The sequence below is a fragment of the Desulfotomaculum copahuensis genome (genome assembly GCF_001655685.1).
In the GTDB taxonomy this organism is placed as follows: Bacteria; Bacillota; Desulfotomaculia; order Desulfotomaculales; family Desulfovirgulaceae; genus Desulfotomaculum_G; species Desulfotomaculum_G copahuensis.
The window spans coordinates 115,343-173,013 of sequence record NZ_LYVF01000013.1; the positions used below are offsets into that span (position 1 = coordinate 115,343).

Consider the following 57,671-nt stretch of genomic DNA (forward strand, 5'->3'; position numbering starts at 1 on the left):
TTCCGAGGCCAGTTTATAGGCCAGATTGATCGTCAGCGGATAGAGAGAACGACCGGACATATACATTTCTTCCCCCGGCAGTTCCCCGCGCGTGATCTGCACGGGCAGCGTATTGGAGAGCTTGACGCCGAATTCCCGGCCGCAGTCGGCGGCAAAGACTTTCAGCTCCCTGAGCATGGCCACCCCGGCGTCATACTGCAGGTCGTGGCTGAACGATTCTTCTTTGAGCTGCACATAACGATAACCCATTTGATCAAATACTGCACGCACATAAGCATAACCCAGCAGGGTCGGGTTCATTTTGACGAAAGTGTTCAGCTTTTTCTCCTTGAGCAGATAGCGGCAGATGGCATCAATTTCAGCCGGCGGGCAGCCGTGCATGGTGGAAAGCGTAACCGAACTGCAGATGCGGGAAGGAATGGCCTCGATATAACCCCGGTCCACCCGTTTGAATTGACCGGCCATCTCCAGCAAAACCTTACGGCATTCCTGGAACACGTCGGAACCGGCGGCTTCTTTCATGCCTTCGATAAAGGCATCCACTTTCGGTGATTTGATGCCCTCCAGGTTGTAGCCGACGCTCATATTGAAAATGAAATCGCGCTCATCCAGGCCGAAAATTTCTTTCTGGATAATGTGCAGGGCAAACCAGGCCTTGACATACTCGGCGAAGGCATCCCCGATGGCCAGTTCGGTCGACCATTCCGTGTTGTATCCTTCATCCTGCGCCGCGATGCACGGCTTGGGAAACTCGAGTCGATCGAGTATCTGTACGGTTTTCAGCTCGAAAAAGCGTCCGCCGGTCAGGTAGGAGGCCACGATATTCTGGGCCAGCTGGGTATGCGGGCCGGCGGCCGGTCCAACCGGCGTGCCCAGCTTCTCCCCGAAGATCTCAATCCACCCGTCGCCTTGCTTGCGGTAAAATTTGGCGGCCGGAATGCCGAAAATGGTCTGGAAACGCTCGTATTCCGTAAAAATCCAGTTGAGCAGTTGCTTGAATGGAATCGGTTGCATTCTGTCGCTCATTACTTCATCCCTCGTCAAATTTATTTTATCTTGAGCAAACTACCCTATATTAAATACCGTAGTTTCCGCCAGCTGTTCTTTATTCTCATGACTGGAACCACCACCGTTAAAGAACAGGTTGAGCACAACCGCAGTCAACGAACCCAGCGTGATGCCGCTGTGCAGAATGATCTGCAGCCAGGAAGGGAACAAATTGAAGAAATTCGCGTCAACCAGAGGAATCAAACCGATACCGATGCTGATGGCCACAATGAAGATGTTATGACCGTGGTCAAAATCCACCCGGGAAAGAGTTTTAATCCCATTGGCGGCCACAATGCTGAACATGGCGATCCCGGCCCCGCCCAAAACCGCGGGCGGCAGCGAAGCGATCACGGTGGCCAGTTTGGGGAACAACCCCAGCACCACCAGAATGCCTCCGGAAGTGGCCACCACCCAGCGGCTCCTCACTCCGGTCAGGCCGACCAGACCGACATTCTGGGCGAAAGCCGTATACGGGAAGGCGTTCAACATGCCGCCCAGGAAAGTGGCCAGCCCGTCCGCGCGCAGCCCGCGGGCGAGATCCTCCTCGCCGATCGGTTTCTCCACAATCTCGCCGATGGCCAGAAAATCACCCGTCGATTCCACCATGGTCACCAGCATGACAAAAACAAAAGCGATGATTGAACCGAGTTCAAATTTGGGCATACCGAAGTGGAAGGGCGTATCGATACCCAGCCAGGAGGCCGTGGCCACACCGGAAAAACTGACCATGCCCAGCGGGATGGCGACAATCAGTCCGATGATCAGCCCCAGCAACACCGCGATATTGGCTATGAATCCTTTCGTGTATTTTGTGAGCAACAGGATGGAAACCAGCACTATACCGGCCACGGCCAGGTAGGGCAGGGCCCCGTAATGCGGGTTGCCGGTTCCGCCCGCCGCCCAGGCCACTCCGACCGGCAGAAGCGAAATACCGATGATGGTGATCACGCTGCCGGTGACCACCGGCGGGAAAAAACGCAGCAGTTTACTGAAAAACGGAGCGATGAGAAAGGCCAGCAGGCCGCCCACCATAACGGCGCCGTAAATTGATGTCAACCCGCCGGCTTTGGCGATCATGATCATCGGTGAAACAGCGGCGAACGTCACTCCTTGAATGACCGGTATTCTGATCCCCAGCTTCCAGAAGCCGATGGTCTGGATAAGGGTGGCGATACCGCAGGTAAACAAATCGGCGTTGATCAGAAAAGCGGTTTGGGCTTTGCTCAGCCCGGCCACGCCGGCAATGATCAGCGGTACGGCTACGGCACCGGAATACATGGCCAGCACATGCTGCAGACCGTAAATTAAAAGTTGGCTCAAAGGCAGTACTTCGTCTACCGGATGCCTGTTCTGCATGTGGTTTGCCTCCTTAGTTGTCTTCCCGATTTACCTGTTGCCCCTCATTTGATTTACAGATGTTGTTCAGGCATTTTTCCGCGGCGTGGAGGATCTGCTTGTACCCCGTGCAGCGGCAGAAATGTCCGGAGAGCTCCCGTTTGATCTCTTCCCGCGAAAGTTTTTCCCCCCTTTCCACCAGCGCCGTGGTGGTCATGATCAGGCCCGGAGTACAAAAGCCGCACTGCACCGCACCTTCATCAACAAAGGCCTTCTGCACTTCGGTCAGCTCACCGTTTTTGGCCAGACCTTCGACTGTTCTGATCTTTTTCCCGTCCGCCCACACGGCCAGATAAATGCAGGAATCAATGGGCGTATCGTCGACCAGGACGGTGCAGGCTCCGCACTCCCCCACGCCGCAGCCTTTTTTGGCCCCGGTATACCCCAGACGGTTTCTCAGCACTTCCAGAAGCGACTCGCGCACATCCACTTCCATACTGACTTCCTGTTCATTCACCGTAAAGGAAATCCGTTTAAGCAATTTCAACCCCCCCCGCTCTCACCACGGCAGTTTTCAAAGCCCGCTGGACCAGTTCCACAACCAGATGTTCCCGGTATTCACGCGATGCCCGCCAGGAAGTGCGCGCCCGGGTCGATTTGACGGCCAGGCGGCCGATTTCGGCGATGGTTTCCGCGGATACAACTTTCCCCCGGGCGAACTCCTCCGCTTCCCGACAGCGCAGAGGTGTCGGTCCGGCCACACCCAGTCCGATGCGCACATCGGCAAAGGCATCCCCCCCGGCCAGCCGGCAGGTGACCGCCACGCCGAGGGTGGCGATATCCATGGCCTTGCGCATGGAAAACTTAATGTAATGTCCGCCGAAACCGCGGTAATCGGCGGGATCAATCCGGATTTCGGTCAGTATTTCCCCGGGAAGCAAATCCACTTTTCCCGGTCCCAGATAAAATTCATTGATCGGGACAATTCTTTCGTCTTTTTTACTCTTCAGGACAAGCCGCGCGTTCAGGGCGAACAGGGTCGGCGCACTGTCCGCCGAAGTGGCCCCGTTGCAGATATTCCCCCCGATGGTGGCCACATTGCGGATCTGGGGCCCGCCCATGGAGAGGGCCGCTTCGACCAGAATGGGAAGGTTTTCCTTGATCTGCTCGTCCCGCGATAGGCGGGTGAAGGTGGCCAGCGGTCCGATGCCGATGGTGACGTCGGCACCCACGGTGATGCCGGCCAGTGATGCAATCCGGCGGATGCTCAACAGGCGGGCTTTTTCTATCCGCCCGTGGTGCATTTTGATTAAAACGTCTGTACCGCCCGCCACAACAGTCAGCCCCGGGTCGGCGGCCAGAGTTTCCAGGGCCTGCTCGAGATTTTTCGCTTCGTAATATTCTTTAATGTCGTACATTTCACTCACCATCCCGGTCCAGTAATCCGGCTTCTTTCAACTTCTCGAACACATGCTGCGGGTTCAACGGCAACCGCCGGAAAGCCACACCGGTGGCGTCCAGCACGGCATTCCTGATCGCGGGGGCCGGCGTGATGGCCGGAGGTTCTCCCAGCGCCTTGGCGCCGAAGGGGCCGGTCGGCTCATTTGTTTCCACGAAAACCGCTTTGATATCCGGTATATCCATAATCGTGGGCAGTTTGTAATCCAGCAGGTTGTTGTTCAGGGGGCGGCCGGTTTTCTCATCAAACAATAATTGTTCATAAAGCGCATACCCCACGCCCATAGCGGCGCCGCCGTAAACCTGGCCTTCGGCCAGCTGGTGGTTGATGATTTTTCCCGAGTCGTGAATATTGAAGAGTTCCAGAACTTCGATTTTTCCGGTTTTAATGTCCACTTCCACTTCGGCGAATGTGGCCCCGTAAGGCATGGCGTTGATGCGGGCGTTGTTGGAAACGTCACTGGTGATCGGGCTGGAGAAAACCGGGTCGTAGTAGGACTGCATGGCCACTTCCGCCAGCGGCATGACCACTTCGCCCGAATGCGCATAAACAACATTTCCTTCTCTCAAGTCCAGCGCTCCGGCCGGAATATCCGTCATGCCCCGGACAAAGTCCAGTATTTTTTCTTTCACTTCGAGCGCCGCCTTGCGCACGGCCATTCCGGTCACATACGTCTGCCGGGAGGCATAGGCGCCGGGGTCGAAGGGGGTCACATCGGTATCCTGGGTGGAAATCACATGCACCATATCCACCGTAATCCCCAGCACTTCGGCCACCATCTGGGCGAAAACCGTATCGCTGCCCTGGCCGATCTCAGTCGCTCCGATCTGCAGTTGCACCGAGCCGTCCTGATTCAAAACAATGCGCGCTCCGGCCACTTCCAGGTTGTGCGGGAAAGTCCCGGATTGATAGCTGAAACAGGCCATGCCCAGTCCGCGCCGGCGGTCGCCGGTTTGATTTTTATACAGGGCTTTTTTCCTGTCCCACTGAATCAATTCTCTGCCGCGGGCAATGCACTCGCGAATTCCACAGCTCAAGACCCGGGTGTCGCTCAAAGGATCTTTGTGGCCCACCTGCACCAGGTTTTTCTCGCGCAGGGCGATCGGGTCCATATTCAGCGCCCGGGCGATCTCATCCAGATGGCTTTCAAAGGCAAAGAAGATCTGCGGACAACCGTACGCGCGCATGGCCCCGGCCACGGGCAGATTGGTATAAACCGTGCGCGGCTCGTATTTCATCGCCTGCGGAGTGTAAAGATAGCGGAACTTCGCTCCCCCCGATGAAGCGATGGCGTGACCGTGCGAGGCATAGGCTCCGTTATTGGAGATGGCGGTGATATGCACGGCGTTTATTTTCCCGTCACGGGATACCCCGGTCTTGATTTTGTATTTGATGGCGTGCCGGGTGCGCGTATCGATCATGCATTCCTCCCGGGTGAGCTCGAGTCTTACCGGACGCCCCCCGACCGCCAGGGTCATCACCGCGTTCAGCGGTTCCAGACAGACATCCTGCTTGCTGCCGAATCCGCCGCCCACATAGGGCTTGATCACCCGGATCCGTCCCCAGGGTATCCCCAGGGCCTGCCCCACCACCCGGCGCACAATATGGGGGATCTGGGTCGAGGAAACGATGACAATCCTGTTTTCACCATCTACATAGGCATAGGAATTATGATTTTCCAGCTGGCAGTGCTGCACTATGCCTGTTTCGTATTCACCCTCGAAGATGAGATCGGACTCCTGCATGCTCTTTTCCAGATCGCCGTATGCGTACCCGCCGCTGGCGATCACATTGTCCGGCCGGTCCTCGTGAATGGCCGGCGCATCTTCGGCCAGGGCCGCCTCCACGGATAAAAGGGACGGTAATTCTTCGTATTCCACTTCAATCAGCTTCAAGGCCTCGGCCGCTGTCAGCTCGTCCCTGGCCACGACGGCGGCCACGGCGTCACCGACAAAGCGGGCCTTATCCGTTAAAATCAAACGGTCTTCAATATCCCGGTGTTCCGGGTCCAGCGCGTACGGGTGCCCGGCGGTGGCGAATTTTATATGCGGTACGTCCGCACAGGTGAGCACGGCCTCCACCCCGGGCAGTGCTCTGGCCTTTTCAGTGTTGATGCGCTTAACGCGGGCGTGGGCATAGGGGCTTCTCAATATTTTGCCCACCAGCATGTCCTTTTCCACAAAATCGCCGGTATATTTGGCCTTACCCGTGACTTTGGCCACCGCATCGACTCTTTTTACGCTTTTACCAATCACCTGGTAACTCATCTGCTCACCCCTTTTAATCCTGCTCCGAAGCAGTCTTTTTCTTCCGGTAGGCTGTATCCGCCAGGGGCAGCCGGTACCTTACCTTCCCGTCATAGCGGTAATAGGCCGCCGCCACCGCCGGGGCGACGGGAATGCCGGCGATTTCCCCCACGCCTTTGGCGCCGTAGGCCAGCGGGGACGGATTTTTCTCGATCAGCATGATTTCAATTTCCGGCATATCGGTGGCGCGAAACAGGCCCAGCGTACCGAATTTCACCCGGGGTACGCCGTTCTGCAGCGGGAAATCTTCTCTTAAAGCATAACCCAGGCCCATGGCGATGCCGCCTTCAATCTGGCCCTCCACGGCCTTCGGATTGATCGCCCGCCCGACGTCGTGCGCCGCCACCACTTTCTTCACCCGGCCCTGTTCGTCCAGGATCACCACATGCGTCGCGTAACCGTAAGCCACGTGGTTGACCGGATTTTCCTTGTCCGAATTGAGCGGGTCGGTCACCCCGGCATATTCGCCGTAAAACTCACTGCCATGCAATTGCGATAATGTTGACTGTTGCAAAGCTTGTTTCAATTTGAGCGCCGCCTGGCGGGTGGCCTCGCCGGTGAACAGTGTCTGCCTGGAGGCGGTGGTGGTTCCCGCATCGGGAGTCAGGGATGTATCCGGTGTGGCCACTTCGATCAACTCCAGCGGCAGGCCGGTTGTCTCCACCACAATCTGCGACATGGCCGTGGCCAGCCCCTGACCGAGGCAGGCGGCACTGGTCAGGACACGCACCCGTCCGTCTTCAACCCGGATTTTGACTCTCGATATATCGGGCAGACCCACGCCGATACCGGTATTTTTCAGGGCACAGGCTATGCCGGCGTACCGGTGGGATTCGTAAACTTCTTTCACCGCCAGCAGGGTTTCTTTGATCGCCGTACCGGCGTCGGCAATCTGTCCGGTCGCATTGGTCAGACCCGGTTCCAGCGCGTTGCGGTAACGGATTTCCCACGGGGAAATGCCGGCTTTGCGTGCCAGCAGATCCAGGTTGGTTTCACAGGCAAAAGCGGCCTGCGGCACACCGAAGCCGCGGAACGCCCCGGCCGGCGGATTGTTGGTATAAACGCAGAGACCGGTTATATCGGCATTGGGCACATGATACGGCCCGCCGATATGCGTGCAGCACCTTTCCAGCACGGGCGGCCCCAGGGAGGCATAGGCTCCCGTATCGGCGACCACCCGGGCCACGATGGCCGTGATTTTCCCCCCGGCGTCACAGCCGGTGGTCAGTTCAATCTCCATGGCGTGGCGTTTGGGATGCACGAGAATACTTTCCTGCCTGCTCAGGGTGAGCTTGACCGGCCGGCCGGTCTTCATGGCCAGCAGTGCGGCGTGATGCTGTACGCTCAGGTCTTCTTTGCCGCCGAAAGCCCCTCCGACCAGCCCGGCAATCACGCGCACTTTTTCCAGGGGCAGGCCGAGAATGGCGGCGATACCGTGCTGATCTTCATATATGCTCTGACTGCTTGAATAAACCGTGATTTCTCCGTTCTCCCCCGGCACCGCCAGCGCGCTCTCCGGCTCCATATAGGCATGCTCGGTGGGCGGAGTGTAATAGCGGCTGGTCACCACATGGGCCGAACGGGCCAGCGCTTCCTCCGGATTGCCCCGGCGCACACGGGTGGTGGAGAGTAAATTCCCCTGCGGATGAATTTTCGGCGCATCCGCGGCCAGCGCTTCAGCGGTGGTGGTAACCGGCGGCAGTTCTTCGTATTCCACTTTGATCAGGTCCAGCGCTTCCCGGGCGGTTTTTTTGGAAGTCGCCGCCACCAGGGCGAGGGCATCACCGATATACCGGGTTTCCTCCCCGACATCGACCAGAGCCGGCCAGTCTTTGAAAATAAAGCCCCAGTAACGCACGCCGGGAACGTCTTTGGCCGTCAGCACCGCTTCCACCCCGGGCAGCGCGCGGGCCGCCGAAACGTCTATGTTTTTAATCAAAGCGCGGGGATATTTCGTCCGCAGCACGGCGCCGTAGAGCATACCCGGCAGATACATGTCGTCCACATACCGCCCCGTGCCCAAAACTTTTTCCCGCGCATCCACCCGGTTCAGGCTGGCGCCCACCCCGCTTCCGGCTGGCGCGGCGGGTATTGTTTTTTCGCGCAGCATCTGCGCCGCCATTTCGATCGCCCGTTCGATTTTTACGTATCCAGTGCACCGACAGATATTGCCGCGGATGGCTTCTTTAATTTCCCTTTTCGAGGGGTTGGGGTTTTTATCCAGCAGGGCCCTGGCGCTGATCACCATCCCGGGCGTACAGAAACCGCACTGCACCGCCCCGGCGTCGGCAAAAGCACGGGCGTAAACTTCCTTTTCAAAGTCGGAAAGACCCTCCACGGTGAGCAGCTGTTTCCCGCTCACTCTGGCCGTGGTCAGGCGGCAGGAGCGCATGGCCCGGCCGTCCACCAGAATCATGCAGGCGCCGCAAACGCCTTCGCTGCAACCGTTTTTTAAAGAAGTCACATGCAGTTCTTCCCGCAAATATTCAAGTAAATTGATATCTTCCTGCGTCGTATAAACCTTTCCGTTGAGGTTTATGGTATACATACTGCACCACCTTTCGCAGCAAACGGCTTGCGAGGCAGGTATTCCCCGCGGGGCCGCCCGTCACACAGACGGCCGTCTTTCACCACCTGCCGCCCGCGCAAAAACACATGCACCGGCCGGCCTTTTTGTTCAAAACCTTCGTAGGGCGTGTAATCAACCCGCTGCTGTTGCGTGCCGGCGGTAATCGTCGCACCGCCCCGCGGGTCCCAGACCACGATATCGGCATCGCTGCCCACGGCAATTGTTCCTTTACGGGGATACAAACCAAACAGCCTGGCCGCCCGGGTGGAGGTCAGGTCGACAAACCTGTGCAGACTGATCCGGCCGGTCGCCACGCCGTACGTATACAACAATCCCATGCGGTTCTCCACTCCGGGAATACCGCCGGGTATCCGGCTGAAATCGGTAAGACCAAGTTCCTTTTGCCCTTTAAAATTAAATGAGCAGTGATCCGTGGCCACGGTATCCACCAGGCCGCTTTCCAGGCCCGACCACAATACCTGTTGCTCTTCCCGGAAACGCAGAGGAGGCGACATGACATATTTGGCCCCCTCGAACCCTTCTTTTTGATAACAGTTTTCGTCCAGGAGCAGGTATTGCGGACAAGTTTCCGCGTAAACCTCCACCCCCCGCAGTCTGGCCTCGACCACCGCCCGTAACGCCCCGCCGCAGGTGAGATGCACAATATATACGGGCGCACCCGCCAGGCCGGCCAGGACGAGCGCCCTCTCCGTGGCCTCCTGTTCCACCACGGGCGGTCTGGTCAGGGCATGATAGCGGGGCGATACGTGCCCCGCAGCAAGGGCCCGGTCGACCAGCGCCTGAATCATGTCACCGTTTTCACAATGCAGGCAAATCAGCGCTCCCGCGCTTTTAGCCGCCGTCAAAGCCTGCAGCAGGACGCCGTCATCCACCTGCAGTGTTCCTTTGTAGGCCATATAAAACTTGAAAGAAGACACCCCGGCTTCCGCGACCAGCCGGCTCATTTCCCCCGCCGTGCGGTCGGTCCAGTCGGTTATGGCCATATGGAAGGCGTAGTCGGTGTAACATTTGCCCGCAGCTCTGGCATGCCAGTTGTCCAGCGCCTGCTGGAGGGATTCACCGGCAAACTGGGTGGCGAAATCGATGATCGTGGTGGTGCCGCCCAGAAGCGCCGCCCGGGTGCCGCTGGCGAAATCGTCGGCGGTGACGGTGCCGCTCACCGGCAGATCAAAGTGCGTATGCGGATCAATGCCCCCGGGGAAGAGAAAGCAGCCGTCCACCGACAGAACCTCATCTTCAGGGCGGCCGATCCGCTCGCCGACGGCGACAATCCGCCCGTCTTCCATGAGCACATCAGCCCGGTAACAATCAGCGGCGGTGACCACCGTTCCCCCGCTCAATAGAATTCCCATGCTCCGTCGTCTCCTTTTCGAGCAGCAGTCCGGCGGGATAAGGCCGGGGAGGGGCGGAGCGTCTTATACGCCCCTCCCTCCATGATAGTCCGAACGCGGAACTTCTTAATTTTATGGATAAATATGCGTCCCCGTCTTTCCGGCCACGGCTTCCTCCAGAGATTCGGGATTGGTGATGATGGCTTTTTTCCCGCCTTTTTCCAGGAAGCTGATCACGGCCTGAATTTTGGGCAGCATGCTCCCCGGAGCAAAATGGCCTTCGGCCACATATTTCTTCAAATCCGGCAGATGTACTTCATCCAGCGCTTTTTCCTCCGGCCGGCCGTAATTCAAATACACTTTGGGCACGCCGGTGGAAATGACCAGCATATCGGCATGCACCTCGGAAGCGAGCAGGCTGGTGGCCAGATCTTTGTCCAGCACTGCATCGATGCCCAGCAGGGTTCCGTCGGGCTGTCTGATCACCGGAATGCCGCCGCCGCCCACACCGATTACGCAGTAACCGTCATGCGCCAGTCTTTTGATGATATCCTTTTCAATGATTTCCTGCGGAACGGGGGAGGGCACCACGCGCCGGTAACCCCGACCGGCATCGTTGACCAGCACCCAGCCGGGATTTTCCTTTTTAATTGCTTCGGCCTGCTCCGCGGAATAGAAGGAGCCAATCGGTTTGGTCGGATTTTGAAAGGCCGGGTCGTCAACGGCCACGACCGTCTGAGTGATAATCGTCACCGCCTGCCTGTTCAAACCGCGTTTCTTGAACTCATTACCCATGGCCTGCTGAATCTGATAGCCGATGGAACCCTGCGTATCGGCGCCGCACATATACAACGGCACGCGGTGGATACCCGCCACCGCGGTGGCAATCTCCGCCCTTCTTAATATAAACCCGACCTGCGGTCCGTTGCCATGGGTAATGATTACCTTGTAACCCCGCTCAATCAGACCGGCGATATGTCCGGCCGTTTCGCAAACGGCGTCGTTTTGATCTTCAACGGTTTGATGCGCCTCATCGCGGATCAGGGAATTGCCGCCGATGGCTACGACAAGCAGTTCGCTCATTTTACCGGCCACCCATCAAAAGAGTCATTACCGCTTTGGCGGTATGCAGACGGTTTTCCGCCTCGTCGTACACGATGGAGTGCGGTCCGTCGATGACCGAGTCTTCAACTTCGTTATTGCGGTCAGCCGGCAGGGCGTGCATATACATGACATCTTTATCCGCCAGAGCCATCTTGGCTTCCGTGCACTTCCAGGACCTGTGGGCCATGAGCTTTTCGTCGACCACTTTGGCCGCTCCAACCGTCGTCGCTCCGGTTTGATCGTTTACCCAGCTCCCCCAGTTTTTGGGAATCACAACATGTGCGCCTTCGTATGCCTCTTCTTCATTATTGGTTACGGTGACAGTACCACCGTATCTGGCGGCATTGGCTCTGGCCTGTTCGATAACCCAGTCCGGAAGCTCCCAGCCTTTCGGATGCGCGAGCACTACATCCATGCCGTAGCGTGGGAAGAGCAGCACCTGGGACACGGGGACTGAAATCGGTTTCTTGTGGCTTTCCGCATAGGCCCAGATGATCGAGACCTTGACGCGCTTCAAGTCGCCGATTTTTTCCTTCATGGTCATCAGGTCGGCCAGTGCCTGGAACGGGTGGTAAAGATCGCACTGCAGGTTCATCACCGGAACGGTCGACCATTTGGCCATTTCATTCAGATATTTGTTGCCGAGGCCCCAGTTGCAGTACCGGCAGGCGATGGCGTGACCGAACCGGGACAGGATGATGGCGGTGTCCTTGGCGCTTTCACCGTGGGCGATCTGCATATTGCTCGAATCCAGATAGTTGGCGTGGCCGCCCAGTTGCGCGATGCCCGCCTCCATGGAATTCCTGGTTCTGGTGGATTGTTCGAAAAAGATGAGGAACATGGTCTGGTATTTGAGGTACGGGGTGGGCACCCCCATGGCGAACTTTTTCTTCAAGTCAAAAGAAACTTCCAGCATGGTGTCGACTTCTTCTTTGGAGAAATCCTCCAGGTTGATAAAATGCCTGCCGCGAAAAATGGACTGCATAACCTTAATTCCTCCTTGGTAGAGTGTGGTTTTTGGCTTTACTTGATCGGGTTTTCCGTGCGGGCCGGCATTTCTCCGGCGTATTTGCGCACGTAAATCCCGGGAATGGCTGCATACATGGCCGCCGCGTCGACCAGTTCCTTCTTCCAGGTTCTTTCATTGGGCGCGTGCGCCTGATCCTCGTGTCCGGGGCCGAAACCTATGCAGGGAATGCCGAAACGCCCCATGATGGAAACACCGTTGGTGGAAAAGGTCCATTTGTCGACCACCGGTTCCCGTTTGAACAGATTCTGATAAGCCTCCACCAGCGTCTTGCAAACCGGATGATCCTCCTCAATCAGCCAGGTGGGGAAATAGGCTTCCGTGGGATAAACCAGATTCGTATACGACGGCCTGGCATATTCGTACATGGACACTTCGGCACCCGCCGCCTTTACAGAGGGCAGATTTCTGATCTGCTGGAGGGCATATTCCGCATCCTCACCGGCGGTGAGCCGTCTGTCGATGGAAATCCAGCAACTGTCCGCCACCGCGCAGCGGGAGGGCGAAGTGTGAAAGATCTCCGATACGGCCAGCGTGCCCTTGCCCAGAAAGTCATGGTCTTTGAGGTTTTCATTCAGCGCACGCAGTTCAAGTAAAATGGGGGCCATTTTATATATGGCGTTGTCCCCGCGTTCGGGAGCGGAACCGTGACAGCTGATCCCTTTGGTGGTCACCTTTATTTCCATCCGGCCGCGCTGCCCGCGGTAGATCCGGCCGTCCGTCGGTTCGGTGAGCACCACGAACTCCGGCCGGAGCTTATCCTCGTTAATAATGTACTGCCAGCACAAACCGTCGCAATCTTCTTCCTGTACCGAACCGACCACCACCAGGGTATAGTCGTCCAAAAGGTTCAGCTCTTTGATTATTTTTCCGGCGTAAACCATGGCGGCCATACCGCCTTCCTGGTCGCTGGCCCCGCGGCCGATGATAATTTCATCGTCCTCATAGCCCTGATAGGGATCGTACTGCCAGTTTTCCGGGTTGCCGACACCCACGGTATCGATATGTGCATCCATGGCAATCAGATGCCTGCCATTACCGATATACCCCAGGATGTTCCCCATCGGATCGATAACCACCCGGTCAAAACCGACCTTTTCCATTTCTTCCTTGATTCTGTTGATTACTTTTTCTTCCTGGCAGCTTTCACTGGGGATAGCGATCATATCCCGCAAAAATCTGCTCATTTCCGGCTGATATTTCTGTGCCAGCTCCACAATCCGGGAAAAATCAGTACCCATAAATATCCCCTCTCCTTGCTCTTGCCCCGGCCATTATTCACTCTTCGGGAAGTTCACTCTCACAATCAAAGCTGGGATACTTTCCATCCCATACGACATCTCTATAATTAACCGGATCTGTGTCGCCTTCCGTGCTGAAAATGAGGATTTTTGAATTTCTGTCCAGTTTGAGCAAATCTCTCACCGGTTTCAAGTTTTCGTTCTTCATGATCTCAATCAGCACACCGATGGTCACCGCTCCCGATTCGCCCGACACCACCCGCGGATCTCCGCCCAACGGATTGCCCAGAATGCGCATTCCTTTGGCGGCCAGGCAATCCGAACAGGAAATAAACGCATCGCTGTAATCCCATAGAATCCGCCAGCCGATCGGGTTGGGCTCGCCGCAGGCCAGCCCGGCCATAATGGTATTCATATTGCCGCCCACTTTCCGCGGTTTCCCGTCGCCGGCCAGGGCGGAACGGTAAATACAATCGGCCTTTTCCGGCTCCACAACGGCGGTGATCGGTCGGGAAGCGCCGAAAATAGAGGCAAAATAACCCTGTACGGAACCGGCCAGCGACCCCACTCCGGCCTGGATGAAGATATGGGTCGGCCTGTCCACGCCGCACTGCTTCAACTGTTCCAGGGCTTCCGCGGCCATAGTGGCGTAACCCTGCATAATCCAGGTGGGAATGTCTTCATAACCTTCCCAGACGGTGTCCTGAACAACCACCCAGCCACTTTTGCGCGCGTTCTCGGCCGCCAGTCGGACCGCATCATCGTAATTGAGGTCGGTAATATAGGCCTCGGCCCCGGTGGCCAGTATGTTTTTCATGCGGATCAGCGAAGAACCGACGGGCATGTAAACAACCGCCTTTTGTCCGAGCTGCTGGGCGGCCCAGGCCACCCCCCGGCCGTGGTTTCCGTCCGTGGCGGTGGTAAAAGTGATATTCCCCAGCTTTTCTCTGACCTCTCCGGTCTTCAAGCTGTCAAAACTGATTTCGCTGATATCCAGCCCGAGACGCCCGGCCAGATATTTGCCGATGGCATAAGTACCGCCCAGCACTTTGAATGCGTTTAAACCAAAACGATAGGACTCATCCTTGACATAAATCCCCGCTACACCGGCGTAGGCGGCCAGTTCGGACATGCTCCGCAGAGGAGTCGGATCGTACTGCGGAAAGGTGCGGTGAAAATCCCTCACCTTTTTAATTTCCTCCCGGCCTAAAAAGTGCAGGGGAAATTTGTCCCTGTCCTGACGCGCATGCGGGTTAGCCACCCATTTAAGCCTCTTGTTCACCTTAATCCCCCTTGATGATGCAGCAATGTCGCGACCACTGCAGATTCGCTGTTTCCCGTCGGCGGCTCTTCCCATTGCATCTCTTTCCACCCGGGCCACGCATCAAAAGACTAGCAAATTAAGTGCCAGCCGGCAGGCGGCGCAAATACCGGCGCCTGCGGACTCCTTCCCGGCAACGGGAATCCTCCGGGTTATCAGTTTGATAAAAAAAGAGGGCGGCACGGGAAAAATGCCTTATCATGATGATAATCAATTATCAATGTGATAAGCACGCCCGGCCGCCCCGCCCGGAGCAAACCCCTGCCGCCGCCGGAAGCGCCGGCGGTGCCAAAAAGCGCCCCCGCCCCGGCCAGAGCAGACATCCCCCCGGGCCAGGGAAGAAACCCATCCCCGCCGCCCAGCCGGGATGATTGACCACCGCAAAACCGTATCCCTTCGCCGCGTCCACCACCCAGGCTTCCGCTCCGGCCACCGCCAGCCGCGGGTAAAGGGGTTTTGAGGGGCAATCCCCGGCTGCCGTCGGCCTCCACCAGCAGATAATCGCAGGCAGCCGCCGCGGAGCGGAAAAGGGACGGATCGACGCCCACCACCTTGCCGGCCGCATCGGTGCCCGCCCCCCACAGACGGGGCACGCCGCCCCGGTACTGCGGGTGCGGCGGTTCCCGGCCGGTCCAGAGCACGGCCTCATCCGGTTCCGGCGGATAAACCCGGGTGGTGGTGCTCAGAAGCACCAGCCGCCCCTGCCGGTGCAGATACCCCCCCAGGGTGTAAAGCAGGGTGGTTTTGCCGCCGCCACCGGTCAGGGCCACCACCGCCGGGGGCGGCGGCAGCAGACGGGCCGTGCGGGGAACCGGACCATCACCGCTCATCATCGGCCCCCCTCCCGGAGCTTGCACGTCTTTCATAACAGCAGGGGTACCGGTTGAAAGCTGTGCACATCCACCAGCCCCCGGTCGGTCAATTTCAGCTCGGGAATCACCGGCAGGGACAGAAAAGCCAGCGTCATCAGGGGATCCGTCCCGGCAAAGGCCCCCAGGCCGCGGGCAAGGCGGTGCAGTTCGTCCAGCGCGTCCGCCGTTTCTTCCGCCGGGCGCTCCGTGATCAGGCCGGCCACCGGCAGGGGCAGACGGCCCAGCACCCGATCCCCCGCGACCAGGCAGAAACCGCCACCCATTTCCACGCAGGTGCGCACGGCCAGATCCATCTCGGCGTCGCTCATCCCGGCCACCACCAGATTGTGTGAATCATGGGCCACTGTGGAGGCAACCGCCCCCCTTTGCAAACCGAGGCCTTCCACAAAACCGACGCCGACCCGTCCCGAAGCGTGATGACGCTCGATCACGGCTATTTTGGCTATCCCGCGCGCCGGATCGGACTGCACCAGGCCGTCTTGCACGGGCAGTTCGCGTTCCAGGGCATCGGTGAGCAGGGAGAATTCACGCACCCCGATCACCCTTGCGCGGACGGTTCCGCCCGGCGCGGGGCCGTCCGGCCGCACGGCCAGCCTGTCCGCGGACCAGTTCCCGATGCGCACACTGTTCTTCAGGTGCGGCGCGGGCAGGTGTGAAAAACGCGGCCGCGACCCCCGGCTGCTCTGCCGCTCTCCCCCCCAGTACACCGCTTCTATTTCAAAGCGCTCCAGGTCGTTTAAAACAACAAAGTCGGCCTGATAACCCGGCGCCACCGCCCCCAGGCCGGCCAGGCCAAAGGCGCGCGCGGCGTTGATGGTGGCCATCTGCACGGCGCGCACGGGCGGGCAGCCGGCCCGGATGGCCAGGCGGATTAAATGATCAATACTCCCCTCCCGGAGCAGGTCGGTCACATGACGATCGTCGGTGACGAAAAGAAAACGGGAGGCGTTTTCCCCGGTCACCGCCGGCAGCAGGGCGAGCAGATTTCTGGCTGCGCTGCCCTCCCGCAGCATGATATAAAATCCCCGCCGCAGGCGCTCCAGCACCTCTTCCGGTGTGGTACACTCATGATCGGTGGTCATGCCGGCCAGATAGTAGGCATTCAGATCCTGCGGGGCGATTCCGGGGGCGTGACCGTCCCGGTGCCGCACGGGCAGTTCCAGTTTGGCCGTCATATCCGGCCTGGCTTCCAGCACCGCCGGGTAATCCATCACTTCCCCCAGGCCGATCACCCGCGGGTGATCCACGAACGGGCGCAGATCCTCCGCCGCAAGGCGCGCTCCGGACGTTTCCAGATCAGTGGCCGGAACACAGGAAGGCAGAGCGACAAAACCGTTGAAAGGCAGGGGGGAAAGCGCGTCCAGGATGTAACGTATACCGGCCGGGCCGGCCACATTGGCGATTTCATGCGGGTCGACCACCGCTGCGGTCACCCCGTGGGACAGCAGCAGCGCACAAAACTCTTCCGGACAAAGAGACGAACTCTCAATATGGACATGCCCGTCAATCAGCCCGGGAACCACGTATTTCCCGTCGAGATCGATTTCCCGACGCGCTTTTTCGAAGGCGCCGATGCCGACGAACTTTCCCCGATCAATCCCGATTTCAGTCAAATGAATTTCCCCGGAAAAAACGTTGACCAGCCGGGCACGGCGCAGAACCAGATCTATCTCCGCGCGGCCGCGGGCCGCATCCATTTTTTCCTTCCATCCGGACACGGCATTTGCCTCCTTCGGCTTCAATTCAGGCCCACCCTGCGCCTGACGCGCTCCAGGCTGCGCCTGGCACTTTCTTTCAGACGGGGCACATCGATGGTGAGCAGACGCCGCTCCTCCATCACAATACGCCCGTCCACCATGGTCAGGCGCACATCGGAAGAACGGGCCTGGTAGACTAGCTGTGAATACACGTCCACCCCTTCATTGGGCCAGTTATGCAACCCCTGGCGGCTGACCACGGCCAGATCCGCCTTTTTCCCCACTTCCAGACTGCCCAGATCGTGTTCATGACCGATTGCTCTGGCGCCGGCAATCGTGGCCAGGGCAAAGACCTCCCGGGCGGGCATGGCGGTAGGCCCGCAGAAAGGCTTTTGAATCAGGGCGGCGTGGCGCATCTCGACAAAAGCATCCAGGTTGTTGTTGCACGGGGCGCCATCCGCCCCCAGAGAGATCTCCGCACCGCGTTTGAGCAATTCGGGAATGGCGGCCACACCCGAAGCCAGTTTCAGATTGGAGGAAGGACAGTGGGCGATGCGCGTCCGGCTGCGCACCAGAATCTCTTTTTCTTCATCATCCAGCCAGATGCAGTGGGCCAGAATGAGCCGGGGACCGGTCAGCCCAACCCTGTCCAGATAGACCACGTTGTGCATGCCCCGGGTTTCTTCCACCACCCGCACTTCCGACCGGTTTTCCGAAGCGTGGGTGTGTACAAAGGCATTTTTCTCGCGGGCCAGGCGGGAAACCTCCTTGAGCAGAGCGTCCGTGCAGGAAATAACAAAACGCGGCGTAAAGGCCACTTCCAGCCGTCCATTTCCCTGTCCATGGTATTTCTCGAACAGATCCACACTTTCCTGCAGGGAGTCTTCCGTCGACTCCTGTAAAGAAGGCAGCACCCCACCGCCCGGCTCGTCCATCATTACCTTGCCCGATAGAGCTCTGATCCCGCTGTCCAGAATGGCCTGAAAGGCGTGCTCGGTGTGGTGGACGGTTTCCATATCCACGATGGTCGTCGTCCCGCCCAGAAAAAGCTCCCCGATGCCGAGCAGCGCCGAATCATAAATGGACTCCGGATCATGTCCCCCTTCCAGCGGCCAGATTTTCCATCTGAGCCAGTCGAGGAGCTCCAGATCGTCGGCCTGGCCGCGGAACAGGGTCTGACATAAATGGACGTGAGTCTGGATCAGACCGGGGATGAGAAAATCCCCCTGCAGATCATAAACCTTATCGGCACTGGCTGTGATGTTGCTTCCCAGGGCGGTGATCCGGGAATCTTCCACCAGCAGATCTCCGTTAATCACGTCCTGTCGGGCGTTCATTGTCACGATGGTTGCATTTTTAAATAGCACAGACACGGCTTTGAAACCTCCCGATTCCCACCTTTTCCCGGCCGCGGGCGCCGAAACGCCGCACAAAACCGGAAACGGGTGCCTTTTTGGTAACCCGGGGAATGTAATATTTATTATGTCAGGTTAAGACCTCAACCGATGATAAAATGCAAAATAAACAGGATGGTCAAAGTATAGGTAACCGCATTGTTCTCCTTATAACGTCCGGTAATCAACTTGATGATCGTATAGGACATAAAACCAAAGGCCAGGCCCTGCGCGATGGAATAAGTCAGCGGCATCATCACGATGGTCATGAAAGCAGGAAAGGCCTCGGTAAAATCATCGAATTTTATGTGCACGACCTCGCCCATCATCAGGGTGCCCACGAGAATGAGCACCGGCGCCGTAGCCTGGGCCGGAATAAGCCCGACCAGAGGGGCGAAAATAATGGACACGGCAAAGAGTACGGCCACTGTGACCGCCGTCAAACCGGACTTGCCGCCTTCGGCCACCCCGGCCGTGCTCTCGATATAAGAGGTCACCGTCGGAGTACCCATGATGGAACCGAACATCGTGCCGATGGAATCCGCCATCAGGGCCCTGCCCACGCGGGGCAGATTGCCGTTTTCATCCAGCAGGCCGGCCTTGCGTCCGACGCCCAGCAGAGTACCGATATTATCAAACATATCGACAAAGGTAAAGGCGAATAAAATGGAAATAAGTCCGTAGCTCAGCACGCCCATGATGTCCAGGTGCATGAAAGTGGGGGCCACTTCCCGGAACGGATTGCTCAACATAACGATACTGGACAGCCCGGTGGGCGGATGGGAGATGCCGGCAAGCATACTGACCACGGTGGTGGCCAGGATACCGATGAGCAGTCCTCCCTTGATCCTTTTCGCCATCAACCAGCCGGTGACAATCAAACCGAACACGGAAACCAGCACGCCGGGTGAACGCATGTCCCCCAGGGCGACAAACGTATCTTTATTCAATACCACAATACCCGCGTTTTTTAATCCGATAAAAGCAATGAACAGACCGATACCTACTCCAATGGACAGGCGCAGCACCTGGGGCACGCCCTCGATAATCCATTCCCGCACCCGCGTCACGGTGAGCAGGAAAAAGACCAGCCCGGAAATAAAGACCGCGCCGAGTGCCGTCTGCCAGGGCAGTTTCATGCCGATGACCACCGAATAGGTAAAAAAGGCGTTCAGCCCCATGCCGGGGGCCATGGCGATGGGATAGTTGGCGTACAGCCCCATGACCAACGTGGCGAAGGCGGCCGAGATGGCCGTAGCCGCGAAAGTGGCCTGGATGGGCATGCCGGCGTCCTTTAAAATATTCGGGTTGACAAACAGAATATAGGCCATGGTGACAAAGGTGGTCACCCCGGCCAGGATTTCCGTGCGCGCGGAAGTGCGCAGTTCTTTCAGGTGGAAAATGCGCTCCAGCAGGTTGTTCTCATCCTGTCCTTTAAACTCCGCCACTGTCGACATAGATACCCTCCTTCTTTTTTTCCCCGATGTGCGCGCTTAATATTTCAAAATACACCGGATGTTTGCAGCCGCCTGCCACCTCCTTCATCAGCGGGCGCTTCAGCGCCCGTGCGCTTCGTTCGAGGCGGGAGCGGACGCCCGTCACGCCTCCCGCTATGCACCAGCCCGGTTTATACCGGGTTAGCGAGCAAATTTTGTACCAGTCGTTCTTATCGCCCGGCCTGCCATATTCTATTGATGTCAAAATAAAAACAAAAGTCAAATTTTTATTAAACTGATAAAAAGAAAATAAAAAAACCAGCAAAATCACCGCTATCATATTGATAATTGCTTATCAATATGATAAAATAGAGTTAGAGGCATATGACAGAATTCTTTAACTCCGATGGTGAAAGCATGATTGATCTGCTGAACATCAAAGAGCCCATCCAGCAAATCGCCAACGTCATTTCCACCGTGGTCAACGTGGATGTCGAGGTAATCAACCTCGACTACGTGCGCGTGGCCGGAACCGGGCAGTACGCCCAGAACATCGGTCGCAAAATAAATTCCAACTATGTCTACCGGAAAGTGATCACGGACAAACTGGATGTGCTGCTCCCCAATCTGAGAGAACACGAGTTTTGCCTGCCCTGCCCGCACAAGGACAAATGCCGGGAATGCGCCGAACTGTGCACGCCGATCATGCTGGACCACGAAATCATCGGCGTTTTCGGCCTGATCGCCTTCGACGAAACCCAGCGTTCGGTGCTCATCCGCCACACCAAAGACCTGCTGGCCTTTATCAAGCAGATGGGCTCGATGATCGTCTCCAAAATCAAAGAAGAGGAATACATCAACCAGATACGGGTGGCCCGGGATCAGTTGCTGGTGATCATGAATTCGGTCAATGAGGGCATCCTGGCCATCGACAACGCCGGTAAAATTACCCATGTCAACGAATTCGCCGGCACCATGCTCAACCTCAAATCGCAGAAGTTGCTCAACCGGCCGATTGACGAAATACTCTCCGACTCCCATCTCTTTGACGTAATCACCAGCGGCGAAGGTTATACCAACAAGGAAATTTACGATTTCCGGCTGAAAAAGCAATTTTTGAGCACCGCCCGCCCGATCATCTCCCACCACCGCATCATCGGCGCTGTGGCCACTTTCCGCCCGCTTGAAGAAGTAAAACAGCTCCTCCTCGATTATACCGAACAACGCATGGACGTGACCATAAATACTTTGATCGGGAACAGCGATATAATGGCCGACCTGCGCAGGAAAGTGCTGCAGTTCGCCGGCAGCACCTCCACCGTGCTGATCCGGGGGGAAAGCGGCACCGGCAAGGAATTGATCGCCCGGGCCATCCACAGCGCCAGCCCGCGCAAAAACAAGCCGTTCATCGCCATCAACTGCAGCGCCATCCCGGACGCGCTCCTGGAAAGCGAGCTGTTCGGCTACGAGGAGGGGGCCTTTACCGGCGCCAATAAACGCGGCAAGCCTGGGAAGTTCGAGATCGCCGACGGTGGCACCATTTTCCTGGATGAGATCGGGGACATGCCCATCCGCCTGCAGGCGAAGATCCTGCGCACCCTGCAGGAAAAGGCGGTCACCCGGCTGGGGGGGAACACCCTCCTGAACATCGATGTGCGCATCATCGCCGCCACCAACCAGCCCCTGGAAAAAATGATCCAGCAGGGGGAGTTCCGGGAGGATCTTTATTACCGCCTGAACGTGATTCCCATTTACATCCCGCCGCTGAGGGAACGCAAGGAGGACATCCCCCCTCTGCTGGAGCACTTCTCTAAAAAATACAACAAACTCTTCAAAAAGTCCATCACCGGTTTTTCCGGGCAGGCGCTGGAAGCAATCATGTCCTACCACTGGCCGGGCAACGTGCGGGAACTGGAGAACACCGTGGAATACGCCTTCAACATTGAAACCACCAGCTGTATTCTGGAAAAGAGCCTGCCTTTTAAACTGCGGGAAGCGAAAATGAAAAACAAAAGCCCGGCCTTCAACACCCTGAAAGAGGTGGAAAAAAACCACATCAAGGCGGTGCTGGAAAGCTTCGGGCCGGGAACGGAACAAAAAAAACTGGCCGCCGAAGTGCTGGGCATCGGCATAGCCACTTTGTACCGCAAAATCAAGGAATACGGTCTTTAGGCGAGCGCACGGGCAATCAGGGCCGCCCCCAGGGCGGCCGTAATCTCCGGTTCAGCGGGAACCAGCAACCCCCGCCCCAGCTCCGCCTCCAGCGCCGCCACCACGCCCCGGTTGCGGGCCACTCCGCCGGTGAAGGCGATTTCCGGCTCCACGCCGACGCAGGCGAATGGGTAGTAGGAGGCCCCTTACGGGGCCGTCCCCTCATCGAACCGTACGTGAAGTTTTCCCTCATACGGCTCTCCGACAGCGGTCTCCCCTCGCAGGGTAAGGCACTTAGCGCCGCTGAAAATTACGTCCAATTGATAAAGGCGCTTTAGTTCCTTGAAAATTAGTTCGATACTCCAGCGCGCCCGGTAAAGGAGCGCCACATCCTCTGCTGAAAGATGTTCCGGCGTAATGTTGGTGAGGTAGAAATGATACGTCTTGCTTTTCTGATCGGGCACTCCCAGCAGGCGGAAGGTTTCTTTAACTTTAGACGTGCTACCCTTGGGACGATAAACCTCGAACGCACCATCCTTTACGCTCTTTTTACTTTTAATGGAAACCTCCAGCCGGCTTTTTAACCGACCACGCCCAGCACCAGCGGACTTTGCGCCGGCAGCACCCGGCCAATGGTGTAAGCTCCCTGCACCGCCCGCCGGGCGGTGTCCAATTCCTCCGTCCGGTTGACATGCAGCGTGGCCAGGGGTTCCCCGGCTTCCACCCGGTCGCCTGTCTTTTTGTGCAGCACGATGCCCACCGCATGATCAATCCGGTCCTCCCTGGTCCGCCGTCCGGCCCCGAGCAGCATGGCCGCCCGGCCGACGGCTTCGGCCTGAATGGCGGTGACATGGCCGGCGGCCCCGGACGGGACGGTTTCCTGCCGGGCGGCCCGCGGCAAACGGTCCGGTTCGTCAATCACCCGCGGGTCGCCCCCCTGGGCGGCAATCATGTCCCGGAATTTGGCCAGTGCCCGGCCGTCCGCCAGCAGTGCCGCCAGTTGCCCGGAACCGGCTTCCGGCGTGGGCGCCGCCCCGGCCAGGGTCAGCATCTGCCCGCCCAGGGCCAGGCAGAGTTCCTTCAAGTCGGCCGGCCCCCGCCCGGCCAGGGTGTCAATGGCCTCACGCACCTCCAGGGCGTTGCCCACGGACCGCCCCAGGGGCTGGTCCATACCGGTGACCAGCGCCACCGTATCCCGCCCGGCCAGACGCCCGATGTCCACCATCGCCCGGGCCAGGGTAAAGGCGTCTTCGGCGGAACGCATAAAGGCGCCGCTGCCTGCCTTCACATCCAGCACGATGGCATCACCGCCGGCGGCAATTTTTTTGCTCATCACGGAAGAGGCAATCAGCGGAATGCTGTCCACTGTGGCGGTCACATCCCGCAGGGCATACAGCTTCTTGTCCGCCGGCACCAGGTTGCCGCTCTGGGCGACTACCGCCGCGCCCACCGCCCGCACCTGTGCGACAAAGTCATCCGGGGATAGGTCCACTTTGAAGCCGGGAACGGACTCCAGTTTGTCCACCGTGCCGCCGGTATGCCCCAGGCCGCGCCCGGACATTTTGGCCACCGGCACACCGGCGGCGGCCACCAGGGGGACGAGCACCAGGGTGGTTTTGTCCCCCACCCCGCCGGTGCTGTGCTTGTCCACCTTGCGCCCGGGAACGGCGGACAGGTCCGCCTGATCGCCGGAAGCGGCCATGGCCAAAGTAAGATCAGCCGTTTCGCGGGGCGTCAGCCCCTGGAAAAAAACGGCCATCAAAAAAGCGGCGGCCTGGTAGTCGGGTATGTCCGCGGCGGTGTAACCGTGGATGAAAAATTCGATCTCCTCCCGGGTCAATTCAAACCCGCGGCGCTTTTTCAAAATGATATCGTACATGCGCATGTGAAAACCCGCCTTCCAAACCCATTACAGTAAGATGCTGCTGTTACGGTCTTAAAACCGCGGATAACCTGCTGTTTATCCAGCCGCCTTCCGGCGGCCCGTACGCATCAAGCCGGGACGGCGGTTGCGCACGGCCGGCCCGGAACGCGAACACCATCGAAATCATGCCGCCCCGCCACGCCGGGGGTCTACCAATCCCGGCGCAACGATTCAGACAGAACCTGCCCGGCAAAGCTTTCCCCCGCCGGAAAAGTGAAACCGAAAAAGGCCGCCATGGTGGCCGCAATGTCGGTAAAGCTGCGGCGGGTGCCCAGGTTCACCCCGGCGCGCACCGGCCGGCCGTAGACCAGCAGGGGCACGTATTCGCGGCTGTGGTCGTTGCTGCTGGTGGTGGGGTCGCAGCCGTGGTCGGCGGTGATCATAAGCACTTCGTCCGGGCGCAGCGCGGCCGTTATTTCCGGCAGGCGGCGGTCGAAGGCCTCCAGGGCGTCCGCGTAGCCCCGCGGGTTGTTGCGGTGACCGTATAGCATGTCAAAGTCCACCAGGTTGGTGAAAATCAGCCCCCGTTCACTTCCCTGCATGAAACGCAGCGTGGCGTCCACCCCGTCCATGTTACCCCGGGTGTGCAGGGCGGCGGTGATACCCCGCCCGGCGAAGATATCCTCGATTTTACCCACCGCCATTACGGCCAGTCCTTTTTCCCGGAGCAGATCCAGGATGGTCTTCGCCGGCGGTGTAAGTGAAAAATCCCGCCGGTTGGCGGTACGCTGGAAACTGCCCGGCCGCCCGGTAAACGGCCGGGCAATCACCCGGCCCACGGCGTGCTCCCCGGTAAGCAGTTCCCGGGCGGTTTGGCACATCTGATACAATTGTTCGAGGGGGATGATCTCTTCGTGGGCGGCGATTTGAAACACGCTGTCCGCCGAGGTGTAAACAATCGGATAGCCCGTACGCATGTGTTCGGCGCCCAGTTCCTCAATGATCACCGTGCCGGAAGCCGCTTTGTTGCCCAGCACCGGCCGCCCGGTGCGTTCCTGGAAGGCGGCGATCACTTCCGGCGGGAAACCGTGCGGATAGGTGGGAAACGGTCGCTCCAAAACGATGCCGCTCATTTCCCAGTGGCCGGTGGTGGTGTCCTTGCCGGCCGAACGTTCGGCCATCCGGCCGTAGGCTCCGTCCGGACCGGCGGCCGGCGGCACGCCCGGAATCGGTTCGATATTGCCCAGTCCCAGCCGCCCCAGGTGGGGCAGGTGCAGTCCGCCCACCGCCCGGGCGATGTTGACCAGCGTGTTGCTCCCCTCGTCGCCGTAAAGGCCGGCGTCGGGCAGGGCGCCGATGCCCACGCTGTCCATGACGATCAATGTTACCCGGCTGATGCCCGTCAAGTTCCCCACTCCTTAGTATCCGTGATTTTGCAGCCGGCGCCGTTGTTTAACATGGCCCTTCCGGCCGCTCTGTATGCACGCAATCAGGCCCGCGGGTGGGCCTGATCATAGACCTCCTTCAAGCGGGCACGGGTTAAATGAGTGTAAATCTGGGTGGTGGAAATGTCCGCGTGCCCGAGCAATTCCTGTACCGAACGCAAATCGGCGCCGTTTTCCAGCAGATGGGTGGCAAAGGAATGACGCAGGGTGTGCGGTGTGATTACTTTTTCGATTTTCCCCTGCCGGGCGTATTTTTTGATGATCTTCCAGAATCCCTGGCGGGTCAGGCGGTGGCCCTGCTGATTGACAAACAGCGCCGGCGTGCTTTTGCCCCGGGTCAGTTTTGTCCTCCCCCGGGCCAGGTATTCCGCCACATAGTGCGCGGCCAGCGATCCGACGGGTACGATGCGTTCCCTGGCCCCTTTCCCGAAGCATCGTACATAGGCATGATCCAGGTTCACATGCTCCACATCCAGGGAAACCAGTTCCGTCACCCGCATGCCCGTAGCATAAAGCAGCTCCAGCATGGCCTTGTCCCGCAACCCGCCCGGTTTGCCCATACGCGGTTGGGCCAGCAGCACCTCCACCTCGGCGGCGGTCAACACCCGGGGCAGGCGCTGGGTCAAGCGGGGCGATTCCAGGTTGGCTGTGGGATCAACACCGATTAACTGCTCGTTCAACAAAAAACGGTAGAAGGACTTCAATGCAGCCAGATGCCGGGAAATGGTGGCCGGTGCCCGTCCGTCCCGCTTCAGCTTGAGCAGGTAGGCCATCACCGCGCGGCGGCCGTTTTCCCCCACCGGATCCAGTCCCTGCGCCCGGGTGAAGTCCCGGTACTGGGATAGATCCAGTCGGTATGAGGCCAGCGTGTTATCGGCCAGTCCCCTTTCCACCCCCAGGTAATGGATAAACCCCCTGACCAGGCTTTCCATGCGCAATCACCCCCGCTGCGATAATTTTGCGCCAACATTAATTTCCATATTGAAGCGGCAAATCCTGCCTGCGCAGGGAAAAATGAAAGACAGCCCGGATGGAACTGTCTTACAATTAAATGCCATATCCTGAAAAGAGTCAATACGCTATATGATTCCAGGAGTAATTGCCGTGCTGCCACCACCCGGCTTGATGGCCGTATTCAACCAGCGGGGCGGCCTGTCCACCGGCACCGGCCGCTTCTCCGGCGCGGCTGCCGGGGGCGGGAGCGGGGTTGTGCATTACGGCCAGAATGAACAGCATTACCAGCACAGCCAGCGCCAGCACGCCCATCGAGGTTTTTTGATCCATCATCATCCCTCCCGAACCCGTTTAACTATATAGACGTGCCCGGGACGGAAAAGGTTCCCATTTTGCGGCAAAAAAATATAAAAATTTTAGATTTTGATCAGTTCATATGCCCGGCTGCCCAGCCCGGCTTCTTCGGCGTAGGCCAACTGCCGCTGCCAGTTCGCCTGCGGCCACAGGGCGCGGAACTTGTCGGAAACGCCGGGCTTGTCCGCCAGACGGCTGCCGGCCAGTACCGGTTCCTGGTTGACCAGATCGGCGCAGGCCTGATCCAGGGCGACCGGATCCAAAGAGGCCAGCATGCCGATATCCCGCACCACCGGCGCATCAGTCCAACCGGCGCAGTCGCATTCCGGGGAAAAGTTGTTTAAGAAGGTGATGAAGCCCGCCTTGCCGGTTTTATTTTTAAGCACCCCGGCCGCAAACTCCACTATTTTTTCTTGAATGGCGTCGGGCTCGGTCTTCCAGTTCACGGCAATAGCCTGTTCCGGACAGGTAATCGTACACTCTCCGCAGCCGATGCATTTTTCCCGGTTGATTTCCGCTTTTTTGGTTTCCGCCGGAACAGTGATCGCCTCCCCGGGACACCATTTGGTGCAGCGGCCGCAGCCCACACATTTTTCCGGCTCCACCGCTGGCAAAACGTCCGAGTGCATCATTTGCTTGCCGCCGCGGGAACCCAGACCCATGCCGATATTTTTCAGCACCCCGCCGAAGCCGGTCAGTTCATGCCCCTTGAAGTGGCTTACCGCCAGCAGGGCATCCGCATGCACTACGGCGCTGCCAATCTTGACCGTTTGGAAATGCTTCAAATTTACTTCCACATTGATGTAGTCACGGCCGTTAAGTCCGTCGGCAATGACCAGGGGGGCATCCACCACGGCGTATGCGAAACCGTTTTCAATTGCTGTTTGCAGGTGATCCACCGCATTGGCCCGGCCGCCCACATAAAGGGTGTTGGCGTCGGTGAGAAAGGGCTTGCCGCCCAATGATTTGACTTTGTTCACCAACCGGCGGATAAACTGGGGGCGCACATAGCCGGTATTGCCCTGCTCACCAAAGTGCAGCTTGAATGCCACCAGATCCCGGGGGGCGATCAGTTCGGCCATCCCGGCACGGTCAAACAATTTTTCCAGTTTGTCCAGCAGGTTTTGCCTGTGATTGGCCCGCAAATCAGTAAAAAATACCTTTGCCGGCATTTTCCATCCCTCCTGTGCGTTATCATCCATTAAAGATTCTATGCCGGACCGGCTTTTCCTCCGTCATCCGGACGACAAAAGGATCATTCCTGTTTGCCGGGCCGGCCGTGGTAATACTGTTCCAGCAGTTGCCACAGGCGATCAAGCACCCGGGTGTGAACGGCCGCCGGGATCAAGCCGTTCGCGGGCGTTTCCCTTTGCTCCTCCATACGCACCGGTTCCCGGTGCAAAGGATCCTGTCTTTCACCGGGGGAACGGGAGCCTGCAAACAGGGCGTAAATCTGGCTGCCCAGCACGGCCAGCATGGCCAGTACCAGGAGCAGGCGCAGGCATTTCATCACTCTTTGCCGCAGCCGGGAAATATACATGACAAACATTTCGCTCCCCCCGTTTCAGTCGGTATGAGACGTTAAACGGCAGGCATCCGGCGCCGCCGGATGCCTGCGCCGGGCGGTGCGGCCGGGTGGCGGCCCGGCCGTACAAGCGGCCGGGATGTCCGGCGGTGCGCCGGATACCGCACGTGCCGGCGCGGACGGTACGCCGGATTGACTGCCGTCCACCGGTACCCTTAAGTTCCGGCACCGATCAGGTTGACCACCGTCCGGGTCAGCCACGGCGAACAACAGGCTTCCACCAGGCCGGCGCCGGCCGCGGCGGCCAGCACCACCACCATGATTGCCGTATAACGGGACAGGGAAAACAAGAGCGGGTCACGCCCCCCCGGACGGCGCTGCAAAAGCTGCGCGGCAAAAGCAAGCGAGGCCACCGCCCCGGTGAAAAGAGCGGGCAGGTAAAGCAGGTTGTGCGGCATAATCGAAGCGGCAGCCAGCAGCACCCCCCGGCCGGCCAGATCCCGGCAGAGAAAACCAACCGCGAAACCAAGTACGTAGCCGCGTAAAAAAACCAGTGCGATTACGGCCGGAATGCCGATCAGGCTCAGGCCCGAAAGATACATGACGCCCACCATGATCATATTGTCGCCGACGGCACCGCGTACAGCCCGCGAAGAGTCCGGCAGCGGGTGATTGAACTGCGGCAGGGATGCCGCCAGATAATCGTGCAGGTCTTTGGCCTGTCCATACTGGAGGTTGATCGCGTTCCAGGCCCCGCCCGCGATACCCAGGGCAAAAATGAGCAGTACCAGCAGGCTGACGGGCCAGAGCTTTTTCAAAGCGTTTATAAAATGCCGCCGGTATAGCCGGATCATCCCCCGCCCCCCTTAAACCTGTCCATGCTTATGTTTATGGAAGGGAAGCAAGGTTTATGACGGGCAAACATACGGGCGGGCGGTTCTCCATGTCCCGCCCGGACCGGGAATCGCTATCCAGCCGGCGAAAGCGCCGGTGGAATGTGACCCGGGCAACCGGCCCGCCGGTATGCTACCGGCAATGAGTTTTTGCGAGCAAAAGGCGGTAGATGTATTCTGCGGCCAGCAGATCTTCCAGGGAGTTGCCGCTGGCCGCCACCACCGCCACTCCGGCGGACAGGCGCCCGGCGGCGGCCAACGCCCGGGCGGCGGATGCTTCCGCCGGCCGCAGTCCCTTTTTGTGCCGCGTGCGGGCGATGGTGCCGGTGAGCACGGCCGGTGCGCCGGCAGTCAAAGCGGCGTCAAAAGCCGCCCCGCCCGCTCCGGTGGCGGCCACCACCACCCGCCCCTTCAGATCGGCCAGTTCGGCCACGGCGGCCCCCAGGTTGGGCAATAAAGCACCAATGGACGCGCCGGCGGCCGCGATACCGGAGCGCACCCGGGTGGTGGCGGCCAGCCTTTGTTCGTCGCCGCCCCCGCGGGGCTCGGCAATCAAGACCACATCCGTGCCCAGGGTACGGGCGCGCCCGCCGGCCAGGCGGCCCACCCGTTGCGGGTCCACCGGCACCGGCGGCTGCACCCCGTCCGTGCCGGCGCCGTAAACCGCCGCCGCACCTTCATCCAGTGCGGCTTCCAGACTGGTGGACATATCGATCACATCCACGATCACTACCACAAGCCCCTGCCGGGCGGCACGCGCCGCACCGCTGGCATCGGCGGTGAGAATGACGGGAATTCCGGTGCGGGTCAAAGAAACTTTCTCCTCCCTCCTGCATAAAGCACTCCCGGCTTACATACATTGAAAACAGCGCGGGGGCGCAAGCCGGCCGGTAACCACCGCTCCACGGGGCCGGCACATTTTGTCCAGCCGTGCCGGACATGCCCCCGCCCGCCGACCGGTGTCCGCGGCACAAAAATACGGGAGATGATTGTGATGCAAATCTATTTTTCTTCCCGGTCGTTATTTATTAAAGGCCGGATCAGGGAGGTCTGCGCCCTTTTAAAGGAATACGGCCGCCGTTACCGCACGCTGCAGGATCTAATCAACTCCAGGTTGAACTGAAGCGGCCGGCCGGCGGCTTGCATAAAGCCCGGCGGCGTAAATTCCCGCCGCTCCGGCGGCCAGAAAGAATTCACGGTCCTGCTCCACACTCCGGCCCATGGTGGTCACCCGGATGCCGTATTCGTGCAGCGCCTCCAGCGCCGGGCCGCCGTCCACCTCCACCAGTTCGTGCCTTTCCGCCAGGCCGCCGGCCGTCAGTTGCCGCCGCACCAGTTGCGCCCGGTCCGGCTCCATTACCGGCAGCGGGATGGTGCAGGGGGCCAGCGCCACCAGGCCCAGGGCGGTACGGGTGTGATGGCTCAAGCCGTGGTGGCGTTCCCGGGGATCGGCGAAGCTGATGCGCGGTACGGCCACCGGCCGGCCGCCAAGCACGTGCACGGCATTGACCACATCACCCTGCTCCAGGCCGGTAAAGCCGAACTGCGATCCAGTGCCGGTGATCCCCGGCCCCATGGCCGCCACAATGATGTCCGCCCCGGCCACCCCTTTGGCCGCCAGCAGGCCGCTGTACACGTTCACCGCTTCGAAGTCGCCGCCAAAGGCATGGCCGCAGGTGACAGTGGCGGCCAGCAGGCCCTTTGCCTTCAATTCGGCCGCCAGGCGGCTCAAGGGCAGGGGCAGCGCCCCCCCGTCGGTCATCAGGTAAACCAGCCGGGCGCGGCCGCCGCTCATTTTATGTACCGCCGCCGCCACCGGCGCGATCATGCTGTGCAGTTCCGCCACCACCACCGGTATGCCGTCCAGGAAGGCGGTATCCCGGTAAAGTGAATTGGCCGGGTGCTCCGCTTCTTCCACGGCCAGTACCTTGACCTGGCTGGGCGTATAGCGCGCCTTCATGATGTGGCCGTGAACGGCGGCATCCCTGCGGCGGCAGTTAATATTGGCCATAATAAAATGGGTACCCCCGGTACCCAGTTTTTTGTGCACTGCCGTGGTGTTCAGAATCACTTCGTCTCCCGGGTGCACCGGTCCGGTCAGCCGGCTGTAATTGACGGCCCGTTCCTCCCGGCCGTCCACCGCCACCGTCACTTCATCAACCTGCGCGACGCTGGAAATAATACGCAAAACCCGTCCCGTGCGAATGCGGATCATATCAGTACCCCCATCATGGAAACCCGGCCGGCTCCCGGCGCAACGTCCCGGCGCCGGGAAAACGGTTGGCCGGGCGTTGATGCGGCTGCAACCGGAATGAAGCCGGCGTCACCACCTGGACACCGGTATATAGCGGGATAAAAAAGCGGCTGCAACCGGTAAAGCAACACCGGCAGTCCGCCCTGGCAGCCGGCATGTGCCCCGGACAGCAAAGCGGCTAAGCAGGTGTAATCCGGCAATGCGGCCGCCAAAGGCCCGCTTTTACCCGGCATGCCGGCCGGTAAAATGGTTGCAGCCGGCAAAAGAGGCACCGGGCAGTCCGCCACTGGACGCCGCCGCAAAAAGCAGCGCCGGCCGCGGCCCGGCACCGGGCGGTAAAACCGCCGCCGTCTGATGAAACCGCAGACGGCCGTACGAATTAGTATACCCCGTTCCGGCCGGCACTATGCCTGCGCCCGGCGGATTATCTCCACCAGCCAGCGGGCGCTGTCCACCAGGTCGGCCACCCGGATGTATTCCTCCGTGGTATGCACCTTTTGCATGGCGATGCCCAGGTTGGCGGTGGGGATGCCCTTCTGGTTGAAGATGTTGGCGTCGCTGCCGCCGCCGGTTTTCACCAGTTCCGGTTTAAAACCGAGCCGGCCGGCCGCTTCAACCGCCACCTGCACCACCGGGTCGGACGGCGCCAGGACAAAGCTCTGATAAAGGGTTTCCGTGGAGATGTTCACGGTGGCGCCGAATTCCGCCGCCGTCTCGCGCAGGATGCGGCAGACGGCATCCGTCAGCGCCCGCCGTTTGGCGCCGTCCAGGCTTCTGGTTTCGCCCAGCAGGTTGCAGGCGTCGGGCACGATGTTGATCGCCTTGCCGCCGGAAATGACGCCGATGTTGGCCGTTGTATCTTCTTCCAGCCGCCCCAGCGACATGCGTGCGATGGCATGCGCGGCCACCTGGATAGCATTGATCCCGTCCTGCGGGTTGACCCCGGCGTGTGCCGCCCGGCCGCGCACCAGGGCGCCGATCTTGTCCTGGGTGGGCGCCTGTGTGACAATGCAGCCCGGCCCGCCTTCGCCGTCCAGCACAAAGCCGAGCCGTGACTGCATCCGGCTCGTATCAAGCTGTTTGGCCCCCCACAGGCCGCTTTCCTCGCCGATGGTGAAAACCACTTCCAGGCCGCCGTGGGTGATTCCTTCCTCCCGCACCACCCGGACCGCCTCCAGAATGGCGGCGATACCGGCCTTGTCGTCGGCGCCCAGAACGGTGTCGCCGGAAGAACGCACCACGCCGTCCGTCACCACCGGGTGCACGCCCCGGCCGGGCTCCACCGTATCCATATGCGCCGACAAAAGCAGCGGCGCGTCGCCGCCGGCTGCCGGCAGGACGGCGATCAGGTTGCCCGCGCCGCCGGTGGACTGTCCGGCGCCGTCTTCCCGCACGGAAAAGCCCATCTTCTCCAGCCTGGCGGTAAGCACACCGGCCACGGCCCGCTCGCTGCCGCTGGGACTGTCGATTTGGACCAGTTCCAGAAATTCCGCCAGTATCCGCGATTCGTTGACCATTTTATCGCTTCTCCGTTCCTTTTTCCCGCATCAGTTCCCGGCCCAGCTCCAGCGCCCGGCGGTTGACGGGAATCAAATCGTGGTGGTGGGCGGGCAGGACTTTGCGCAGCGACTCCTCCACCGCGTCGATGGACACCACGCCGGTGATTTCCAGCAGGGCGCCCAGAATGATATTGTTGGCCACCTTGCTGTTGCCGATTTCTTCGGCCAGTTCGTTGGCCTTGATATATTCCACCCGCACATCGGTGCGCCTGGCCTTGATGTCAATCAATGAGCTGTTCACCAGGATCAGTCCGCCCGGCTGCACATCCGGTTCAAACTTTTCCAGGGAGGGCCGGTTCATGGCGATCAATGTGGTTGGTTCACTGACCACCGGAGAGCTGATCGGGCGGTCGGCGATGGTTACACCGCAGTTGGCCGTGCCGCCGCGCATTTCCGGGCCGTAGGACGGTATCCAGGCCACGTGCCTGCCCTCCAGCATGCCGGCGTAGGCCAGCAACTGCCCGGTGGACAGCACGCCCTGACCGCCGAACCCGGCGATGAGAATGGCTTGAAACATTTATATCTCCTCCGGTGCTTTGTATTCCCCCAGGGGGTAGTAAGGAACCATGTTATCCGCCAGCCACCGGAGAGCCTCGTCCGGCGCCAGACCCCAGTTGGTGGGACAGGCGGAAAGCACTTCCACCAAAGTAAATCCGTGGCCGGCCATCTGCACTTCAAAAGCCCTCTTGATCGCCTTTTTGGCCTTGACCACATTGGCCGGATTGTGCACCGAAACCCTGGCGATATAGGCCGCTCCGTCCAGCACGCCGAGCATCTCGCAGATTTTCACCGGGCTGCCGTTCAGCTCCCGGTCCCGGCCGTAGGGGGTAGTGGTGGTTTTCTGGCCGATCAGGGTGGTCGGCGCCATTTGACCGCCGGTCATGGCGTAGATGGCATTGTTGATGAAGATGACGGTGATTTTTTCGCCCCGCGCCGCCGCATGCACCACTTCCCCGGTGCCGATGGCGGCCAGGTCGCCGTCCCCCTGGTAAGTAAAGACCACCCGGTCCGGCAGCACCCGCTTGATGCCCGTGGCCACGGCCGGCGCCCGGCCGTGGGAGGCCTCGTACATGTCGCAGTCGAAGTAGTTGTAGGCGAAGACCGAGCAGCCCACCGGCGCCACGCCGATGGTGCGGTCGAATACGTTCAGTTCGTCGATCGCTTCGGCCACCAGCCGGTGCACAATGCCGTGCGTGCAGCCGGGACAGTAGTGTGTGGGCACATCCTTCAAAGTGCGGGGGCGCGTAAAGACTTTCTGCATCATTTGGCTTCACCTCCGGCCAGGATTTTTTGCACTGCCGCGTAGACGTCGCCGGCCACGGGCAGCATGCCGCCGCAGCGGCCGTAAAAATATACCGGGCGGCATTCCCGGGTGGCCAGGCGCACGTCCTCCACCATTTGGCCCATGCTCATTTCCACTGTTAAAAAGTGGGCGGCGGTGGCCAGAAGAGGCTGGAAGGCCTTGACCGGAAAAGGCCACAGGGTGAGCGGACGGATCAGCCCCACCGCTTTGCCCTCCCGCCGGCAGCGGTCAACCACCGCCTTGCACACCCGGGCCGCGGTGCCGAAAGCCACCAGCACCAGTTCCGCGTCCGCGGCGAGGTAGTCCTCCCAGCGCTGCTCCTCTTTTTCCATTGCGGCGAATTTTGCAGCCAGGCGGATGTTGTGCTTTTCCAAATCCTCCGGCACAATGTACAGGGAGTTGATCAAATGTTTCTCCCCGCCCGTGCGCCCGGTGGCCGCCCAGGGCCGGGGCGGAATCCGCACTTCTTTTTCTTCGCCCAGTTCCACCGGTTCCATCATCTGGCCGAGCACGCCGTCCCCGGCCAGCATGACCGGGTTGCGGTAGCGGTCGGCCAGATCAAAGGCGTCCTGCATCAGGTCGATGATTTCCTGCACCGAAGCCGGCGCCAGCACGATCATCCGGTAGTCGCCGTGGCCGCCCCCCCGGGTGGCCTGGAAATAGTCGGACTGGGCGGGGGCGATGTTGCCCAGACCCGGGCCGCCGCGCATCATGTTCACAATCACACAGGGCAGTTCGGCTCCCACCACATAGGAGATGCCTTCCTGCATCAGGCTGATGCCCGGTCCGGAGGACGAGGTCATCACCCGGGCGCCGGCGCCGGCCGCGCCGTAGACCATGTTGATGGTGGCCACTTCGCTTTCAGCCTGCAGGTAGACCCCGCCCACCTGGGGCATGCGCTTGGCCAGGTAATGAGGCAGCTCGCTCTGGGGAGTGATCGGATAGCCGAAAAAATAACGGCAGCCGGCGCGCACGGCGCCTTCACCGATGGCCTCGTTGCCTTTCATCAAAATTTTAGCCAACCTTTTTCGCCTCCTTTTCCACTTCAATGACCAGATCCGGGCACATACGGGCGCAGGTGGCGCACCCGGTGCATTTTTCCGGTTCACTAACGGTGGCCGGATGGAAACCCATGGCGTTGATATGGCCGGACATAGTGATGATGCCCTTGGGGCAGAAGACGGCGCAGAGCCGGCAGCCCTTGCACCTCTCCTCATGGAATGTTACGCGCGCAATAGCCAAAAAAATTCCCCTCCTTAGTTTGGAAAAAAAACTGCGCCAGTTTTTTCCGAATGCGCCATCCCTGGCCGGCTTCCTTGGACCGGAAAGCAAGGAACGCATTCTTTATATGGGTGCAGTCAAACCGCCCGCAATCAAACCGGCACGCGTCCGCTTGCCCTGGACGCCGGCCGGCGTCCGCCGGAACAAATTTGGACTGCGGCCGTCCGGCCGGGTATTTCGCTGGAAAACTGCCACAAGGGCAAGCAGTCGCTGCTCCCGGGATGCCGGAGTAAAAACCGGCTGGAGATCCGGTCCTATTCTCCGGACCAGGGCGGCTGCATGTACAGATCCAGGGGCAAAACCGGTATATCCGCACCCAACCGCTCCTGCAACTCACCGGCCAGCGCCCGCCGGGCGGTGGCCAGCACTACGGGCAGGGACAGCCGGCGGGCGGCCTCCTCCACCACCCGGTGCCCGCCCAGCACCGTGTCCAGATCCGTCTGCCGGCCCAGGTTGGTATTGCTCACCAGGCCGGTCACCGTCAGACGGGAGGCTTTTTCAATGCTGCGCAGGTGGTTGATAATCCCGTCGCTGTCCCGGGTGAAGGGGCGGCAGGCATTGATCACAAACCACAGGTGATATGAACCGTCCGGCAGGTTCGGTTTGAACCGGCCCAGGGCTGTGGCGCCCACATCGTCGCCACCCACGTCGAAGACGCCGTACCGCCGTCCGTCCTCCAGCACGCCGCAGATCGCCGGCGGCAAGGCCGGCAAGTCGGCGCCGGCCCACTCCCCGCGCGGGCAGATCACCGTCAGCCCTTCGCGCTCCAGTTCCTCCCGCACCAGGCGGGTGCGGAAATAAGGGTTGACCACATCCAGATCCACCACGGAAACCGGCAGCCCCCGCTCTTTCAGCCGGCGGGCGAAATTCACCGCCAATTCGGTCTTGCCGCTGCCCAGGCTGGCGGTAAAAATGGTCAGCCGGCGCAAATTTTTCACAAACAAACCGTTCCCCGCCTTTCCCCGGCAATCAGCCGGTGTTTTGCCCGTTCATATACGGCAACAACTCCGGTATCACCAAAAAAACCTGAAGATAAGACATTCGACAGTAAATTTAGAATTCCTACGCACCGAAGGGAAAAAGAGAAAAAACCGGCCGCTGGCAAAAGTATGACCATTTTCATCAACATAGCAAACAACGCTACTTTAGTCCCATTGTGCTGGATATTTAATCCTGTCATAACCCCGGGTTAACATTGCAGCTGTACAATTGGATCCGGGACAACCTGCCGGATGATTTTGGGTAAAGGGGGCAAAGACATGTTCAGGAAGCTTTCCCTGGTGATGTTGAGTGCTTTTCTGTTGCTCCTGCCGCTGAGCGGGTGCGGCCGGCAGGCCGCCGGCCCGCCGGGAAGCGGCGGGAAAACCGTTCTGCTGAACGGAGCGGGCGCGACCTTTCCCTATCCCCTTTATTCCCGCTGGATTGACACCTACGGCCAAATGCACGCCAATGTGAAAATCAATTATCAGCCCATCGGCAGCGGGGCGGGAATCGAACAAATCACTAAAAAAACCATTGATTTCGGCGGCAGTGATGCACCGATGAGCGACGCGCAGCTAAAAGCGGCGCCCGGCGAGATTCTGCACATCCCCACCGTGCTGGGGGCGGTGGCCGTCACTTACAACCTGCCGGGCTTGACCGGGCATCTCAAGCTGACTTCCGCCGTCCTGGCCGGCATCTACCTGCGTGAAATCAAAAAATGGAACGACCCCCGCCTGACCGCGCTCAATCCGGAACTGAACCTGCCGGATCAAAACATCCTGGTGGTGCACCGCAGCGACGGCAGCGGCACAACCAATATCTTCACCGATTATTTAAGCCGGGTCAGCCCACAGTGGCGGGAGCGGGTGGGCAAGGGCACCGCCGTCAACTGGCCTACCGGAATCGGCGGCAAGGGCAATGACGGGCTCTCCCGCCAGGTACAGGCCAACCCGGGAGCGATTGGTTATGTGGAACTGTCCTACGCGCTGCTTAACAACCTGCCCTACGCCCTGCTGCGCAACAGTGCCGGGCGGTTCGTCGCCCCCACCCTGGAAAGCATCACCGCGGCCGCAGCCGGGGCGGCCGCCCGGATGCCGTCCGACCTGCGTGTTTCCATCGTTGACGCTCCGGGTGAAAATGCCTACCCGGTTGCCGGCTTCACCTACATCCTGGCCTACCGGGAGCAGGCCGACCCGGACAAGGGGCGGGCACTGGCCGATTTTCTCTGGTGGGCGGTGCACGACGGGGAAAAGATGGCCCGGGAACTGGTTTACGCCCCCCTGCCGCCGGAAGTGGTCACCAGGGTGGAGCAGAAAATAAAAAGCATATCCTGGCAGGACAAGCCTTTACTAACCGCGAAGGAGTGAACCCCGGTTAACAGGAATGACCGCGTTTTTTGGGGAGTGACATTGATTTGCGCCATCGGACTGCTCGGCCTGGTTTTGCTGATGGTGATTTTGATCTGGCAGGCGGCCGGCCCCTCGATCAAAGCTTTCGGGTTTTCCTTCTTCTTCACCCGGGAATGGGATCCCGTGCACGGACGGTTCGGCGCCCTGCCCTACATTTACGGCACACTGGTTTCCACCCTGCTGGCCCTGCTGCTGGCCGGTCCGGTCAGCCTGGGAGCGGCCGTCTACGTGGCTGAATTCGCCCCCCGGAAGATTAAAAATATACTCGGTTTCATGATTGATCTGCTGGCTGCGGTGCCCGGCATCATTTTCGGGTTATGGGGCAACTTTGTGCTGTCCCCCTGGCTGGCCGGTTCGTTAGAGCCCCGGCTGGAACACTATTTCGGCTTTCTGCCGCTGTTTCGCGGTCCGGCCACCGGCGTCGGCATGCTGGCGGCCGGAATCATTCTGGCAATTATGATTTCACCGCTGATCACCGCCGTTTCGCGCGAGGTGCTGGAGATTGTTCCGGCCAGCCAGCGTGAGGCCATGATCGCCCTCGGGGCCACCCCCTGGGAGGTGGTCCGCCGGGCCGTGCTTCCCTACGCCCGCACCGGCATCGTGGGCGCCTTCACCCTCGGGCTGGGCCGGGCGATCGGGGAAACCATGGCTTTAACCATGGTCATCGGCAACCGTCCCCAAATTTCCGCGTCACTGTTCGCCCCGGCCTACACCATGACCAGTGTGATCGTCAACGAGTTTACCGAAGCGGTGGAACCGCTGCATCTGGCCGCGCTGATTCACATCGCGCTGGTGCTTTTTCTGGTCACCCTGCTGGTCAACACAGTGGCCCGCCTGATGATCTATCTAATGAACCGGAGGGTCAAAAAATGGACCGTTTAGGAGCGGCCGGGTACCGGGAAACAAATGAAAGGGACATGGGGAAAAGCGGCATTTCCCTGTATTCCGGCCGGTGGCGTCAAATCCATTGCCGGATGATGACGGGCTTGTGCGCTTTAGCCGTTCTCACTCTGCTGGCCGTTTTGTTGATCATCATGACCTACATTTTGCTCCAGGGCATCCCCGGTTTGAACTGGCAGTTTTTCACCAGGCCGCCGGCGCCGGTGGGCCTGCCCGGCGGCGGGGTATACCACGCCATCACCGGCAGTCTGGTGCTGGTCGGCCTGGCCTGCCTGATCGCCATTCCCTGGGGCGTGGCCGCGGGCATATTTCTGGCCGCACCCCGGCGGCCCGGCCCGCTTGCCGCACTGGTCCGCTTCACCGCCGACGTGCTCAGCGGCGTTCCGTCGATCACCGCCGGCATCTTCATTTATACACTGGTGGTGGTGCGCATGCATACTTTTTCCGCCCTGGCCGGCGGACTGGCCCTGGCCATCGTCATGCTGCCGGTGGTGACCAGAAACACAGAAGAAATACTGCGCCTGGTGCCCCGGGGGTTGCAGGAGGCCGCCCTGGCCCTGGGCATTTCCTGGTGGCGGGTGATGCTGCATATTGTCCTGCCCACGGCGGCCCGGGGGGTGGCCATCGGCATCACACTGGCCATGGCCGGCGTGGCCGGCGATCCGGTGCCCCTTTTTTTCACCGCCCTGAACAATAACCACTTTTCCCTGGACCTGACCCAGCCCATGGCCTCCCTGCCGATGGAAATCTTCCGTTACGCCGCCGGTCCTTTCGTCACCTGGCACCGTCTGGCCTGGTCGGGGGCGCTGGTCCTGATCGGCATCATTCTGCTGCCCATGTTACTGGCCCGCATTATTCTGCCCGGTTACCGGATCAGGAGGTGAAAACCATGTCATACAAACTGCGGGTCGAGGCGTTGCAGGCCTGGTACGGCCAACACCAGGTGCTCAAGGGAATCAGCATGCCCATCCGGGCGAATACGATCACAGCCGTGATCGGCCCGTCCGGATGCGGCAAATCAACCTTCATCCGCTGCCTGAACCGCATGCACGAAGTTGTCCCCGGCACCCGGGTGGCGGGACGGGTGTGGCTGGACGGCCGGAACATCTACAACGGCATAAACGCGGTGGAAGTGCGCCGCCGGGTGGGAATGGTTTTTCAAACCCCCAACATCTTCCCGGCCATGTCCATTTTTCAAAATGTGGTGGCGGGTCTTTACTTGAACGGGATACGCGGCCGGCGCCAGCTGCAGGAACGGGCGGAGAACTGCCTGCAACAGGCCGGTTTGTGGGAAGAGGTGCGTGACCGGCTGCACGACACGGCCGCCGGTTTGTCCAGCGGCCAGCTGCAGCGGCTGTGCATCGCCCGGGCGCTGGCCGTGGAGCCGGAAATCCTGCTCATGGACGAACCCTGTTCGGCGCTGGACCCGATTGCCTCGATCCGGATCGAGGAGTTGATGCGTGAACTCAAAGCAAGCTATACGATCATCCTGGTCACGCACAACATGCAGCAGGCCGCCCGCGTTTCCGACTACACCGCCTACCTTTGCGACGGTGAACTGGTGGAATACGAATCGACGCCGGAAGTGTTCATCCGTCCCAAGGACAGCCGCACGGAAAACTATATCACCGGCCGGGGGGCGGATACCAGGCCGCTTTGACCGCCGCCCGCCGCCGCCCCGCCACCTTGCCGGCGCCGCAGTGCGCCGCATTTTCATTATGGCAACCGCCTGACGAAAGACGCTCACCGGTGCCGTCCGGCAAGCGCTCTCAGTCCCTGTGCTGCCGCCGCTCCCGGACAAAAACGCTCCCCTCCCGGGACTTGGCGTATTTTTTCAATCCGGCGGCGACCCGGGCCAGTTCCTCCGGACCGGCGTACTGCCCGGGCCGGCAATCAATCAGCGCCAGGGAAATGGTCATCAGGGGCAGCTGCACCGGCCGGCCCTGCCGGTCACAGGTATCAATGAAGCCCTTTTCCCTGTCCTCCGGATCGTAAAGTGAGGTAATCAACCGGTCGAATTCTGCAATGACGCCCCGGCAGACTTCCTCCGCCGCTTCCGTCACGGTGACGATAATGAAATCATCCCCGCCGATGTGTCCGACCAGGTCACCGGGCCGGCCTGAACGGGCCACCGTTTCCACCATGATATCAGCGGTCAGCTTGATCGCCTGGTCCCCCCGTTCAAACCCGTAGCGATCGTTGAAGCTTTTGAAGTGGTCCAGGTCGGAGTAGATCACGCTGAAGGGCCGGCCCTCACCCAGCCGGTTGAGTAATTCGGCGTCGATCTGGCGGTTGCCCGGCAGACCGGTCAACGGATTGGCAAAGCGCGCCGTTTCCACCTGCAGGCTGGTGATTGCGTCCAGCAGCTGACGCACGGAAACCAGCCCCAGGTAAGCGCGGTTTCTGGTCACGATAATGGAGTCGTACACTTTCAGATCCGGACGGCCCATGGCCGCCTGGCTGACCACCTCCACCGGGGAGTCGTCCTCCACCGTCAGCGGCCGGGCATCCATGACCAGCGAAACGGGACGCTCGTGGTAAATGGCAAAACCGAACTGCGTGCCGAGCTGGTTGAAAAGCTTGTCCCGCATGACCAGACCGACCGGCGCACCGGCATCGTCCAGCACGGCCACCCCTTCCACCCGGGGATGTTCGGTGAAGAAATCAACCAGTTCCCGGGTCATGGTGCCGGCATGGACGGCGGCCCCGGAACTGGGTATGCTGCCCACCGGCACCATCCCCCCCGGACGGAAGCGCTGGCTGGTAACTTCGGCCGGACACGCCAAATGGCGGACGGCCGCCGGTGAAAGCGCCGGGGGCGGACAGGCCGGCCGGGCCAGGAAAAATCCCTGCCCCAGGGGTATGCCGATTTTGCGCAGGCGGGTCAATTCCTCACTGTTTTCAATTCCCTCGGCGATTACCCGGCTGCCTGTTTTTTCGGCAAAGGTAAGGAATGTTTCGACCAGAATGCGTTTGACCGGATTCTGATCCAGTTCCCGGATCAGCGAAAGATCCAGCTTGATGTATTCCGGCTGCAGTTCGGCCACCGCCTGCAGGCTGGAATAACCGGAACCGGCGTCATCCACCGCCACTTTGAAACCGTGCCGGCGGTAAGTTTCCAGGGAACGTTGAAAAGCCTGGAAATTCTCAATACCCGTCCTTTCCGTGATTTCCAGCACCAGCCGTTCCGGTCTGATCCCCAGTTCGTCCAGGCGGGCGTTGATTTCGTCCGGGTGGAAGGCGGGGTCGTAGATGATCTGGGGACTGATATTCAGAAAAAGCACCTGTTTCCGCCATTCACCGGTCCACCCGGCCAGCGCCTTTTCCCGCATGATTTTTTCCAGAGTATACAACTGGTTGTTCTTTTCGGCAAAAGCCAAAAGGTTGAGGGGATTGGCGAAAAAAGAGTCCTCCGGACCCCGGCTCAAGGCTTCGTAACCGAATATACGCCCTGAATCCAGCGCCACCACCGGCTGATAAACCACGCGGATGTCCCGGTCCGCCAACAGTGCGCTGAATCTTTGCCGCCGTTCCACTTCCAGCACGTTCAGCTCTCCCTTGGCCACCCGCACTGCCTCTTTATAGGCGTTATAGTGGGCTTTTTCCGGATTTTCCTTTTCCGGCATGATTACGCTGTAACCGACGTGAAAATTGAGCGTAAAGGGCACGGGACGGGCGCACTGCCGGTTCAACTCCACCAGCAGCCGCTCACTGACCTGCGCCGCCAGGCGGGCCAGTTCCGCAACCGGAGGCTGCGTCCGGCCGGGCGAATGAAAATAAATCACCAGATCATCACCCCAGCGACGGTACTCCAAAAAAGAGTACGGCCCGGGCAGGAAGGCCGCCCGGGTCCGGACCAGGCGGTCCAAGGCGGCCAGCACCTGCCGGCAGTACAGACCGCCGTAGATCTGTTCGGTAAGCTGGAATTCCTCTATGTCCAGGTAAATAATCCCCACCCACTGATCGCGCTGCAACAATTCCGGTATGCGGGAAGACACGGACAGGCCGGCGTAACTCCACCGGGGCAGGTTCAGTTTATCAAAAAGTTGTGCCACCTTGATGCCAATGCCGGTAATCATAAGCTCACTCCCGGTGCGGAAAAATAAAAAGCAGCCTTGCCGCTCTTATTTTATCAGGGAATTGTTAAGTCGTTGTTATTTAGATTTTAATTTTCCGGCGGCACGTCAGTGAGGCCCTTGCGGTGGCGGTTTTCAGATCAGCAAGGGCAAACGGTTATCCTTACCGGCGTCAATTCCGGCCCCAGCGGTCGAGGCGGTCCAAAACGGGAATTCCGGCAATGAAAGCGGTGAGGGAATATTTTTCGGCAAAAAGATGCAAGGCGACCAGAAGCCCCAGGTAAACCAGCTTCACCGGCGCCGGCAGCACCCAGACCGCGGCCAGGCCGAGGACCGCTCCCAGGGCGTTGGCCCCGGTGTCGCCCATCATCGCTTGCGCGTGCAGGTCCACTTTGAGGTAAGCCAGCAGGCTGCCGGCCACAAGCAGGACGAAAAACAGCTCCGGTTTGCCCCAACCGGCCGCCAGGAGCAAAACCGCCACCAGCAGAAACCCCTTGCCGGCGCGGCCGGGTCGCAAATCAAGCAGGTTGACGGCATTGACTGAAAGCACCAGCACCAGCGCATTGACCGGAATCCAAGTCCAGGGGCCGGCGGCGGCCGACAAAAGCAGCGCAATCACGCCGCCGCCTACCGCTTTCAGCGCCCCGGTGGTCAACCTTCCGCGGCACAGGCTGAGCAGGTGCCCTTTCAGTCCAGTGGTGGTCCGGGACCCCCAGGCATCATCGACCAGACCGAGGCAGGTAAAGGCCGTCAGCGCAAGCAGAAAAAGCATGGCCGCCGGCTGCAGGACGGCCGGCAACAGAAGATAAAACAGTGCCACGCCGCCCACCCCGCTGAGGGCGAAAACCATGCCCACCCCGAGGGGAATGCAGTCACCGCGGAAATTGGGCCGCACAAAACCGGCCCCGGCAATCACGTGCATCATGCCGGGTAAAAGCAAACGGGTGAACATCGCCCCGGTCAGCGCGGCCAGCGCCAGCGCCACGGGAAAAGGCAAAACAGTAAACATATTTAACAAGGGCTTCTCCGACCTCCGGCCTCCAACTTCCGACTTCCGTTACCCCCGCCACGCCCCGGCCAGCGTACGCAATACGTGGCCGAACTGGCGTCCCCGGTGCACAAAACCGGCCCAGTCCCGGCCGGTCTCCTGATGGGTCATATTCACCGGCACCTCAAGCACTTTAAAACCCAGCCGGGCGGCCTTGATGGTCAGGGCCACCTCCACGCCGTAGCCCGGGGCAAAGGGGAGCAGGCGCTCCAGGACGCGGCGGGTCACCGCCCGCTGCCCGGAAAGGGGGGATTCCATCTGCAGGCCGGTGTAGCAGCGGATGCCTGCGCGGGCCAACCCCTTGACCAGGCCGAAGCCACCCCGGCGCCCGGCGCGGGGAAAACGGGCCACGGTCATGTCCGCCGCTCCCCGCAATATGGGCGGCAAAAGCTTGATGCCTTCGGCGGCGCTGGCCCCCAAATCCGCATCCAGCAGCAAAATCACATCGCCGCGGCAGACCGCCGCCCCATGGTTCAGCGCTCCGCCCTTGCCCAGGTTGAAGGGCAGGGAGTAAATCCGGGCGCCGGCCGCCCGGACCGCTGCAGCCGTTTCGTCGGTGGAGCCGTCATCGACCACCAGTATTTCGCTGATTCCCGGAATGGAAAACACCGCCCGCACGGTGTCCCCGATCCGGGCCGCTTCATTGTGGGCGGGAATTAGCGCGGTTATTTCCGGCATTTTCCGCTCCCCCTCCCGGATTCAAATCCGGCAGCAATTTCTGGGCGGTGGATTTGACCCCGTAGTGTCCGGGCTGGCCGTCCATGGCCAGCACCAGGGCCAGACGCCCCGGCGCGGTGTCGATGTTGTCCACCGTGCTGATGCGTTTTTTTTCATAATCCGGCATGTAGGAATACTGTGCGCCGGTCTCCTCCACGCCGAAAACAGCAATCTTGCTGCCCAGGAAGTAATCGATCATCGGCAGGTCCAGGATGCCGGACCGGGCCATCTCGCGATCCTGACTGCCGCCCATGATGATCACCCCGTCGAGGGGCACGCCGTAATCACCGCTGCTTTTCAAAAGTCCGGCCCCGGTCAGCGCGTTGATCACCGTCTGATTGTCGCCGGCGACAATTCCCCGTGCCGTTTCCCGGGCCATCCGGGTTACCAGATCGTTGCCGCCGAGGTTGCCCCAGCCCAGCTGTTTTTCCAGCTCCGCCTTCTGCGGCGCATCAAAGCCGTTGATCACCGTGGTCACCGAAGTCACCACCGCTCCGGCGTCATGCAGGAGGGAGGCCAGATCATCGGAAAAACCGTAGCTGTTTGTTTCTACAATAGCCACCCGGTAACCGTTCAGGCGGCCGGCCACCAGTGCCGGAAGCACCTGCTTCTCAAACTGTTTTTGAATGTTGTTGTCGATCTCCAGGGAATTGGCCCGTGCCTGCACGGTTTCATTTTTCTGGCGCAACTGCTCCATCTGCACCTGCAGTTTGTCGGTTAACTGCTTTTGCTGCCGGACCAGGGCGTCATTGCCCAAAAGCGTACTGCCTACCAGGATGCCGATGCCCAGGGCCAGAAATACGGCCACCAGGGAGACGATATGGTAGCGCAGGTCGATAATCACTGAATCACCCCGCACAATAACGCAAGTTAGATGCCCAAAAAGAGCCGGAACTGGATGATCAGCAGGCGGAGCAACTCCCTGGTGGCGGGGGAGACGAAAACAACCGCGCCGGCCGGTAAAAGCGCGGCCAGCACGATTTGCGCCAGATAACGTGCTTTAATCCGGTTGCGGTACAATTTGCTGACGCCTTTGGCATCCACCAGAATGGAACCCACTTTCATCCGCACCAGAAAAGTGCTGGCCATACCCTGCCGCCCCTTTTCCAGAAAATCCTCCACACTGGAATGGGCGCCCACCGCCACGATCAATTCCGCCCCCCCGTCGAAAGCGAGCAGCATGGCGATGTCCTCACTGGTACCGGGAGCGGCGAATATTTCCGCCGGCAGGCCCAGTTTGCGGATCCGCTGCAGGCCGGGGGCGCGGCCGTCCGGATAGGCGTGAACCACCAGTTCGGCCCCGCACTTCAAGGTTTCGTCCATGACGCTGTCCATATCGCCCACAATCAGATCCGGGCGGTAACCGCATTCGACCAGGGCGTCGGCGCCGCCGTCAACTCCCACCAGCACCGGCTCAATTTCATTGATGTAAGATTTGATCGTGTTCAGATCTTCTTTGTAATTCTGGCCGCGGACCACAATCAGGGCGTGGCGGCCGTGAAAAGAATTTTTCAGCCGGGGCAGCCGGTAGTCCCCGGCCACCAGGCACATTTCACGGCGGGCGTGTTCCATTGTGTTTTCAACAAAACGGGAAAGCACCGGACCCATGTTCCGGCTTGCGGCGTTCATCTGCCGGCGGATTTCCACATCCGTCAATACCTTCCCGCGGGCCAGTTCCCGCCGGTTCAGATAAATTACCCCGTCCCTGATTTCAACTTCCGCCCCTTCCGGCAAAGCCATCACATCCGGACCGGCGTTGTCGACCAGGGGAATGCCGGCCTGCACCAGGGTGAGCGGACCGGCATTGGGGTAGCGCGCGCTTAAAGAAGGAGAGGCGTTGATGACAGCCCGTACCCGGCCGGCGATCAGTGAATGCGCCGCCACATCGTCCAGTTCGGCGTGGTCGATGACGGCAATTTCATGCGGCAACAGCCGTTTGACCAGGTTTTTGGTACGACTGTCCACCCGGACCGTGCCTTTCACGTACATGCGCTCACCGCCTTAACATGTCCCTAACATTTTACAGTTTTTGTGGTTGCGAGTCAAGAAGACAGCATACTGCAGTCAGTAAATAAACCCCGCCATCCCTCATAGATGCTGGTATACATAAAAGTTTTTCAGTACAATTGCAGCCCCGGCTTCACATTTTAAAAAAACCTGACTATGTCAGGTCTTTTTAAACTTCCGTCTTGATTCTTTTTAGCTGACTTTTGCCTCTATTCTGAGCTTGTCCGCCACCATGGCAATAAACTCCGAATTGGTCGGTTTGCCCCGTTCCAGGTTGATTGTATAACCGAAAAATTTTGTCATCATTTCTATATTGCCACGATCCCAGGCCAGTTCAATGGCGTGCCTGATCGCCCGCTCCACCCGGCTGGGCGTGGTTTGATATTTTTGTGCGATCATCGGGTAAAGTTCCTTGGTTACCGCACCCAGCAGGTTTACTTCGCCAATAACGGCCAGGATGGAATCGCGCAGGTAATGGTAGCCTTTAATATGGGCGGGCACGCCCATTTCATGAATGATATTGGTCACCGCCACATCAAGGTTGCGCGGCTTGACCGGGGAAATATACTGTGCAACATTCACCCCGTCTGAAAGTTGCCGGATTCGTGTCCCAAGCACGTTAAAATCAAACGGTTTTAAAATATAATAATCGGCCCCCAATTCCACTGCACGTTGGGTAACACTTTCCTGGCCAAAAGCCGTGAGCATAATCACCTTGGGGCGGTGGGAAATGACCCCTGTGGCCAGTTTTTCCAACACGCCGATCCCGTCGAGATGGGGCATGATTATATCCAGTACTATAACATCGGGCATATGTTGTTCAATTAGTTCCAATGCTTCCAAACCATTAAGCGCAATACCGCAAAGTTGGAAGTCTTCTTGCTGATTGATATATTCTTTCAGTAATTCACAAAACTCCCGGTTATCATCAGAAATCAACACCTTAACGGCCTTTCTCACCATTAATATCCCGCCTCCTAAATCTTTTATCTTTTTTTTATAACCGGTATTTATATCCAATTGATTCGACGGGCAGAAAAAAACTCCTGCAAGCAGGAGTAAAATTATTTAAAAAAAACCATATTTCCCCCGATCTGACACATTAACTGCTTTAAGTCGCGATAGGTCGAAAATACTAAGCATTTAAGCGGCTTTTCTTGGTTTTTCGATATCTGCCGGACCCGGCAGCAAGCCCGCCTCCAGCAACATCCATTCGGCCTGTACACCGTAGCCGCGGGCCGGATCATTGACAAAAACGTGTGTTACCGCGCCGGCAAACTTCCCGTCCTGAATAATCGGGCTGCCGCTCATGCCTTGAATAATGCCGCCAGCGGCCTGCAGCAAACGGGGATCGGTGACCCGGATGACCATCCCCTTGCCGTCGGGACGGGCTTGTGGCATGACCTGCACAATTTCGATGCGGAAGCGTTCAATTTTGTTTTCGTGCAAAACGGTGAGGATTTCCGCCGGCCCGCGTTTTACCTGGTAGGCCAGGGCCACCGGTACCGGTTGCCGGTAATACGGATTGCTCAACGGTTTTTCCAACGTCCCAAAAATGCCGAAGGTTGTGTTCTTTTCAATGTTGCCCTTCATCCCTTCGCCGCGGAACAAACCGACTTTTTCCCCCGGCCGGCCGCGCCGGCCCGGGTGAATTCCCTGTACGGCGGCCTGCACTATGCTGCCGTTAATCAGATCAATTTTTTTACTGGTATTCAAGTCAGCGATCACATGGCCAAGCGCACCGTATTTCCGCGCCTCCGGGTCGTAAAAGGTGAGTGTGCCTACACCGGCCGCACTTTCCCGGATATACAGGCCGATGCAGTAACGCCCGGTTTCCGGGCAAAGCACCGGCTGCACAGTGGTGTTGAAAACTTTCGTCCCCCGCCTGACTTCCAACAGCACCGGTTTTCCACCGGCGCCGCAGCGGCTGATTTCATCCCGGAGCTGGCGGTCGCTGTTCACCGGACGGCCGTTGATCCCCAGAATCACATCACCGCTGGCAATCCCGGCACGGGAAGCCGGGCACACTTTTGTCCCCGACCGGTCCTGCACCGCAGTCAGACCAGCCACGATCACCCCGCGTGCGTGCAACAGCACTCCGATCGAATGGCCGCCGGGGATCACCCGTTTGACCGGTACCACATTGACCACCGTGTGGTGCAGGGGGAAAAGTCCGAGCAGGCGGTACTGCATATCCAGACGTCCGGGCACACCCGCCACTGGAACCGCCTTGCCCGGTATTAATTCCCCCCCGGTGATCTTTTTGCCTTCGGGAGTGAGCAAATCAAGTTCGCTGTGAATTTTCATCTGCAGCCAGCGGGGCGGTGAATACTGTTCCGGAATCAACGGATCCCCGACAGCAATATATTGATTTGATGGCATAAAAGCCAAATTGCAGTTCAGGGCAACAAAAAGGTAAAGTATAAACATTACTGCTATAAAAATAGGTGTTTTATGCAACCGTTCCTTTTGCAGCAATATCTCCTCCTTTTACAGTTAATCTCACCTCCGGTTATACTTTGGCCGATATAACATCCAAAACCTTAAAACAAAATTCAAAGCAACCTGATACAATCTTTAAAATAACCTTATTAAGTAACGATTATTCCGCCTAAATGTGGCTTCATTTGCCACATGCACAGCTTAAACACACTAAGAGACATTTGTTACTTTTTCACAATAAAACCGGCTGCAATTAACAGCCGGTTTTATTTTACCTAATTTATTATAGATTTTTGCCGGCAATAACCCCGGCATAAGTCGCTATTAAACCAATAATCAAACTGGTCAGGCCATAAATAACGGGCAAGGCATTTTTTTGCTTTCTTAACATGGTCATTATTTCAAGATTTAAAGTTGAAAAAGTGGTAAAGGAACCGATAAAACCTGTTCCCAGGATCAGCACAATGATTTCCGAGCGGGGATCACTAAAGCGCAGCGACACCAGCAGGCCGAGCAAAAAAGAGCCTGAAATATTCACCAGCATTGTTCCCCACGGATAAGCCGGACGGTTCAAACACCGGCTCAGGTGATAACGGGCCATGGCACCCACCATACCAAACAGGCCGATGAAAAAAAACTTTTCCAAGCCTATTTTTCTTCTTGCGCCAGGGGAAAGACGCCACCAGGCGATAAAACGACACTCCCCGCCCGGTCCCCCGCCCAGATCAGTAATAAACCGCCGCCGGCGCTAATCAGCACATACAGCAAAGCCATGGATGTCCGGCCGGCTTGAATCAGGTGCAACGTATCCAGGTTAAAAGTTGAAAATGTGGTGTAGGCACCGGTGAAACCGGAAGATAAACCGGTAACCAAATAGGCGTGACTGATCAACAGTTTTATCGCCACAGCCAGAAAAAAACCCAGGAATAAACAACCGGTCAGGTTGACCAGCAAGGTGCCCCAGGGAAAGCCGTTCCCGGCCTTTTCCCAGGGCAGGGTGGTCAGGTAATAACGGGCGACGGCGCCCAAAAATCCGCCAATGGCCACACTGATATAGCTCAATGACTGCCTGCTCCTCTCCCGGAAAATATCTTTCTATTTAACTAACGACCATTATTTTTTAACACAACCTACAAATGAAAAAGGTGATGGCCGTACCCCGTCGCTCCAATGCTCCGGTCCGACGAAAGAAAGCTTTCTCCTAAAACTAAGGTTCCGCCCGCAGCGGCAGGTTCATAACTTTGAATGATTCCATGATAACCAATGCCGCTGCCATCCGGCTTCGGAGCGAACCTGGCAGCGCTGCATATTGCGTGCGATTTTTGTTGACAATCAAAGACACCCGTTTTCTTAGCGCCAGCATGGAAATTCAGTGACACCTTCCGGTACGCGATTCGCGCTGCCGGTTCGCTTGCCTCAGCTGCGCCGTGTTTCGTTTCCGGACCGTAGAAGCTCGCTCCTCTGGTACGGACCATCGCCTTCGAGAGCGGCTATCACCTCCCCTGTGCCTGCTGCAGCATGTACCGGGCATGCTCTTTGACCAGTCCGTCCACATCCCGGCCGCCCAGCATGCGCGCCAGTTCTTCCAAACGTCCGGCCGGATCCAGTTTTTCCACCCGCGTGCGCGTCTGCCCGCCCCGCACTTCCTTGCAGATGTAAAAATGGGCGGCGGCAAAGCTGGCAATCTGGGCGGCGTGGGTGATGCAGAGCACCTGGCGGCGCCGGGCGATGGCGGCCAGTTTTTCGGCCACCGCCTGCAGGGCGCGCCCGCCAATGCCGGCGTCCACCTCGTCAAAAACCAGGGTGGGCACTTCGTCCACCGCGGCCAGGATGGCCCGGGCGGCCAGCATGACCCGGGAAAGCTCGCCGCCGGAGGCGATCCTGGCCAGCGGGCGCAGAGGTTCGCCGGGGTTGGGTGAAATCAAAAATTCCACCCGCTCCGCACCGGCCGCGGCCGGTCCGGACAGGTCCTCAAACTGTACTTTGAATTCCACCCGCCCCATTTCCAGCTCCGCCAGCTCCGCCGTTATTTCCTTTTCCAGTTGACCGGCCGCCTGCCGGCGGGCGGCGGTCAAACCGGCCGCCGCCTCATGCCAGCGTTCCGCCAGCACCTGCACTTCCTTTTCCAGCGCGGCGGTGTTCTGTTCGCTGCCGGAAAGCATTTCCATTTCGGCGGCCGCCTGCTCCCGGTAGCGCAGCACTTCGGCCACTGTATCGCCGTATTTGCGCTGCAGCTGACGCAGGGAGGAGAGCCTGTCCTCAATAATCTGCAGGCGCTCCGGGTTGTATTCCACCGTCTCGCGATAGGCGGCCAGTTCCCGCGCCGCATCCTCCAATTGATAAAGGGAGGATTCAACCGTTTCCAGGAGCGGCTTGACACTGCCGTCCAACCGGCACAACCCGTTCAATGCGTGCGCCGCCCGGTTCAAGGCGTCCAGCGCCGGCTGTCCCTCCGGTTCCCCGCCGTGCAGGCAGGCGTAACACTCCGCCGCCAGGGCGGCGATTTTTTCCGCATTGGCCAGGCGGTTGCGTTCGGCGGTAAGTTCTTCTTCCTCTCCTTCGGCCGGGCGGGCCTGATCAATCTCATGCACCTGGTAGGCCAGCATGTCCAGACGGCGCGCCCGGTCCCTGGCCCCGGCCAGCAGTTCATCAAGACTCTGCCGCGCCCGGCGCCAGGAAGCATACAGCGCGGCCGCGGCCGCACGCTTTTCCAAAAGCGGCGCGCCGCCGGAACGGTCCAGCAGGTCGCGCTGCCGGTCCGGCAGAAACAGCGACTGCTGCTCGTGCTGGCCGTGCAGGTCGGCCAGGCGCCCGCCGGCTTCCCGGTAGACGCCCAGGGTTACCGCCTGACCGTTCAGGCGGCAGATGTGCCGTCCGTTGGCGGCCAGTTCCCGGCTCAACACCAGTGTGCCGTCCCCGGAATCGCCAACGCCTCTTTCCGCCAGCCAGTCAGCCAGACCGGGCGGTTCCCCGGCATCGGCCACCGCCGTCAGCCGCGCCCTCTCCCGGCCGCTTTTGATCCAGCCGGCCGAAGCGCGCCCGCCCAGAACCACTGTGATCGCGTCCACAATGATCGACTTGCCGGCACCCGTCTCACCGGTAAGCACGTTGAGCCCGGGTTCAAAGACGATGCTTTCCCGGTCAATCAGGCCGAAATTTTCAATATCCAGGGATATCAACATCCGCCTCACTCCCCGGTCAGCCGGCGCAGGCGCTTTAAAACATCCGGCACCTGCGCCTTTGGTTTGATGATCATTAAAATGGTGTCGTCCCCGGCCACGGTGCCGATTACTTCTGTCCACCCGGACTGGTCGAGCGCCGAGGCCACCCCCTGCGCTTCACCGGGCAGGGTCTTTAAAACCACCATGTTTTCACTGTGGTCGATGCTTTGCACCGACTGGCCGAGCAGCCTTTTCAACCGCTCCTCCCGCCAGACGGCGGGCTTTTCCCCCGGGGGCGCATAGCGGGAAACATTGCCTTCGCCGGGCACTTTGATCAAGCCCAGTTCCCGGATGTCCCGGGAAACAGTGGCCTGGGTCACGGCAAAGCCGGCCTCCCGCAGGGCGGCGGCCAGTTCGTCCTGGGTCTCGATGACCCGCTGGCGAATGATTTCCACAATTTTTTTCTGCCGCCGGGCCTTCAACCGCTGCACCTTCCTTTGTAATGAATATGAGCACCGGGGCGTTCACCGGCCGGTTCCAGAAAACCATTTTCAAGACGGTGTATGTATGCTGGTCGAGGGAAGCCGTAAACTCTTCCACCGCCTGCCGCTCCGCCCGGGCGCCGGGGTGCCCGGTATAGACGAGCAGCGAAATCCGTCCGCCCGGTGCGAGCAGCGTCAGCGCCGCCTGCAGGGCGGTGACGGTGGTTTCCGGGCGGGTGACGATCCGGTGGTCGCCCCCCGGCAGGTAGCCCAGGTTGAACATCACCGCGTCAACCGGCGGCGGCACGTACGCCGCCATTTCCTGGTGCCCCGCCGGCATCAGGATCACCTGCTTGTCCAGACCGTCTTTTTTCAAACGGCAGGCGGTGTTTTCCAACGCCCGGGGCTGGATGTCAAAGGCATACACCCGCCCGGACGGCCCCACCCCGCGGGCGAGGAAGTCCGTATCCCGGCCGTTGCCGGCGGTGGCGTCCACGGCGGTTTTACCCTCCCCGAGCGCCGGGGCGATAAAGGCGCGCGCCCAATGAACCGCGCCGGCGGCCCGTTCAAGCATCGTTGCGCTCACCTTCGCTCAATTTTTGACGCAGCAGGTAAAAGAAACTACGGTTTTTCAGGCGGATGAATTTCGCCCGGCAGGGCGCACGCCGCACCAGCACGGTGTCGTTTTGCTCCAACCGGTAGCCGTGCTGCCCGTCCATGGTCAACATAACCTCGCCCACATCCGAACGCAGCACAGCCTTCACCCGGCTTTCCGCGCTGATCACCAGCGGCCTGGCCCAGAGGGAATGGGGGCAGATCGGCGTGACCAGCATTAGATCGAGCTCAGGTGTGACCAGCGGGCCGCCGGCGGACAGGGAATAGGCGGTGGACCCAGTGGGGCTGGCCACGATCAAGCCGTCGGCCGGGTAAGCGCTCACATACTCGTCGTTGACGAAGGTGTCGAGCAAAATCAAGCGGGCAAAGGCACCCTTGGTGATCACGGCGTCGTTCAAGCCGACCGCCGTTTCCACCACCCGGTCATGCCGGACGACCTGCGCCTCCAGCATCATCCGTTCATCCAAAAAGTAGCGGCCGGCCAGCAGCTGTTCCAGTCCGGAGAACAACTCCGGCCGGTCGATTTCAGTGAGAAAACCCAGCCGGCCCAGGTTCACCCCCAGCAAAGGGACGCCGCGGGGCGCACATTCACGGGCGCTGCGCAGCAGCGTGCCATCGCCGCCCAGCACCAGCAGCCAATCCGCACGGGATACCAGTTCCGCCCGGGAAAGGCCGAGCTCCGGACGGTTCAAGGCTACGGCGGCCTCTGAAGACATGAACACCGCGCAGCCCCGCTCCGTAAACCAGTGCACCAGCTGCTCCACCAGGGCCAGGATGCCGCTTTTACTCATATTTACGACCAAACCGGCGGTCCGCATCCAGTCATCCCCTTTACAAACCTGCGCCGGCAGCGGTATTCATACCTGCCTGCCGGCGTTGAGCGCGGCATGCGCCCGCCCGACGACAACCGGGATAACCGCCGCCGGATCTACAGTGGTGGGATTGGCCCGGTCGAAAAAAACCAGAAATTCAATATTGCCTTCCGGACCCTTGACCGGCGAAAAATCCAGTCCGCGCACACCCCAGCCCTGTGTTTCGATCACCCGGCAGACCTGCGCAAGCACTGCCCGGTGTACGGAGGCATCCCGGACCACTCCTTTTTTCCCCACCATTTCCCGGCCGGCTTCAAACTGGGGCTTGATCAGCGCCACCCCCCGGGCGGCCGCAGTGGTCAGCTCCGCCAGACAGGGCAATACCATGGCCAATGAAATAAATGACACGTCAACAACCGCAAAATCGGCCGGGCAAGGCAAATCCCCCGCCTTCAAGTGGCGTATGTTGGTTCTTTCCAGCACCGTCACCCGCTCATCGCTGCGCAGTTTCCAGGCCAGCTGGCCGTAACCCACGTCCACCGCGATCACCGCCCGGGCGCCGTGCTGCAGCGCGCAGTCGGTGAATCCGCCGGTGGAAGCACCCACATCCAGCACAATCAAACCGCACAGATCGATCCCGAAACTATGGATCGCTTTCTCCAGTTTCAACCCGCCCCGGCTGACATAAGGCGGACCGGACGGTACGGCCAGATGCGCGTCCCGGTCCACCTGACGGCCGGGTTTATCCACCGGTCGGCCGTCCACCCGCACCTGCCCGGTCATGATGGCCGCCCGGGCCTTCTCCCGGCTGTCAAACAGGCCCTGTTCCACCAGCAGCAGGTCGAGCCGCTGCTTACCGCCGCCCATCCCCGGCCACTCCCCCGGCCGGCAGGCCGGCACCGGCTTTTTTACCCGTCCGTCTGGCAGCGTTGAGCATAAGCAGGGCGTTTTGCACTGCCGCATCCGCGGTCAACCCGCAGCGGGCCAGCAACCGGTCGCGTGTGCCGTGCTCAATAAACTCGTCCGGGATGCCCATGCGCACCACCCGGATGTTGCGCAAACCCCGGTCGCCGAGCAGTTCCAATACGGCGCTGCCGAACCCGCCGGCCAGCACATGCTCTTCCATGGTAACCAGGCGCCGGGTGCGCATGGCGTAGCGGGTGATCGTTTCATCGTCCAGCGGTTTGACAAAGCGGGCATTGATTACCGCGGCGGAGATGCCCAGCCCTTCCAGCACCGCCGCCGCCTTCACCGCCGCGGAGACCATGCTGCCCGCGGCCAAAAGGGTGATGTCATTGCCCTCGCGCAAAACCTCCGCCCGGCCGAAGGGCAGGACCGCCGGCTTCCCGGTCAGGGGGCAGCCCGTACCCGCACCCCGGGGATAGCGCAGGGCGGCCGGTCCCGGGTATTCAAGCGCCGTTTTCAACATGTGGCGCAATTCATTTTCATCTTTGGGTGCCATGATCACCATGTGGGGTATGGAACGTAAAAAGGCAAAATCAAACACCCCGTGATGGGTGGCGCCGTCGTCGCCGACCAGTCCGCCCCGGTCGACGGCCAGGGTGAGGGGCAACTGCTGCAGGCAGACGTCGTGCAGCACCTGATCGTAGGCACGCTGCAGGAAGGTGGAGTAGACGGCCACCACCGGCTTCAACCCTTCCGCGGCCAAACCGGCCCCCAGTGTGACGGCATGCTGCTCGGCAATGCCGGTATCGAAAAAACGCTCCGGGAAGGCCCGGGCGAAATGGTCCAGGCCGGTACCGGCGGGCATGGCCGCCGTGATGGCCACAATCTCCGGCTCGCTTTGACCCAGTTCGACCAGGGTGCGGCCGAAAACTTCCGTATAGGAAGGCGGGCCGTCTTTTTTGATCACCCGGCCGGTTTGCACGTCAAAAGGACCCACGCCATGAAAGACGCCGGAGTTTGCTTCAGCCGGCGCGTAACCATACCCCTTCCGGGTGCGCACGTGTACCAGCACCGGTCCCCTGGTCGCCGCGGCCTGCTGGAAAACGTTAATCAGCGCCTGAATGTTGTGCCCGTCTATCGGCCCCAGGTAAATGAAGCCCAGTTCCTCGAAAAACATGCCCGGCACGACCAGGTACTTCAAAGAGTCCTTCAACCGCTCCACCACCTTGACCACCCGCGGTCCAATGGCCGGAATGCGGCGCAACAGCTGTTCGATTTCCTCCTTGCCCCGGGAATACATGGGGTCTGTGCGCAACCGGCCCAGGTACTCGGCCAGCCCGCCCACATTGGGCGCGATGGACATTTCATTGTCGTTGAGCACCACGATCAGGTTTTTTTGCAAATGACCGGCGTGATTCATGGCCTCAAAGGCCATGCCGCCGGTCATCGCCCCGTCGCCGATCACCGCCACCACGGCGTGATCCCCGCCTTTCAAATCCCGGGCCAGAGCCATACCCAGGGCGGCGGAAATGGAAGTGCTGCTGTGTCCGGTGCCGAAGGCGTCATGTGCGCTCTCCTGGCGGCGGGGAAAACCGCTCAAACCGCCGGACTGACGTAAAGTGTGAAACAGCGGCCGCCGGCCGGTGAGCAGTTTGTGCACGTAACATTGATGCCCCACGTCCCAGATGATCTTGTCCCGCGGAGTTTGAAAAACCCGGTGCAGGGCCAGGGTCAGCTCCACCACGCCCAGGTTGGGGGCCAGATGCCCGCCGTTGGCGGCCACCGTGTTTATAAGCTCTTCCCTGATTTCCCGGGCCAGTTGCTGCAGTCCGGCCGCGTCCAGATCCTTCAAGTCGGCCGGTCCGTTGATCTCCGGCAATAGCCTGCTCAAAATATGCGCCACCTTCCACCCATGTTTACCGGCATCATGGACGCCGCGTCCTGCGCAGCAGGCTGATCCCGGTCAATTTTTCCCAGCCGGCCATGATCCGGCCGGTCAGAAAAATAACTTCATCAGCCCGGGTGAGGGCCAGCCGCTTGCCCGCCGCCTTGCCGATCACCGTCACCGCGGCAATCAGGGCGGTCATGAACATATTCAACAGGGACTGGTGAATGCCCTGCCGGTGAATCAAAATTTGCGCCACCAGGGCGATACCCAGCGCGCCGCTCACCGTACCGGCAATATCGCCGATCACATCGTTACAAATGTTGGCCACCCGGTCGGCATTACGAATCAGGAAAACACCCTGCTGGGCACCGGTGACCCGTTTGGCCGCCCGGGCGTGGAAAGGCGCCTCGGTGGCGGCGGCCACCGCAGTGCCGAGGATATCCGCCACAATGCCGCTCAGTATAATTATAACTAAAAAAAG

General features: G+C 59.8%; 53 protein-coding genes and 2 pseudogenes (2 of these 55 running past the window's edge). 6 read left to right on the top strand and 49 right to left on the bottom strand.

The features are described from left to right. The 16 genes from ygfK to A6M21_RS01965 all read right to left on the bottom strand — a co-directional run. Window positions 1-1,026, bottom strand: the 5' end (the start) of a protein-coding gene (gene ygfK, locus A6M21_RS01890; RefSeq protein ID WP_066666203.1) for a putative selenate reductase subunit YgfK. The gene continues 2,034 nt to the left of window position 1, outside the view; only the first 1,026 of its 3,060 coding nucleotides appear in the window; the start codon lies at window positions 1,024-1,026; the stop codon falls past the left edge of the window. Window positions 1,027-1,065: 39 nt separating this feature from the next. Continuing rightward, on the bottom strand, window positions 1,066-2,406 hold the full coding sequence (locus A6M21_RS01895) for a nucleobase:cation symporter-2 family protein (RefSeq protein ID WP_066666204.1): 1,341 nt from the start codon (window positions 2,404-2,406) through the stop codon (window positions 1,066-1,068). Window positions 2,407-2,419: 13 nt separating this feature from the next. Beyond that, window positions 2,420-2,932, bottom strand: a complete 513-nt coding sequence (gene xdhC / locus A6M21_RS01900; RefSeq protein ID WP_066666205.1) for a xanthine dehydrogenase subunit XdhC — start codon at window positions 2,930-2,932, stop codon at window positions 2,420-2,422. After that, window positions 2,919-3,803, bottom strand: coding sequence for a xanthine dehydrogenase subunit XdhB (gene xdhB / locus A6M21_RS01905; protein ID WP_066666288.1), 885 nt, complete (start codon window positions 3,801-3,803; stop codon window positions 2,919-2,921). Before xdhB ends, xdhC begins: the two co-directional genes overlap by 14 nt. A gap of 1 nt (window position 3,804) precedes the next feature. Further along, on the bottom strand, window positions 3,805-6,111 hold the full coding sequence (xdhA, locus tag A6M21_RS01910; RefSeq protein WP_066666206.1) for a xanthine dehydrogenase molybdenum-binding subunit XdhA: 2,307 nt from the start codon (window positions 6,109-6,111) through the stop codon (window positions 3,805-3,807). 13 nt (window positions 6,112-6,124) lie between these two features. Continuing rightward, window positions 6,125-8,698, bottom strand: a complete 2,574-nt coding sequence (gene xdh / locus A6M21_RS01915) for a selenium-dependent xanthine dehydrogenase (RefSeq protein ID WP_066666207.1) — start codon at window positions 8,696-8,698, stop codon at window positions 6,125-6,127. Further along, on the bottom strand, window positions 8,686-10,092 hold the full coding sequence (gene hydA, locus A6M21_RS01920; RefSeq protein WP_066666208.1) for a dihydropyrimidinase: 1,407 nt from the start codon (window positions 10,090-10,092) through the stop codon (window positions 8,686-8,688). Before hydA ends, xdh begins: the two co-directional genes overlap by 13 nt. Window positions 10,093-10,203: 111 nt before the next feature. Further along, entirely contained in the window at window positions 10,204-11,154 is a 951-nt protein-coding gene (gene arcC, locus A6M21_RS01925) for a carbamate kinase (RefSeq protein ID WP_066666209.1), read from the bottom strand. 1 nt (window position 11,155) lies between these two features. After that, window positions 11,156-12,160, bottom strand: coding sequence for an ornithine carbamoyltransferase (locus A6M21_RS01930; RefSeq protein WP_066666210.1), 1,005 nt, complete (start codon window positions 12,158-12,160; stop codon window positions 11,156-11,158). Between the two features lie 38 nt (window positions 12,161-12,198). Then, window positions 12,199-13,443, bottom strand: coding sequence for a YgeY family selenium metabolism-linked hydrolase (locus tag A6M21_RS01935; RefSeq protein ID WP_066666211.1), 1,245 nt, complete (start codon window positions 13,441-13,443; stop codon window positions 12,199-12,201). 37 nt (window positions 13,444-13,480) lie between these two features. Then, window positions 13,481-14,725 carry a diaminopropionate ammonia-lyase gene (dpaL, locus tag A6M21_RS01940; protein WP_066666212.1) on the bottom strand — a complete coding sequence of 415 codons (1,245 nt, stop codon included), beginning with the start codon at window positions 14,723-14,725 and terminating at the stop codon, window positions 13,481-13,483. A 194-nt stretch (window positions 14,726-14,919) separates the two neighbouring features. Next, complete coding sequence (gene yqeC, locus A6M21_RS01945) at window positions 14,920-15,597, bottom strand: selenium cofactor biosynthesis protein YqeC (RefSeq protein ID WP_066666213.1); 678 nt, start codon at window positions 15,595-15,597, stop codon at window positions 14,920-14,922. A 29-nt stretch (window positions 15,598-15,626) separates the two neighbouring features. Further along, the gene (gene ade, locus A6M21_RS01950; RefSeq protein WP_078060309.1) at window positions 15,627-17,354 is read right to left on the bottom strand and encodes an adenine deaminase; all 1,728 of its coding nucleotides are present in this window, start codon (window positions 17,352-17,354) and stop codon (window positions 15,627-15,629) included. Window positions 17,355-17,374: 20 nt separating this feature from the next. Beyond that, window positions 17,375-18,706: a 5'-deoxyadenosine deaminase gene (locus A6M21_RS01955; RefSeq protein WP_078060325.1), complete on the bottom strand. Its 1,332-nt coding sequence runs from the start codon at window positions 18,704-18,706 to the stop codon at window positions 17,375-17,377. A gap of 125 nt (window positions 18,707-18,831) precedes the next feature. Beyond that, entirely contained in the window at window positions 18,832-20,184 is a 1,353-nt protein-coding gene (locus tag A6M21_RS01960) for an NCS2 family permease (protein ID WP_066666214.1), read from the bottom strand. Beyond that, a complete protein-coding gene (locus A6M21_RS01965) occupies window positions 20,162-20,488 on the bottom strand; it encodes a hypothetical protein (RefSeq protein WP_066666215.1) in 327 nt (108 codons plus the stop codon). Before A6M21_RS01965 ends, A6M21_RS01960 begins: the two co-directional genes overlap by 23 nt. A 92-nt stretch (window positions 20,489-20,580) precedes the next feature. On the opposite strand from A6M21_RS01965, the gene A6M21_RS01970 reads away from it, so the two are divergent. Then, window positions 20,581-22,335 (top strand): sigma-54 interaction domain-containing protein, encoded by a 1,755-nt coding sequence (locus A6M21_RS01970; RefSeq protein WP_066666291.1) that lies wholly within the window; start codon window positions 20,581-20,583, stop codon window positions 22,333-22,335. Here the strand turns inward: A6M21_RS01970 and A6M21_RS18590 are convergent. From A6M21_RS18590 to A6M21_RS02015, 10 genes are all read right to left on the bottom strand, one after another. Then, window positions 22,332-22,487, bottom strand: a complete 156-nt coding sequence (locus A6M21_RS18590) for a hypothetical protein (protein WP_161485977.1) — start codon at window positions 22,485-22,487, stop codon at window positions 22,332-22,334. The two genes, A6M21_RS01970 and A6M21_RS18590, sit on opposite strands and share 4 nt — an antisense overlap. A gap of 33 nt (window positions 22,488-22,520) precedes the next feature. Beyond that, entirely contained in the window at window positions 22,521-22,988 is a 468-nt protein-coding gene (locus A6M21_RS19425; RefSeq protein ID WP_078060311.1) for a transposase, read from the bottom strand. Next, window positions 22,895-24,199 (bottom strand): pyrimidine-nucleoside phosphorylase, encoded by a 1,305-nt coding sequence (locus tag A6M21_RS01980; protein WP_066666217.1) that lies wholly within the window; start codon window positions 24,197-24,199, stop codon window positions 22,895-22,897. Before A6M21_RS01980 ends, A6M21_RS19425 begins: the two co-directional genes overlap by 94 nt. 188 nt (window positions 24,200-24,387) lie before the next feature. After that, window positions 24,388-25,584 (bottom strand): phosphopentomutase, encoded by a 1,197-nt coding sequence (locus A6M21_RS01985; RefSeq protein ID WP_078060312.1) that lies wholly within the window; start codon window positions 25,582-25,584, stop codon window positions 24,388-24,390. Between the two features lie 83 nt (window positions 25,585-25,667). Next, window positions 25,668-26,555, bottom strand: a complete 888-nt coding sequence (xerD, locus tag A6M21_RS01990) for a site-specific tyrosine recombinase XerD (RefSeq protein ID WP_066666218.1) — start codon at window positions 26,553-26,555, stop codon at window positions 25,668-25,670. A 139-nt stretch (window positions 26,556-26,694) separates the two neighbouring features. Further along, on the bottom strand, window positions 26,695-26,907 hold the full coding sequence (locus A6M21_RS01995) for a hypothetical protein (RefSeq protein ID WP_066666219.1): 213 nt from the start codon (window positions 26,905-26,907) through the stop codon (window positions 26,695-26,697). Between the two features lie 86 nt (window positions 26,908-26,993). Next, window positions 26,994-28,103, bottom strand: a complete 1,110-nt coding sequence (locus A6M21_RS02000) for a DUF362 domain-containing protein (protein WP_066666220.1) — start codon at window positions 28,101-28,103, stop codon at window positions 26,994-26,996. Between the two features lie 83 nt (window positions 28,104-28,186). Beyond that, window positions 28,187-28,480: a hypothetical protein gene (locus tag A6M21_RS02005; RefSeq protein ID WP_066666221.1), complete on the bottom strand. Its 294-nt coding sequence runs from the start codon at window positions 28,478-28,480 to the stop codon at window positions 28,187-28,189. A gap of 191 nt (window positions 28,481-28,671) precedes the next feature. Next, on the bottom strand, window positions 28,672-29,310 hold the full coding sequence (gene spoIIM / locus A6M21_RS02010; protein ID WP_066666222.1) for a stage II sporulation protein M: 639 nt from the start codon (window positions 29,308-29,310) through the stop codon (window positions 28,672-28,674). A gap of 172 nt (window positions 29,311-29,482) precedes the next feature. Next, window positions 29,483-30,160, bottom strand: a complete 678-nt coding sequence (locus A6M21_RS02015; protein ID WP_066666223.1) for a hypothetical protein — start codon at window positions 30,158-30,160, stop codon at window positions 29,483-29,485. 183 nt (window positions 30,161-30,343) lie between these two features. Here A6M21_RS02015 and A6M21_RS19220 point away from each other — a divergent pair, with 183 nt between their 5' ends. After that, entirely contained in the window at window positions 30,344-30,472 is a 129-nt protein-coding gene (locus A6M21_RS19220; protein ID WP_282434520.1) for a hypothetical protein, read from the top strand. Here A6M21_RS19220 and A6M21_RS02025 read toward each other — a convergent pair. The 7 genes from A6M21_RS02025 to A6M21_RS02065 form a co-directional block, all read right to left on the bottom strand. Next, window positions 30,449-31,564, bottom strand: a complete 1,116-nt coding sequence (locus A6M21_RS02025) for a DUF3866 family protein (protein WP_066666225.1) — start codon at window positions 31,562-31,564, stop codon at window positions 30,449-30,451. The two genes, A6M21_RS19220 and A6M21_RS02025, sit on opposite strands and share 24 nt — an antisense overlap. 443 nt (window positions 31,565-32,007) lie before the next feature. Continuing rightward, window positions 32,008-33,120 carry a M20/M25/M40 family metallo-hydrolase gene (locus tag A6M21_RS02040; RefSeq protein WP_066666228.1) on the bottom strand — a complete coding sequence of 371 codons (1,113 nt, stop codon included), beginning with the start codon at window positions 33,118-33,120 and terminating at the stop codon, window positions 32,008-32,010. 1 nt (window position 33,121) lies between these two features. Further along, window positions 33,122-33,679, bottom strand: a complete 558-nt coding sequence (locus tag A6M21_RS02045; protein ID WP_066666229.1) for a 2-oxoacid:ferredoxin oxidoreductase subunit gamma family protein — start codon at window positions 33,677-33,679, stop codon at window positions 33,122-33,124. Continuing rightward, window positions 33,680-34,423: a thiamine pyrophosphate-dependent enzyme gene (locus tag A6M21_RS02050; protein ID WP_201721817.1), complete on the bottom strand. Its 744-nt coding sequence runs from the start codon at window positions 34,421-34,423 to the stop codon at window positions 33,680-33,682. Next, window positions 34,423-35,487: a 3-methyl-2-oxobutanoate dehydrogenase subunit VorB gene (locus tag A6M21_RS02055; protein WP_066666231.1), complete on the bottom strand. Its 1,065-nt coding sequence runs from the start codon at window positions 35,485-35,487 to the stop codon at window positions 34,423-34,425. Before A6M21_RS02055 ends, A6M21_RS02050 begins: the two co-directional genes overlap by 1 nt. Continuing rightward, a complete protein-coding gene (locus A6M21_RS02060) occupies window positions 35,480-35,701 on the bottom strand; it encodes a 4Fe-4S binding protein (RefSeq protein WP_066666293.1) in 222 nt (73 codons plus the stop codon). Before A6M21_RS02060 ends, A6M21_RS02055 begins: the two co-directional genes overlap by 8 nt. A 299-nt stretch (window positions 35,702-36,000) precedes the next feature. Further along, a complete protein-coding gene (locus A6M21_RS02065) occupies window positions 36,001-36,684 on the bottom strand; it encodes a nucleotide-binding protein (protein WP_066666294.1) in 684 nt (227 codons plus the stop codon). A gap of 321 nt (window positions 36,685-37,005) precedes the next feature. Here A6M21_RS02065 and pstS point away from each other — a divergent pair, with 321 nt between their 5' ends. The 4 genes and pseudogenes from pstS to pstB all read left to right on the top strand — a co-directional run bounded on the left by pstS (window position 37,006) and on the right by pstB (window position 40,696). After that, window positions 37,006-38,094, top strand: coding sequence for a phosphate ABC transporter substrate-binding protein PstS (gene pstS / locus A6M21_RS02070; protein ID WP_078060313.1), 1,089 nt, complete (start codon window positions 37,006-37,008; stop codon window positions 38,092-38,094). Between the two features lie 30 nt (window positions 38,095-38,124). Beyond that, window positions 38,125-39,018 (top strand): annotated as a pseudogene (pstC, locus tag A6M21_RS02075) (phosphate ABC transporter permease subunit PstC); the annotation flags it as partial. Then, entirely contained in the window at window positions 39,006-39,920 is a 915-nt protein-coding gene (gene pstA / locus A6M21_RS02080) for a phosphate ABC transporter permease PstA (protein WP_201721814.1), read from the top strand. The pseudogene pstC and the gene pstA, both read left to right, overlap by 13 nt. Window positions 39,921-39,925: 5 nt before the next feature. Continuing rightward, window positions 39,926-40,696, top strand: coding sequence for a phosphate ABC transporter ATP-binding protein PstB (gene pstB, locus A6M21_RS02085; RefSeq protein ID WP_066666234.1), 771 nt, complete (start codon window positions 39,926-39,928; stop codon window positions 40,694-40,696). Between the two features lie 109 nt (window positions 40,697-40,805). Here pstB and A6M21_RS02090 read toward each other — a convergent pair whose 3' ends face one another. The 16 genes and pseudogenes from A6M21_RS02090 to A6M21_RS02165 form a co-directional block, all read right to left on the bottom strand. Next, window positions 40,806-43,115: a GGDEF domain-containing protein gene (locus A6M21_RS02090; RefSeq protein WP_066666235.1), complete on the bottom strand. Its 2,310-nt coding sequence runs from the start codon at window positions 43,113-43,115 to the stop codon at window positions 40,806-40,808. A gap of 169 nt (window positions 43,116-43,284) precedes the next feature. After that, a complete protein-coding gene (locus A6M21_RS02095; RefSeq protein WP_066666296.1) occupies window positions 43,285-44,121 on the bottom strand; it encodes an MraY family glycosyltransferase in 837 nt (278 codons plus the stop codon). A 48-nt stretch (window positions 44,122-44,169) separates the two neighbouring features. After that, on the bottom strand, window positions 44,170-44,838 hold the full coding sequence (locus A6M21_RS02100; RefSeq protein ID WP_066666236.1) for a glycosyltransferase family 2 protein: 669 nt from the start codon (window positions 44,836-44,838) through the stop codon (window positions 44,170-44,172). Beyond that, the gene (locus tag A6M21_RS02105; RefSeq protein ID WP_066666237.1) at window positions 44,801-45,721 is read right to left on the bottom strand and encodes a copper transporter; all 921 of its coding nucleotides are present in this window, start codon (window positions 45,719-45,721) and stop codon (window positions 44,801-44,803) included. The genes A6M21_RS02100 and A6M21_RS02105 overlap by 38 nt, the downstream gene beginning before the upstream one ends. 26 nt (window positions 45,722-45,747) lie before the next feature. Continuing rightward, window positions 45,748-46,866, bottom strand: a complete 1,119-nt coding sequence (gene steA, locus A6M21_RS02110) for a putative cytokinetic ring protein SteA (protein ID WP_066666238.1) — start codon at window positions 46,864-46,866, stop codon at window positions 45,748-45,750. 210 nt (window positions 46,867-47,076) lie between these two features. Then, window positions 47,077-47,847 carry a sporulation transcription factor Spo0A gene (spo0A, locus tag A6M21_RS02115; RefSeq protein ID WP_066666297.1) on the bottom strand — a complete coding sequence of 257 codons (771 nt, stop codon included), beginning with the start codon at window positions 47,845-47,847 and terminating at the stop codon, window positions 47,077-47,079. Window positions 47,848-48,027: 180 nt separating this feature from the next. Beyond that, window positions 48,028-49,230, bottom strand: coding sequence for a SpoIVB peptidase (gene spoIVB, locus A6M21_RS02120; protein ID WP_242868731.1), 1,203 nt, complete (start codon window positions 49,228-49,230; stop codon window positions 48,028-48,030). Between the two features lie 379 nt (window positions 49,231-49,609). Then, complete coding sequence (crcB, locus tag A6M21_RS02125) at window positions 49,610-49,972, bottom strand: fluoride efflux transporter CrcB (protein ID WP_078060314.1); 363 nt, start codon at window positions 49,970-49,972, stop codon at window positions 49,610-49,612. A gap of 2 nt (window positions 49,973-49,974) precedes the next feature. After that, window positions 49,975-50,388 (bottom strand): fluoride efflux transporter CrcB, encoded by a 414-nt coding sequence (gene crcB / locus A6M21_RS02130; RefSeq protein ID WP_066666239.1) that lies wholly within the window; start codon window positions 50,386-50,388, stop codon window positions 49,975-49,977. A 431-nt stretch (window positions 50,389-50,819) separates the two neighbouring features. Next, a complete protein-coding gene (recN, locus tag A6M21_RS02135) occupies window positions 50,820-52,508 on the bottom strand; it encodes a DNA repair protein RecN (protein WP_066666240.1) in 1,689 nt (562 codons plus the stop codon). Window positions 52,509-52,513: 5 nt separating this feature from the next. After that, window positions 52,514-52,969 (bottom strand): arginine repressor, encoded by a 456-nt coding sequence (argR, locus tag A6M21_RS02140; protein ID WP_066666241.1) that lies wholly within the window; start codon window positions 52,967-52,969, stop codon window positions 52,514-52,516. A gap of 73 nt (window positions 52,970-53,042) precedes the next feature. Continuing rightward, window positions 53,043-53,543: pseudogene (gene mnmM / locus A6M21_RS17700) on the bottom strand (tRNA 5-(aminomethyl)-2-thiouridylate-methyltransferase MnmM); the annotation flags it as partial. Beyond that, window positions 53,536-54,402, bottom strand: coding sequence for an NAD(+)/NADH kinase (locus A6M21_RS02150; RefSeq protein WP_066666243.1), 867 nt, complete (start codon window positions 54,400-54,402; stop codon window positions 53,536-53,538). The pseudogene mnmM and the gene A6M21_RS02150, both read right to left, overlap by 8 nt. Before the next feature lie 39 nt (window positions 54,403-54,441). After that, window positions 54,442-55,263 (bottom strand): TlyA family RNA methyltransferase, encoded by an 822-nt coding sequence (locus A6M21_RS02155; RefSeq protein WP_066666300.1) that lies wholly within the window; start codon window positions 55,261-55,263, stop codon window positions 54,442-54,444. After that, window positions 55,250-57,193 carry a 1-deoxy-D-xylulose-5-phosphate synthase gene (dxs, locus tag A6M21_RS02160; RefSeq protein ID WP_066666244.1) on the bottom strand — a complete coding sequence of 648 codons (1,944 nt, stop codon included), beginning with the start codon at window positions 57,191-57,193 and terminating at the stop codon, window positions 55,250-55,252. Before dxs ends, A6M21_RS02155 begins: the two co-directional genes overlap by 14 nt. Before the next feature lie 34 nt (window positions 57,194-57,227). Beyond that, window positions 57,228-57,671 carry the 3' portion of a CNNM metal transporter family protein gene (locus A6M21_RS02165; protein WP_066666245.1) on the bottom strand. Its footprint extends 135 nt past the window's final position, so the window shows 444 of its 579 coding nt (coding positions 136-579); its start codon lies off the right edge, out of view; its stop codon occupies window positions 57,228-57,230.

What these genes read in the sequence shown, in the direction of transcription:
- A6M21_RS02025 (WP_066666225.1), bottom strand. Translation starts at nt 31,564, where the DNA reads ATGATCCGCATTCGCACGGGACGGGTTTTGCGTATTATTTCCAGCGTC.
- yqeC (WP_066666213.1), bottom strand. Translation starts at nt 15,597, where the DNA reads ATGATGAGCGGTGATGGTCCGGTTCCCCGCACGGCCCGTCTGCTGCCG.
- xdh (WP_066666207.1), bottom strand. Translation starts at nt 8,698, where the DNA reads ATGTATACCATAAACCTCAACGGAAAGGTTTATACGACGCAGGAAGAT.
- A6M21_RS02155 (WP_066666300.1), bottom strand. Translation starts at nt 55,263, where the DNA reads ATGGGCGGCGGTAAGCAGCGGCTCGACCTGCTGCTGGTGGAACAGGGC.
- hydA (WP_066666208.1), bottom strand. Translation starts at nt 10,092, where the DNA reads ATGGGAATTCTATTGAGCGGGGGAACGGTGGTCACCGCCGCTGATTGT.
- A6M21_RS01995 (WP_066666219.1), bottom strand. Translation starts at nt 26,907, where the DNA reads ATGGATCAAAAAACCTCGATGGGCGTGCTGGCGCTGGCTGTGCTGGTA.
- A6M21_RS19220 (WP_282434520.1), top strand. Translation starts at nt 30,344, where the DNA reads ATGCAAATCTATTTTTCTTCCCGGTCGTTATTTATTAAAGGCCGGATC.
- A6M21_RS02150 (WP_066666243.1), bottom strand. Translation starts at nt 54,402, where the DNA reads ATGCGGACCGCCGGTTTGGTCGTAAATATGAGTAAAAGCGGCATCCTG.
- steA (WP_066666238.1), bottom strand. Translation starts at nt 46,866, where the DNA reads ATGTACGTGAAAGGCACGGTCCGGGTGGACAGTCGTACCAAAAACCTG.
- A6M21_RS01960 (WP_066666214.1), bottom strand. Translation starts at nt 20,184, where the DNA reads ATGTCGACAGTGGCGGAGTTTAAAGGACAGGATGAGAACAACCTGCTG.
- A6M21_RS02050 (WP_201721817.1), bottom strand. Translation starts at nt 34,423, where the DNA reads ATGCAGAAAGTCTTTACGCGCCCCCGCACTTTGAAGGATGTGCCCACA.
- pstA (WP_201721814.1), top strand. Translation starts at nt 39,006, where the DNA reads ATGGACCGTTTAGGAGCGGCCGGGTACCGGGAAACAAATGAAAGGGAC.
- A6M21_RS01980 (WP_066666217.1), bottom strand. Translation starts at nt 24,199, where the DNA reads ATGCGCATGTACGATATCATTTTGAAAAAGCGCCGCGGGTTTGAATTG.
- A6M21_RS02000 (WP_066666220.1), bottom strand. Translation starts at nt 28,103, where the DNA reads ATGCCGGCAAAGGTATTTTTTACTGATTTGCGGGCCAATCACAGGCAA.
- A6M21_RS01970 (WP_066666291.1), top strand. Translation starts at nt 20,581, where the DNA reads ATGATTGATCTGCTGAACATCAAAGAGCCCATCCAGCAAATCGCCAAC.
- xdhA (WP_066666206.1), bottom strand. Translation starts at nt 6,111, where the DNA reads ATGAGTTACCAGGTGATTGGTAAAAGCGTAAAAAGAGTCGATGCGGTG.
- xdhB (WP_066666288.1), bottom strand. Translation starts at nt 3,803, where the DNA reads ATGTACGACATTAAAGAATATTACGAAGCGAAAAATCTCGAGCAGGCC.
- xerD (WP_066666218.1), bottom strand. Translation starts at nt 26,555, where the DNA reads ATGGAAAGCCTGGTCAGGGGGTTTATCCATTACCTGGGGGTGGAAAGG.
- A6M21_RS01930 (WP_066666210.1), bottom strand. Translation starts at nt 12,160, where the DNA reads ATGCAGTCCATTTTTCGCGGCAGGCATTTTATCAACCTGGAGGATTTC.
- arcC (WP_066666209.1), bottom strand. Translation starts at nt 11,154, where the DNA reads ATGAGCGAACTGCTTGTCGTAGCCATCGGCGGCAATTCCCTGATCCGC.
- A6M21_RS02090 (WP_066666235.1), bottom strand. Translation starts at nt 43,115, where the DNA reads ATGATTACCGGCATTGGCATCAAGGTGGCACAACTTTTTGATAAACTG.
- recN (WP_066666240.1), bottom strand. Translation starts at nt 52,508, where the DNA reads ATGTTGATATCCCTGGATATTGAAAATTTCGGCCTGATTGACCGGGAA.
- A6M21_RS02045 (WP_066666229.1), bottom strand. Translation starts at nt 33,679, where the DNA reads ATGTTTCAAGCCATTCTCATCGCCGGGTTCGGCGGTCAGGGCGTGCTG.
- A6M21_RS01895 (WP_066666204.1), bottom strand. Translation starts at nt 2,406, where the DNA reads ATGCAGAACAGGCATCCGGTAGACGAAGTACTGCCTTTGAGCCAACTT.
- A6M21_RS02040 (WP_066666228.1), bottom strand. Translation starts at nt 33,120, where the DNA reads ATGGTCAACGAATCGCGGATACTGGCGGAATTTCTGGAACTGGTCCAA.
- A6M21_RS02095 (WP_066666296.1), bottom strand. Translation starts at nt 44,121, where the DNA reads ATGTTTACTGTTTTGCCTTTTCCCGTGGCGCTGGCGCTGGCCGCGCTG.
- A6M21_RS02100 (WP_066666236.1), bottom strand. Translation starts at nt 44,838, where the DNA reads ATGCCGGAAATAACCGCGCTAATTCCCGCCCACAATGAAGCGGCCCGG.
- A6M21_RS02005 (WP_066666221.1), bottom strand. Translation starts at nt 28,480, where the DNA reads ATGTTTGTCATGTATATTTCCCGGCTGCGGCAAAGAGTGATGAAATGC.
- spoIIM (WP_066666222.1), bottom strand. Translation starts at nt 29,310, where the DNA reads ATGATCCGGCTATACCGGCGGCATTTTATAAACGCTTTGAAAAAGCTC.
- pstS (WP_078060313.1), top strand. Translation starts at nt 37,006, where the DNA reads ATGTTCAGGAAGCTTTCCCTGGTGATGTTGAGTGCTTTTCTGTTGCTC.
- spo0A (WP_066666297.1), bottom strand. Translation starts at nt 47,847, where the DNA reads ATGGTGAGAAAGGCCGTTAAGGTGTTGATTTCTGATGATAACCGGGAG.
- A6M21_RS01935 (WP_066666211.1), bottom strand. Translation starts at nt 13,443, where the DNA reads ATGGGTACTGATTTTTCCCGGATTGTGGAGCTGGCACAGAAATATCAG.
- pstB (WP_066666234.1), top strand. Translation starts at nt 39,926, where the DNA reads ATGTCATACAAACTGCGGGTCGAGGCGTTGCAGGCCTGGTACGGCCAA.